Source organism: Latilactobacillus curvatus JCM 1096 = DSM 20019, assembly GCF_004101845.1.
GTDB classification, from domain to species: domain Bacteria; phylum Bacillota; class Bacilli; order Lactobacillales; family Lactobacillaceae; genus Latilactobacillus; species Latilactobacillus curvatus.
The window spans coordinates 1,844,658-1,898,076 of record NZ_CP026116.1 but is presented as its reverse complement, the minus strand read 5'-3'; the positions used below and the strand labels follow the sequence as shown (position 1 = coordinate 1,898,076).

The 53,419-nt window shown below is 43.6% G+C and carries 49 protein-coding genes, 2 tRNA genes and 2 rRNA genes (1 of these 53 running past the window's edge); 14 read left to right on the top strand and 39 right to left on the bottom strand.

Annotation, left to right across the window (positions count from 1 at the left end; all coding sequences use genetic code 11):
• The 8 genes from LCU_RS10020 to LCU_RS09705 all read right to left on the bottom strand — a co-directional run bounded on the left by LCU_RS10020 (nucleotide 1) and on the right by LCU_RS09705 (nucleotide 7,606).
• Nucleotides 1-2,833: ribosomal RNA gene (locus LCU_RS10020) — 23S ribosomal RNA — on the bottom strand.
• Between the two features lie 168 nt (nucleotides 2,834-3,001).
• Nucleotides 3,002-3,074 (bottom strand) — tRNA-Ala (locus tag LCU_RS09735).
• Nucleotides 3,075-3,103: 29 nt separating this feature from the next.
• Nucleotides 3,104-3,177 (bottom strand) — tRNA-Ile (locus LCU_RS09730).
• A gap of 93 nt (nucleotides 3,178-3,270) precedes the next feature.
• Nucleotides 3,271-4,840, bottom strand: a 16S ribosomal RNA gene (locus LCU_RS09725).
• Together the 16S and 23S rRNA genes with 2 tRNA genes alongside form the textbook arrangement of a ribosomal RNA operon.
• 389 nt (nucleotides 4,841-5,229) lie before the next feature.
• Entirely contained in the window at nucleotides 5,230-5,616 is a 387-nt protein-coding gene (locus tag LCU_RS09720; RefSeq protein ID WP_056966316.1) for a hypothetical protein, read from the bottom strand.
• Complete coding sequence (locus tag LCU_RS09715) at nucleotides 5,613-5,993, bottom strand: CvfD/Ygs/GSP13 family RNA-binding post-transcriptional regulator (protein ID WP_004270515.1); 381 nt, start codon at nucleotides 5,991-5,993, stop codon at nucleotides 5,613-5,615. Before LCU_RS09715 ends, LCU_RS09720 begins: the two co-directional genes overlap by 4 nt.
• Before the next feature lie 141 nt (nucleotides 5,994-6,134).
• The gene (locus tag LCU_RS09710) at nucleotides 6,135-6,998 is read right to left on the bottom strand and encodes an ROK family protein (RefSeq protein ID WP_054644520.1); all 864 of its coding nucleotides are present in this window, start codon (nucleotides 6,996-6,998) and stop codon (nucleotides 6,135-6,137) included.
• Nucleotides 6,999-7,021: 23 nt separating this feature from the next.
• The gene (locus tag LCU_RS09705; protein ID WP_054644519.1) at nucleotides 7,022-7,606 is read right to left on the bottom strand and encodes a peptidylprolyl isomerase; all 585 of its coding nucleotides are present in this window, start codon (nucleotides 7,604-7,606) and stop codon (nucleotides 7,022-7,024) included.
• Nucleotides 7,607-7,749: 143 nt separating this feature from the next.
• On the opposite strand from LCU_RS09705, the gene LCU_RS09700 reads away from it, so the two are divergent.
• Nucleotides 7,750-8,736: an NAD(P)/FAD-dependent oxidoreductase gene (locus LCU_RS09700; protein ID WP_004270517.1), complete on the top strand. Its 987-nt coding sequence runs from the start codon at nucleotides 7,750-7,752 to the stop codon at nucleotides 8,734-8,736.
• A 296-nt stretch (nucleotides 8,737-9,032) separates the two neighbouring features.
• Here LCU_RS09700 and LCU_RS09695 read toward each other — a convergent pair whose 3' ends face one another.
• The 7 genes from LCU_RS09695 to LCU_RS09665 all read right to left on the bottom strand — a co-directional run bounded on the left by LCU_RS09695 (nucleotide 9,033) and on the right by LCU_RS09665 (nucleotide 14,179).
• Nucleotides 9,033-9,680: a VTT domain-containing protein gene (locus tag LCU_RS09695; protein ID WP_056966314.1), complete on the bottom strand. Its 648-nt coding sequence runs from the start codon at nucleotides 9,678-9,680 to the stop codon at nucleotides 9,033-9,035.
• A 109-nt stretch (nucleotides 9,681-9,789) separates the two neighbouring features.
• The gene (locus LCU_RS09690) at nucleotides 9,790-10,422 is read right to left on the bottom strand and encodes a TIGR01906 family membrane protein (protein WP_004270510.1); all 633 of its coding nucleotides are present in this window, start codon (nucleotides 10,420-10,422) and stop codon (nucleotides 9,790-9,792) included.
• Nucleotides 10,410-11,195 (bottom strand): TIGR01457 family HAD-type hydrolase, encoded by a 786-nt coding sequence (locus LCU_RS09685; RefSeq protein ID WP_056966313.1) that lies wholly within the window; start codon nucleotides 11,193-11,195, stop codon nucleotides 10,410-10,412. The genes LCU_RS09690 and LCU_RS09685 overlap by 13 nt, the downstream gene beginning before the upstream one ends.
• 23 nt (nucleotides 11,196-11,218) lie before the next feature.
• Nucleotides 11,219-11,824, bottom strand: coding sequence for a YutD family protein (locus tag LCU_RS09680; protein WP_052202757.1), 606 nt, complete (start codon nucleotides 11,822-11,824; stop codon nucleotides 11,219-11,221).
• A gap of 18 nt (nucleotides 11,825-11,842) precedes the next feature.
• Nucleotides 11,843-13,222: a bifunctional metallophosphatase/5'-nucleotidase gene (locus LCU_RS09675; protein ID WP_004270527.1), complete on the bottom strand. Its 1,380-nt coding sequence runs from the start codon at nucleotides 13,220-13,222 to the stop codon at nucleotides 11,843-11,845.
• 18 nt (nucleotides 13,223-13,240) lie between these two features.
• Entirely contained in the window at nucleotides 13,241-13,852 is a 612-nt protein-coding gene (locus tag LCU_RS09670) for a metallophosphoesterase (RefSeq protein WP_004270516.1), read from the bottom strand.
• A gap of 12 nt (nucleotides 13,853-13,864) precedes the next feature.
• Complete coding sequence (locus LCU_RS09665; RefSeq protein ID WP_004270514.1) at nucleotides 13,865-14,179, bottom strand: hypothetical protein; 315 nt, start codon at nucleotides 14,177-14,179, stop codon at nucleotides 13,865-13,867.
• Between the two features lie 291 nt (nucleotides 14,180-14,470).
• Here LCU_RS09665 and LCU_RS09660 point away from each other — a divergent pair, with 291 nt between their 5' ends.
• The 4 genes from LCU_RS09660 (at nucleotide 14,471) to pepV (ending at nucleotide 20,040) form a co-directional block, all read left to right on the top strand.
• Nucleotides 14,471-15,865 carry a glycerophosphodiester phosphodiesterase gene (locus tag LCU_RS09660; protein ID WP_004270524.1) on the top strand — a complete coding sequence of 465 codons (1,395 nt, stop codon included), beginning with the start codon at nucleotides 14,471-14,473 and terminating at the stop codon, nucleotides 15,863-15,865.
• Between the two features lie 14 nt (nucleotides 15,866-15,879).
• A complete protein-coding gene (locus LCU_RS09655) occupies nucleotides 15,880-16,212 on the top strand; it encodes an ArsR/SmtB family transcription factor (RefSeq protein ID WP_004270504.1) in 333 nt (110 codons plus the stop codon).
• 190 nt (nucleotides 16,213-16,402) lie between these two features.
• Complete coding sequence (locus LCU_RS09650; RefSeq protein ID WP_004270526.1) at nucleotides 16,403-18,487, top strand: heavy metal translocating P-type ATPase; 2,085 nt, start codon at nucleotides 16,403-16,405, stop codon at nucleotides 18,485-18,487.
• Nucleotides 18,488-18,636: 149 nt separating this feature from the next.
• Nucleotides 18,637-20,040: a dipeptidase PepV gene (gene pepV / locus LCU_RS09645; RefSeq protein ID WP_004270506.1), complete on the top strand. Its 1,404-nt coding sequence runs from the start codon at nucleotides 18,637-18,639 to the stop codon at nucleotides 20,038-20,040.
• A 169-nt stretch (nucleotides 20,041-20,209) separates the two neighbouring features.
• On the opposite strand, the gene LCU_RS09640 is transcribed toward pepV, so the two are convergent.
• The gene (locus tag LCU_RS09640) at nucleotides 20,210-20,602 is read right to left on the bottom strand and encodes a MerR family transcriptional regulator (RefSeq protein WP_257784606.1); all 393 of its coding nucleotides are present in this window, start codon (nucleotides 20,600-20,602) and stop codon (nucleotides 20,210-20,212) included.
• Between the two features lie 197 nt (nucleotides 20,603-20,799).
• Between LCU_RS09640 and LCU_RS09635 the strand changes: the two genes are divergently transcribed.
• The 3 genes from LCU_RS09635 to LCU_RS09625 are packed head-to-tail and all read left to right on the top strand — an operon-like array spanning nucleotide 20,800 to nucleotide 23,280.
• Nucleotides 20,800-22,275: an MDR family MFS transporter gene (locus LCU_RS09635; RefSeq protein ID WP_004270511.1), complete on the top strand. Its 1,476-nt coding sequence runs from the start codon at nucleotides 20,800-20,802 to the stop codon at nucleotides 22,273-22,275.
• Nucleotides 22,272-22,976, top strand: coding sequence for a DUF4811 domain-containing protein (locus tag LCU_RS09630; protein ID WP_056967107.1), 705 nt, complete (start codon nucleotides 22,272-22,274; stop codon nucleotides 22,974-22,976). The genes LCU_RS09635 and LCU_RS09630 overlap by 4 nt, the downstream gene beginning before the upstream one ends.
• Nucleotides 22,977-23,025: 49 nt before the next feature.
• On the top strand, nucleotides 23,026-23,280 hold the full coding sequence (locus tag LCU_RS09625) for a hypothetical protein (RefSeq protein WP_141371798.1): 255 nt from the start codon (nucleotides 23,026-23,028) through the stop codon (nucleotides 23,278-23,280).
• A gap of 115 nt (nucleotides 23,281-23,395) precedes the next feature.
• Here LCU_RS09625 and LCU_RS09620 read toward each other — a convergent pair whose 3' ends face one another.
• Nucleotides 23,396-24,103, bottom strand: coding sequence for a glucosamine-6-phosphate deaminase (locus LCU_RS09620; protein ID WP_056967058.1), 708 nt, complete (start codon nucleotides 24,101-24,103; stop codon nucleotides 23,396-23,398).
• 431 nt (nucleotides 24,104-24,534) lie between these two features.
• Between LCU_RS09620 and LCU_RS09615 the strand changes: the two genes are divergently transcribed.
• Nucleotides 24,535-27,141 carry a transglycosylase domain-containing protein gene (locus LCU_RS09615; protein ID WP_244924706.1) on the top strand — a complete coding sequence of 869 codons (2,607 nt, stop codon included), beginning with the start codon at nucleotides 24,535-24,537 and terminating at the stop codon, nucleotides 27,139-27,141.
• A gap of 184 nt (nucleotides 27,142-27,325) precedes the next feature.
• Here the strand turns inward: LCU_RS09615 and ccpA are convergent, their stop codons facing one another.
• Complete coding sequence (gene ccpA, locus LCU_RS09610; protein ID WP_004270523.1) at nucleotides 27,326-28,327, bottom strand: catabolite control protein A; 1,002 nt, start codon at nucleotides 28,325-28,327, stop codon at nucleotides 27,326-27,328.
• Between the two features lie 217 nt (nucleotides 28,328-28,544).
• Between ccpA and LCU_RS09605 the strand changes: the two genes are divergently transcribed.
• On the top strand, nucleotides 28,545-29,642 hold the full coding sequence (locus tag LCU_RS09605; RefSeq protein ID WP_004270512.1) for a M24 family metallopeptidase: 1,098 nt from the start codon (nucleotides 28,545-28,547) through the stop codon (nucleotides 29,640-29,642).
• Nucleotides 29,643-30,632: 990 nt separating this feature from the next.
• Here the strand turns inward: LCU_RS09605 and LCU_RS09600 are convergent.
• Nucleotides 30,633-31,085 (bottom strand): YtxH domain-containing protein, encoded by a 453-nt coding sequence (locus tag LCU_RS09600; RefSeq protein WP_004271254.1) that lies wholly within the window; start codon nucleotides 31,083-31,085, stop codon nucleotides 30,633-30,635.
• A gap of 5 nt (nucleotides 31,086-31,090) precedes the next feature.
• A complete protein-coding gene (locus LCU_RS09595; RefSeq protein ID WP_004271257.1) occupies nucleotides 31,091-31,525 on the bottom strand; it encodes a DUF948 domain-containing protein in 435 nt (144 codons plus the stop codon).
• A 156-nt stretch (nucleotides 31,526-31,681) separates the two neighbouring features.
• Between LCU_RS09595 and LCU_RS09590 the strand changes: the two genes are divergently transcribed.
• Both LCU_RS09590 and LCU_RS09585 read left to right on the top strand, forming a co-directional pair.
• Nucleotides 31,682-32,578, top strand: coding sequence for a mechanosensitive ion channel family protein (locus LCU_RS09590; RefSeq protein ID WP_004271253.1), 897 nt, complete (start codon nucleotides 31,682-31,684; stop codon nucleotides 32,576-32,578).
• A gap of 31 nt (nucleotides 32,579-32,609) precedes the next feature.
• On the top strand, nucleotides 32,610-33,506 hold the full coding sequence (locus tag LCU_RS09585) for a DUF368 domain-containing protein (protein ID WP_056966979.1): 897 nt from the start codon (nucleotides 32,610-32,612) through the stop codon (nucleotides 33,504-33,506).
• A 327-nt stretch (nucleotides 33,507-33,833) separates the two neighbouring features.
• On the opposite strand, the gene LCU_RS09580 is transcribed toward LCU_RS09585, so the two are convergent.
• The 7 genes from LCU_RS09580 to murI all read right to left on the bottom strand — a co-directional run bounded on the left by LCU_RS09580 (nucleotide 33,834) and on the right by murI (nucleotide 39,533).
• Nucleotides 33,834-34,712: an IS3 family transposase gene (locus LCU_RS09580; protein ID WP_280525415.1), complete on the bottom strand. Its 879-nt coding sequence runs from the start codon at nucleotides 34,710-34,712 to the stop codon at nucleotides 33,834-33,836.
• Between the two features lie 17 nt (nucleotides 34,713-34,729).
• Nucleotides 34,730-34,981 (bottom strand): IS3 family transposase, encoded by a 252-nt coding sequence (locus LCU_RS09575; RefSeq protein WP_002816285.1) that lies wholly within the window; start codon nucleotides 34,979-34,981, stop codon nucleotides 34,730-34,732.
• Between the two features lie 67 nt (nucleotides 34,982-35,048).
• A complete protein-coding gene (locus LCU_RS09570; protein ID WP_056966564.1) occupies nucleotides 35,049-35,696 on the bottom strand; it encodes a hypothetical protein in 648 nt (215 codons plus the stop codon).
• Nucleotides 35,697-36,278: 582 nt separating this feature from the next.
• A complete protein-coding gene (gene cbpB, locus LCU_RS09565) occupies nucleotides 36,279-36,770 on the bottom strand; it encodes a cyclic-di-AMP-binding protein CbpB (RefSeq protein ID WP_004265018.1) in 492 nt (163 codons plus the stop codon).
• A gap of 98 nt (nucleotides 36,771-36,868) precedes the next feature.
• Nucleotides 36,869-37,390, bottom strand: coding sequence for a metallophosphoesterase family protein (locus LCU_RS09560; RefSeq protein WP_004265059.1), 522 nt, complete (start codon nucleotides 37,388-37,390; stop codon nucleotides 36,869-36,871).
• A gap of 114 nt (nucleotides 37,391-37,504) precedes the next feature.
• Nucleotides 37,505-38,722 carry an XTP/dITP diphosphatase gene (locus LCU_RS09555; protein ID WP_004265085.1) on the bottom strand — a complete coding sequence of 406 codons (1,218 nt, stop codon included), beginning with the start codon at nucleotides 38,720-38,722 and terminating at the stop codon, nucleotides 37,505-37,507.
• The gene (gene murI, locus LCU_RS09550; protein ID WP_004265082.1) at nucleotides 38,706-39,533 is read right to left on the bottom strand and encodes a glutamate racemase; all 828 of its coding nucleotides are present in this window, start codon (nucleotides 39,531-39,533) and stop codon (nucleotides 38,706-38,708) included. The genes LCU_RS09555 and murI overlap by 17 nt, the downstream gene beginning before the upstream one ends.
• A 188-nt stretch (nucleotides 39,534-39,721) precedes the next feature.
• On the opposite strand from murI, the gene LCU_RS09545 reads away from it, so the two are divergent.
• Nucleotides 39,722-40,459, top strand: coding sequence for a YslB family protein (locus LCU_RS09545; RefSeq protein ID WP_056966566.1), 738 nt, complete (start codon nucleotides 39,722-39,724; stop codon nucleotides 40,457-40,459).
• A gap of 113 nt (nucleotides 40,460-40,572) precedes the next feature.
• Here the strand turns inward: LCU_RS09545 and dltD are convergent, their stop codons facing one another.
• The 8 genes from dltD to LCU_RS09505 form a co-directional block, all read right to left on the bottom strand.
• Entirely contained in the window at nucleotides 40,573-41,841 is a 1,269-nt protein-coding gene (gene dltD, locus LCU_RS09540; RefSeq protein WP_056966567.1) for a D-alanyl-lipoteichoic acid biosynthesis protein DltD, read from the bottom strand.
• A gap of 1 nt (nucleotide 41,842) precedes the next feature.
• Entirely contained in the window at nucleotides 41,843-42,079 is a 237-nt protein-coding gene (gene dltC, locus LCU_RS09535; protein WP_039099252.1) for a D-alanine--poly(phosphoribitol) ligase subunit DltC, read from the bottom strand.
• Nucleotides 42,080-42,108: 29 nt separating this feature from the next.
• Nucleotides 42,109-43,317 (bottom strand): D-alanyl-lipoteichoic acid biosynthesis protein DltB, encoded by a 1,209-nt coding sequence (gene dltB / locus LCU_RS09530; protein WP_056966569.1) that lies wholly within the window; start codon nucleotides 43,315-43,317, stop codon nucleotides 42,109-42,111.
• On the bottom strand, nucleotides 43,310-44,836 hold the full coding sequence (dltA, locus tag LCU_RS09525; RefSeq protein WP_056966571.1) for a D-alanine--poly(phosphoribitol) ligase subunit DltA: 1,527 nt from the start codon (nucleotides 44,834-44,836) through the stop codon (nucleotides 43,310-43,312). Before dltA ends, dltB begins: the two co-directional genes overlap by 8 nt.
• A gap of 18 nt (nucleotides 44,837-44,854) precedes the next feature.
• The gene (locus LCU_RS09520; RefSeq protein ID WP_004265165.1) at nucleotides 44,855-45,004 is read right to left on the bottom strand and encodes a teichoic acid D-Ala incorporation-associated protein DltX; all 150 of its coding nucleotides are present in this window, start codon (nucleotides 45,002-45,004) and stop codon (nucleotides 44,855-44,857) included.
• Nucleotides 45,005-45,153: 149 nt separating this feature from the next.
• Nucleotides 45,154-45,465 (bottom strand): thioredoxin, encoded by a 312-nt coding sequence (gene trxA / locus LCU_RS09515; RefSeq protein WP_004265032.1) that lies wholly within the window; start codon nucleotides 45,463-45,465, stop codon nucleotides 45,154-45,156.
• A 301-nt stretch (nucleotides 45,466-45,766) separates the two neighbouring features.
• A complete protein-coding gene (locus LCU_RS09510; protein WP_056966573.1) occupies nucleotides 45,767-48,130 on the bottom strand; it encodes an endonuclease MutS2 in 2,364 nt (787 codons plus the stop codon).
• Between the two features lie 60 nt (nucleotides 48,131-48,190).
• Entirely contained in the window at nucleotides 48,191-48,730 is a 540-nt protein-coding gene (locus tag LCU_RS09505; protein WP_004265024.1) for a CvpA family protein, read from the bottom strand.
• Between the two features lie 537 nt (nucleotides 48,731-49,267).
• Here LCU_RS09505 and rnhC point away from each other — a divergent pair.
• Nucleotides 49,268-50,191, top strand: coding sequence for a ribonuclease HIII (rnhC, locus tag LCU_RS09500; RefSeq protein WP_004265077.1), 924 nt, complete (start codon nucleotides 49,268-49,270; stop codon nucleotides 50,189-50,191).
• Nucleotides 50,192-50,748: 557 nt separating this feature from the next.
• Here the strand turns inward: rnhC and LCU_RS09495 are convergent.
• From LCU_RS09495 to alaS, 4 genes are all read right to left on the bottom strand, one after another.
• On the bottom strand, nucleotides 50,749-51,060 hold the full coding sequence (locus LCU_RS09495) for a DUF1292 domain-containing protein (protein WP_004265101.1): 312 nt from the start codon (nucleotides 51,058-51,060) through the stop codon (nucleotides 50,749-50,751).
• Nucleotides 51,061-51,089: 29 nt separating this feature from the next.
• Nucleotides 51,090-51,527: a Holliday junction resolvase RuvX gene (ruvX, locus tag LCU_RS09490; RefSeq protein ID WP_004265055.1), complete on the bottom strand. Its 438-nt coding sequence runs from the start codon at nucleotides 51,525-51,527 to the stop codon at nucleotides 51,090-51,092.
• Nucleotides 51,527-51,787, bottom strand: coding sequence for an IreB family regulatory phosphoprotein (locus tag LCU_RS09485; protein WP_039099245.1), 261 nt, complete (start codon nucleotides 51,785-51,787; stop codon nucleotides 51,527-51,529). The genes ruvX and LCU_RS09485 overlap by 1 nt, the downstream gene beginning before the upstream one ends.
• Before the next feature lie 196 nt (nucleotides 51,788-51,983).
• Nucleotides 51,984-53,419, bottom strand: partial view of an alanine--tRNA ligase gene (gene alaS / locus LCU_RS09480; protein ID WP_004265177.1) — the 3' portion only. 1,207 nt of this gene lie beyond the right edge of the window; only the last 1,436 of its 2,643 coding nucleotides appear in the window; its start codon lies beyond the right edge, outside the window; its stop codon occupies nucleotides 51,984-51,986.

Sequence of the window (53,419 nt, the reverse complement as noted above, 5' to 3'; positions counted from 1 at the left end):
AGGGGTCTTACTTCCATAAAGGAATGGGAAATCTCATCTCGAGGGGGGCTTCACACTTAGATGCTTTCAGCGTTTATCCCGTCCATACATAGCTACCCAGCGATGCGCCTGGCGGCACAACTGGTACACCAGAGGTATGTCCATCCCGGTCCTCTCGTACTAAGGACAGCTCCTCTCAAATTTCCTGCGCCCGCGACGGATAGGGACCGAACTGTCTCACGACGTTCTGAACCCAGCTCGCGTACCGCTTTAATGGGCGAACAGCCCAACCCTTGGGACCGACTACAGCCCCAGGATGCGATGAGCCGACATCGAGGTGCCAAACCTCCCCGTCGATGTGGACTCTTGGGGGAGATAAGCCTGTTATCCCCAGGGTAGCTTTTATCCGTTGAGCGATGGCCCTTCCATACGGAACCACCGGATCACTAAGTCCGACTTTCGTCCCTGCTCGATTTGTCAATCTCACAGTCAAGCTCTCTTATACCTTTACACTCTACGAATGATTTCCAACCATTCTGAGAGAACCTTTGAGCGCCTCCGTTACACTTTAGGAGGCGACCGCCCCAGTCAAACTGCCCACCTGACACTGTCTCCCGCCACGCTAAGTGGCGCGGGTTAGAGTGGTCATACAGTTAGGGTAGTATCCCACCAACGCCTCCATCGAAACTAGCGTTCCGATTTCTACGGCTCCTACCTATCCTGTACAAACTGTACAAACACTCAATATCAAGCTACAGTAAAGCTCCATGGGGTCTTTCCGTCCTGTCGCGGGTAACCCGCATCTTCACGGGTATTATAATTTCACCGAGTCTCTCGTTGAGACAGTGCCCAAATCATTACGCCTTTCGTGCGGGTCGGAACTTACCCGACAAGGAATTTCGCTACCTTAGGACCGTTATAGTTACGGCCGCCGTTTACTGGGGCTTCAATTCTGGGCTTCGCTTACGCTAACTCATCCTCTTAACCTTCCAGCACCGGGCAGGCGTCAGCCCCTATACGTCATCTTTCGATTTTGCAGAGACCTGTGTTTTTGATAAACAGTTGTTTGGGCCTATTCACTGCGGCTGACCTGACGGTCAGCACCCCTTCTCCCGAAGTTACGGGGTCATTTTGCCGAGTTCCTTAACGAGAGTTCACTCGCTCACCTTAGGATATTCTCCTCGACCACCTGTGTCGGTTTACGGTACGGGTAGTTTATTTCTCACTAGAAGCTTTTCTTGGCAGTGTAACATCAGGAACTTCGCTACTTAATTTCGCTCCCCATTACAACTTGTCCTTAAAGAATCAAGCATTTCACTCAACTCAAGACTTGTTGCTTAGACACACATTTCCAGTCGTGTGCATTCCTTAGCTTCCTGCGTCCCTCCATCGTTCAAACAAAATAAACTAGTACAGGAATCTCAACCTGTTGGCCATCGACTACGCCTTTCGGCCTCGCCTTAGGTCCCGACTAACCCTGGGAGGACGAGCCTTCCCCAGGAAACCTTAGTCATACGGTGGATCAGATTCTCACTGATCTTTCGCTACTCATGCCGGCATTCTCACTTCTAAGCGCTCCACTAGTCCTTACGATCTAGCTTCATCGCCCTTAGAACGCTCTCCTACCGCGGACACTTACGTGTCCACCCACAGTTTCGGTATTATGTTTAGCCCCGGTACATTTTCGGCGCAGCGGCACTCGACTAGTGAGCTATTACGCACTCTTTAAATGGTGGCTGCTTCTGAGCCAACATCCTAGTTGTCTGTGCACCGCCACATCCTTTTCCACTTAACATAAATTTTGGGACCTTAACTGGTGATCTGGGCTGTTTCCCTTTCGACTACGGATCTTATCACTCGCAGTCTGACTCCCGGAACTAAATCAATGGTATTCGGAGTTTATCTGAATTCAGTAACCCATGACGGGCCCCTAGTCCAAACAGTGCTCTACCTCCATGATCCAATATTCCGAGGCTAGCCCTAAAGCTATTTCGGAGAGAACCAGCTATCTCCAAGTTCGATTGGAATTTCACCGCTACCCACACCTCATCCCCGCCATTTTCAACTGACGTGGGTTCGGTCCTCCAGTGTGTTTTACCACACCTTCAACCTGGACATGGGTAGGTCACTTGGTTTCGGGTCTACATCTATATACTCACTCGCCCATTTCAGACTCGCTTTCGCTACGGCTCCAGCTTCTCACTTTAACCTCGCATATAAACGTAACTCGCCGGTTCATTCTACAAAAGGCACGCCATCACTCATTAACGAGCTTTGACTAATTGTAGGCACACGGTTTCAGGATCTATTTCACTCCCCTTCCGGGGTGCTTTTCACCTTTCCCTCACGGTACTGGTTCACTATCGGTCACTAGGGAGTATTTAGCCTTGGGAGATGGTCCTCCCGGATTCCGACGGAATTTCACGTGTTCCGCCGTACTCAGGATCCAGAACGGAGGTTAAGTTGTTTAATCTACGTGGTTATCACACTCTTTGACTCAGCTTCCCAGCTGATTCGATTACAACTTAACTTGGTAACTCCAATGTTCTGTCCTACAACCCCAAGAAGCAAGCTTCTTGGTTTGGGCTCTTCCCCGTTCGCTCGCCGCTACTTAGGGAATCGATTTTTCTTTCTCTTCCTGCAGGTACTTAGATGTTTCAGTTCCCCGCGTCTACCTTCATTAAGCTATGTATTCACTTAATGATAATACCCGACTAAAGGTATTGGGTTCCCCCATTCGGAAATCTCCGGATCAAAGCTTACTTACAGCTCCCCGAAGCATATCGGTGTTAGTACCGTCCTTCATCGGCTCCTAGTGCCAAGGCATCCACCGTGCGCCCTTTATAACTTAACCTAACTTTACCTACGGTAAAGGGTTATTATTTGAGTTTAGCGATATGAACTAATTCATATTTCTATTAAAAAACTCTTTAAAACGCAATGTTTTCTCGGCTTTTAAAACTAATATATTACTTATTATCCAGTTTTCAAAGAACAAAGTTTCGATGACTATTGTCATCAATGGAGGATAACGGGATCGAACCGATGACCTCCTGCGTGCAAAGCAGGCGCTCTCCCAGCTGAGCTAATCCCCCGTGTTGGTACTATTTAATTCTTAGTACAATGGGCCTAAATGGACTCGAACCATCGACCTCACGCTTATCAGGCGTGCGCTCTAACCAGCTGAGCTATAGGCCCAAAAAACGTCCTAATTCAATGAGAGTAGACCTCTCAAAACTAAACAAAGTTTCGACTTCGCAAATGTACAAGGTTTTCCGTATTATTCCTTAGAAAGGAGGTGATCCAGCCGCAGGTTCTCCTACGGCTACCTTGTTACGACTTCACCCTAATCATCTGTCCCACCTTAGACGGCTGGCTCCCGAAGGTTACCTCACCGGCTTTGGGTGTTACAAACTCTCATGGTGTGACGGGCGGTGTGTACAAGGCCCGGGAACGTATTCACCGCGGCATGCTGATCCGCGATTACTAGCGATTCCGGCTTCATGTAGGCGAGTTGCAGCCTACAATCCGAACTGAGAATGGTTTTAAGAGATTAGCTAAACCTCGCGGTCTCGCGACTCGTTGTACCATCCATTGTAGCACGTGTGTAGCCCAGGTCATAAGGGGCATGATGATTTGACGTCGTCCCCACCTTCCTCCGGTTTGTCACCGGCAGTCTCACTAGAGTGCCCAACTAAATGCTGGCAACTAGTAATAAGGGTTGCGCTCGTTGCGGGACTTAACCCAACATCTCACGACACGAGCTGACGACAACCATGCACCACCTGTCACTTTGTCCCCGAAGGGAAAACTCTATCTCTAGAGTGGTCAAAGGATGTCAAGACCTGGTAAGGTTCTTCGCGTTGCTTCGAATTAAACCACATGCTCCACCGCTTGTGCGGGCCCCCGTCAATTCCTTTGAGTTTCAACCTTGCGGTCGTACTCCCCAGGCGGAGTGCTTAATGCGTTAGCTGCGGCACTGAAGGGCGGAAACCCTCCAACACCTAGCACTCATCGTTTACGGCATGGACTACCAGGGTATCTAATCCTGTTTGCTACCCATGCTTTCGAGCCTCAGCGTCAGTTACAGACCAGACAGCCGCCTTCGCCACTGGTGTTCTTCCATATATCTACGCATTTCACCGCTACACATGGAGTTCCACTGTCCTCTTCTGCACTCAAGTTTCCCAGTTTCCGATGCACTTCTTCGGTTGAGCCGAAGGCTTTCACATCAGACTTAAGAAACCGCCTGCGCTCGCTTTACGCCCAATAAATCCGGACAACGCTTGCCACCTACGTATTACCGCGGCTGCTGGCACGTAGTTAGCCGTGGCTTTCTGGTTGGATACCGTCACTACCTGATCAGTTACTATCAAATACGTTCTTCTCCAACAACAGAGTTTTACGATCCGAAAACCTTCTTCACTCACGCGGCGTTGCTCCATCAGACTTTCGTCCATTGTGGAAGATTCCCTACTGCTGCCTCCCGTAGGAGTCTGGGCCGTGTCTCAGTCCCAGTGTGGCCGATTACCCTCTCAGGTCGGCTATGCATCACGGTCTTGGTGAGCCTTTACCTCACCAACTAACTAATGCACCGCGGGTCCATCCTAAAGTGATAGCCGAAACCATCTTTCAACCTTACACCATGCGGTGCTAGGTTTTATGCGGTATTAGCATCTGTTTCCAAATGTTATCCCCCACTTTAGGGCAGGTTACCCACGTGTTACTCACCCGTCCGCCACTCACTCAAATGTTATCAATCAGAAGCAAGCTTCTTCAATCTAACGAGAGTGCGTTCGACTTGCATGTATTAGGCACGCCGCCAGCGTTCGTCCTGAGCCAGGATCAAACTCTCGATTAAAAGTTTGTAGCTCTTGTTTTGTTACTTAATTTATTTGCTAGCGAAATTGACTTTGCAAATATGTTTTGTGCCCCGAAGGGCGACCCTACACATTTGGTTTGTCGAAACTTTGTTCAGTTTTCAAAGATCTACTGTGTTGAAACAGCTTAATTAATATATCATTTCTAACGAACACTGTCAAGCGTTTTTTATAAATATTTTTTGAATATTTATTCAATCTCGTTTGACCCGTTATTTCGTTAGCAATGAGCTTTTCTCTCGCTGACAACATAGAATACTATACCAACAATCCAAGACATCGTCAAGCGATTGTTTACTTTTTTTTGAATAAAAATATAAAAAGTTTCAAAAGCGTACATTGTTGAATAGATATTCACCGATTGTCCGAACTAATTCAAGTGCGGGACACTCGTGACTTCTAACTTATCCAGTAATTCCGTGAACTCACTAGGGTTCGCAAATCGAAAACCGGCTTCACTAATTATTCTCAATTGTTCGGTATAAAAATCAGTCTCATGAGCTCCCCACTGAAAGACAAAGAACGAAACGTTCTCACCTTCAAGGTTAATATTCGCTAAATTGATCAATCTCAATTCGTTAACATCAATATTTAGCTGTGCTTGGATTGCAATTAATACAGCAGCAAGTGGTGTTTGATCATCTTGCTTATTGGTCACCAGCATCTTATAAGAAGCATCAACTTGTGGTTGGACCAAAAAATCATATTGTCCTTGCTCTGTCTTATACATAATCGTTCCGGCTACTTTAGCACTCATACATTCTCACCCTTATTCAAGTCTTCTATCGCTTCTTCAGTCCATCTTGGTAATCGTTCTGCAATGGGCGCAAACCCAATATGAATCCGGCGATTTGTCCAATAGTGTTTCTTAGCACGCTGTGGTGCTAAATCTTGTGCTTTATGTAGCGCACGTAACGACAAACTAATCTTATGTGTGTATTCATCGATATCTAACACTAATACATCTAACACTTGACCGACTTTAAACTGTTCATCTAACGCTTTAACAAAACCATGACCACATTCTGAGATGTGGATTAAGCCTTGGACCGTTGCATCTAATGAAACAAATACACCATATGGTTGAATGCCTGTTACAGTACCTGTAATCTTTTGTCCAATTCGATAACCCATATTTTCCTCCATTTCAATATTCCTATCTATTTTAAGCCTTCCAGTTAGTAAAAGGCAAGCTATCGGCTAAGACCTTTTATACAATTCCTTCTATAATATGTAAAAAGAACCTGAGGAAACATCCCTCAGGTTCTCATTTAACTAAAGTTGATCAGCTGCTAGTAAAAGTGCCCCAGTAATCCCAGCGTCATCCCCTAATGCAACATGCACGATGTAGTCATCAAGGTCAGGCGTTTGCACATAACCTGCCATTTGACGTTTAAAGGATTCACGAATCATTGGGAATAGTTGGGCTTGTTTCGACACCCCACCACCGAAGACAATTCGTTCTGGCGATAGCATTAAAGCAATATTTACACAGGCTTGAGCTAAATAGTCAGCTTCCATTTGCCATGCTTGATGATCAGCCGGCAATAAGTGGCCTTTCTTGCCCCAACGGCGTTCGATTGCTGGACCAGCTGCTAAGCCTTCCAAACAATTGTGGTGATAAGGACATGTCCCTTCGTATGAATCTTCTGGTTGTTGCCGAATTAACATGTGGCCGATTTCAGGATGGCTGTAACCTTGTAAAATCTGACCGTGTTCAACAACACCGCCACCAATCCCCGTCCCGACAGTTAAGTAAACACAACTATCAAGTCCATCAGCAGCGCCCATCTTCAATTCACCATAGGCTGCGGCATTCACATCCGTTGTAAAAGCAAACTGGGTATCAGGATAATGAGCTTTCATTGCTCCTAAGATATCATAGTGTTCCCACCCTGCTTTGGGTGTATCGATGATTGAGCCATATGTTTTTGATTTCGGGTTAACATCAATTGGGCCAAACGATGCCAAACCAATGGCATCTAAATGATCGAATTGATCAAAATATTCAAATAACCGTGGCATCGTTTGTTCCGGCGTCTCGGTTGGCATACTAATTCGTTCTTGTATCCCATTTTTTCCATCTGTTACGGCACAGACAAACTTCGTGCCCCCTCCTTCAATTCCACCTACTAGCATCTAAAACACCTCTTCAATTAAAATTAAAGATTAATCGTAATGTGATTGATGATAACTTCTTCAACTGGTTTGTCTTGCATTCCTGTTTCTGTAGCGTTGATCTTATTAACAACGTCCATCCCACTCAAGACGTGACCAAATACAGTATGTTTAAAATCTAACCAAGGTGTACCACCCTTTTCATAAGCCGTAATGACTTCTTCTGGGTAACCAGCACCTGGCATTTGTGACAACATGTTTTGGTTGATATGTTCGTTTGTTACGATGAAGAATTGGCTGCCGTTTGTATTAGGACCAGCATTAGCCATTGATAATGCACCATTTAAGTTAAAGACTTCTTGGTTGAATTCATCTTCGAAAGGTTGGCCCCAGAGACTTTCGCCACCCATCCCAGTACCGGTTGGATCGCCACCTTGAATCATGAAATCGTTGATGACCCGGTGGAAAATCACACCGTCATAGTAATCTTTTTCAGCTAAGCCGATAAAGTTTTCTACTGTCTTAGGTGCTTGGTCTTGGAAAAGTGCTACTGTAAATTCGCCACGGTTTGTGTCAAAAGTAGCTGTTGGCCCTGCAAAGTTTGCAAGGTCTAATTGTGGATATGTCATTTAATCGTCCTCCTTGTTTTGACTCACAATCATTATGATAGCGAATTGCTTCATAAATTACTACGATTATTTCATTAAACATGCTTTCCTTATTTTTTTCTAGTATACTAATTTAAGAAATCTACTATTAAGGAAGTTATCTCATGCTTGATTCAAATCATCTCTTTGATATCACCATTATTGGCGGCGGTCCTGTCGGAATGTTTGCTGCCTATTATGCTGGTATGCGCAAGGCCGATGTTCAGATTATCGAAAGTCTCCCCGAACTCGGTGGTCAAGTCGCAACACTCTATCCAGAAAAGCAAATCTATGATGTCGCTGGTTTCAGTGGTATCTCTGGTGCACAGCTCACCGAAAACTTAATTGAACAGCTGGCACTTTTCCAACCAACCTTGCAATTATCCACTGCTGTGCAAGGTATCGAACCCCAAGAAGATGGGACTTTCGTTCTTAAAACAACGAAGGGCACGACACGCACCAAAGGCATCATCATTGCCGTTGGGAACGGGGCTTTCACACCGCGGAAACTCGCTGTCGATTACGATCCAGAATGGGAAAATCACTATATTCACTACTTCGCAAAAGAAATGGCGCAGTTCAAAGATCAAACCGTTGCCGTTGCTGGCGGTGGTGATTCGGCCATTGAATGGGCACTAATGCTCGAAAAAGTGGCTAAACAAGTCTATTTAATTCACCGTCGGGATCAATTCCGCGGGCTTGAAAGTAGCGTTGAAGCACTCAAACAATCAACTGTCCAAATTAAGACGCCGTTTTTAATCGATAGTTTGACCGAAATGAACCAACAACTCGCATTAACTTTAAATAAGATGAAATCAACCGATCAAGAGCAGCTAACAATTGACAAACTCCTTGTTAACTATGGGTTTATCTCTGATACTCGAATTCTCCGTGATTGGGGATTAACATTGGACCACCATCAAGTCGCTGTTAACCAACAACTCGAGACGAACATCCCGAACATCTATGCGATCGGCGATATTGCTACCTACCCTGGTAAAGTGAAGTTAATTGCCAGCGGATTTGGTGAAGCACCAATGGCTGTGACTGAGTTACTAACGAATCTCTACCCAGAAAAACGCCAACCACTACACAGCACGTCCATTATGTAAGAGTGCGCAATATGCCCGATTACCTTCTGAGGATTAGCCTAGTCCAGTAAATTAGCGACGCAGTCGATGATTTACTGGCCGTAGCTAACCGGAAGAAGGTGGCTTATGGAGCACGTTTCGATAAGAGTGCTTTAACTAGCGGTTAGCTTCTGAGTATAGCATCGGTTAGTGAATGAGCCGCACAGCCGACCGTTTGCAAACCGTGGCTAAACGGAAGAAGTTGCTAGCTAAAGCACGTTTTAAAAAAGCCCTGCATCAACGTTTTAACCGTTGATGCAGGACTTTTTAGTATTTTATTAAGCATTATTTTTTTTCATTTGACTCTTAACCGCTGTGATAACCATCGGAATCAATGAGACCCCGATAATCCCTAACACAACGAGTGAGAAATGTTCACGCACAACAGCAATGTTTCCGAAGAAGTAACCAGCTCCGCAACAGAGTGTCACCCACAAGATACTCCCAATCACGTCGTAACGGAAGAACTTCATGAAGGCCATCTGGCTCCCACCGGCAACAAATGGAACGAATGTTCTAATAATCGGCATGAAACGGCCAATTGCAATGGTTTTACCACCATACTTATCAAAGAAGACCTGCGCCTCTTCAATTTTCTCGGTATTGATAAACTTGCCGAAGAACCGATTCTTCGTGGCGGCTAAACCGACCCGTTGGCCAATTTGTTCATTCAATGAATCACCCGCAATTGAGGCGATTAAGAACAAGGCAGCAAACAGCCAGACATTCAAGTCATTATCAGTCCGGGCTGCCAAAGCAGCAGCGGCAAATAAAAGCGAGTCCCCCGGTAGAAACGGTAAGATAACCGCCCCGGTTTCAACAAAGATAATGGCAAACAAGATGACATAGGTCCAGTTGCCGAACTGATTAACAATGTTGACCAGGTGGGAATCAATATGTAAAACAAAATCAATTAACTGCGTCATGCGATTTCTCCTATACTCTTTTTCAATTTAAAAATATATCCCTTATTAGGATACCGAATCCATGCATCAAAGCAATCACTTTTGCATTTTCTTAATAAAAAGCCAAACGTTATAGCGCACGTTTACCGCGCCATAACAGCCAAGCAAAACTACCCTCTAACAAAATGAAGAAGAGTGCAAAACAAAGGCCAAAATAGACTTCCGGTAACACTAAGATAATCGGATCAGTGATTGGATCAAACTGCCAGTTCAGATTGCGAAACAATAATTCGTGGAACGTAATGAAAAACCGATCGAAATTCATACTAGCAATAAACCCTAATATGGGTGGCACCACAAGAGCAACTTGCATTGGGCGGACGTATTGCCAAACCCGATTGGTCTTGCGCCGACTCCGCCAATGCTGAATCGCCGCTCCAATCGTTACTAGCCAAATAACTACTGCTAAACCAAACAAGCGTTTCACTTCAACAAAATGTTGCCGACCATCCAATGACATTGGAAAGTCAGGTAGTTGTAAGCGTGGTTGCCATGGCACAAGTAAGTAGCCCATTAACCGGTTAAAGTTCATCATCAGCCGCGGTTGCGTTAATTCCCGTTGACTCGCTAGATCGAGGTAGTGACTCACTAGCGGATAAAGTGCCCAGCTTAACAATAACGTTATTAAAATCGCACTGCTGACTAACGCCAAATACAACGCCGCCCAACTAGTGGTACTTCTAACCCGCTTTAAACGTCCCATTCGGTTAAGTCGTTAATGATATGCGTTGGTTGCAAGGCTTCTTTTGCCACATCCTCTGGCGTTGAAACACCAGTGTAAACTAACAACGTATCCATCCCTGCATTCAAGCCAGCCTTGATATCTGTATTGTAGTTATCGCCAACCATCACCACTTGTTCCTTCGTCAAGCCGAATTGCTCTAAGGCCATTTCCATAATGATTTTTTCAGGCTTACCGATATAGAGTGCACTTTGTTGCGTTGCCCGTTCAACCATCGCAATCACTGAACCAGCACCTGGCACTAGCCCGCGTTCGTTTGGTAAATTCGTATCCGCATTGGTGCCGATGAATAATGCACCGCGCTTAATCGCTAACGTTGCTAATTCAAACTTGTGATAAGTCACATCATAATCCAAACCAACTACCACGTAGTCTGGATCGAATTCATTGGTTCTAAAACCGGCATCTGATAGAGCCTGCTTCAAACCGAGTTCTCCAATCACGTAGACCGTTTTGCCATTCGCTGTACCACCGTTTAAATTCAATAGATAGCGCGCCGTTGCCAAAGAAGGGGTATACACTTGGTCAACTGCCGCATGAATGTCATGGTTATCCGCCAAATTCTGAATCACAGCAGCTGGTGATTTCGTAGTGTTGTTCGTCAAAAACATGAACGGAATTTGTTTTGCTTGTAGGCGTTCAATGAAATCTTTGGCTTCTGGCATCCGATCACGGCCGCGATACACGGTGCCGTCTAAATCAATTAAATACCCTGCATAATCTGTGTTTGTCATAGTTGTCTAACTCCAATTACGTTTTACTTTTTATTGTGTTCCAAAGGACGGATCTTAAAATGACGCTTATTAACTGATTTTTGATTCTCGGTTACCGCCTTTTGAGGGCGTTCTTTAGTCACTTTTTGCTTGTTATCGGTGACTTTCCGTTCTGTAAAACCTGGCTTTTGACGCCGACGCCGTTGCTGACCACGTTGGCGATTACTCCGCCGATTCTCATTCTTAATGATTGGCTTGCCTTGACGTTCCAAAACAAAGTAGGCACAACCAAAGTTGCAGTATTCGTATAGATAATCTTGTAACGTATTGATTAATTGATCTTTATTAGCGCGTTTGTTGGTTGCTTTGTAAAAGCCCTTCAAACGCAGTTGTTCAAAGCCCCAGTCAGCCACAATATAATCGTACTTAGCCAACACTTCATTATAGCGTTCGTTCAACTTTTCAGCGTCGAAGCCTTCACGATAGTTCACAACGACTTCATAAGCACATTTATCAATCTCAAGCGTGGTTTCAGTCTTCATGACAACGTGTTGTGGCACTTCCGGTTGTTTGGCTGAAGCGATCATTTCTTTTTCAATCGCCTTGGTCACTTTCTTGGCAATCTTGGGACTGTTTTTCGTATCCGCCACAGCGAACCTCCTCTTCCCTTATAAGGGATAATGTTTACTTAAATATTTAGCGACCGCGTCTCTGAGAAAATCAGGGAACACGATCTCGGTCTCGCCAACAATCTCAATTGTTGGAAAGAATGGAATGAATAGATAATGATCGACGGTCGTCAACGTATAGCTGGCTTCTGGATCAATTTCTTGCCCATGCCAAAAGACGCGCCGCAATTTCATATCAACCGCTATCCCGTCATAAACGATGTCTCCAAAGATTTTACCACGGAAACTCATCCCTTTAATAGGAAACTTGCGTAAAAAGAGCCGGTTTTTCTCCATTTCAAGCACCATCCGCCACAAATCATACCCTTTGAGCGTCACTTTAATCAGATGCATTGGATGCGGTAATTGAGTTTGCAAATCATCTTTAGTAACAATCCCAGCCTGCAAATCTTGCAAGAACAAGCCAGTATTCAATACGGCAGCTTCAGTGCTGGTCGCTTCTTCAATTGCCTTTAAACCGGTCGTCATCATTTCTGATTCACCAATTGCGTTGATTTTAAAAGCGTGTGGCAACTTGGCAACATGCTCGGCGGCTAATTGTGCGTGCCCCTTTTTCAGGTAGCCTTCAATTTCTGCTGCGTCAGTCTTCACAACTGGTAAGTCCGCGGTTAAAACCGTCCGAGCACTTTTATGCATCACATGGTGCTGATCATCCAGTTCAAGCGTGATATCACCAAGGTAATGACCGTACTTCTCGGCAGCCGTCAATAAGGTTTGATTAACCAGCAGCCCCTCTTCTAAAAGATGATGCGTGTGCGCACCACAGACGACATCAATCTCAGGGAATTGTTCCGCCAGCCACTTATCAGTCGTAATCCCAAGATGTGATAGGACGATTAAGATGTCATATTGACCTTCAATCGCCGCTAATTGCCGCGGCAACTCTTCACTGACAGTCGTCGGTTCCCAACCATTCGGCCGATAAGTTAAGAAAAATGGTGCGGTCAAGGCAATAATTGCTACCCGCGTTCCAGCATCGGTCGTCATTAGTCGGTAAGATTGCGCAAATGCTGGCCTTTCGTTTGTTGCTTGTTCATACAGATTAGCCAGTAATACCGGGAAATTCGCCTTATCATACAAATGTTCCAGATCAGCATGACTATTACCGATTCCTTCATTGTTTCCAATCGTTACTCCGTCATACCCAATTTGATTGAGTAACTCGGTATTAATCTGACCATTCGTTGCTTCAGTCAATGGATGACTACGATCCATTGCATCCCCGATGTCGAAGGTCAAGACCGTATCCCCTTGCTTTCGGTATGCTGCTTGATGTTCTAAGAGGAAGCGCCGCATTCTGGGCCAATTTTCAAAATGTGAATGTAAGTCATTCGTGTGTAAAATATGAATTGTTTCCATTTTGCTTACTCCCTTCAGCTAGTCGTGGCTGGGGTTTGCCAGCGCGGCTTGTTTGCGTTCAAAAATGATTTCAATCTCATTTGCCGCAAGGGGTGTTCCAAACGGCACCCGTTCAGGTAATAATTCGCGCTCTGGTGCATCAATCCCGACATTGATATTCTCTGCAATCGGCAACATATAATGATGAATATGTCCGTGCAAGTTGAACGTCTGTTGGACCTTTCCCAATAATAACGGATAGTGGGTTAAAAAATACTGATGGTGATTGATCTTAATTAGCTCACCGACATCAGCAAATTGATAATGCGCCTTGCCAGCTGATAATCCCGCATCATGTTTCGCCAAATATTTCAAAAAAGCACGGTTATCATGATTACCTTTAATAATAATCAGCTGCCCATTCAACTGCTCTAACACAGCAGCGACTTCAGCAAAAGCACTCGGCTTATTGGGCACCATTGCGACGTCACCCAACAAATAAACCTGGTCGTCAGCTTGCACCCGTTGATTCCAGTTAGCAATAATCGTTGCATTCATCGTAGCTACATCTTTAAACGGACGCGGCGCAAAATCATTATTACCTAATAATTCGGCGTGAAAAAAATGCGTATCCGCTGTGAAATAAGTCATTCACAATCCCACCTAACCAATATGATTTGCTTTTAAAATCTCCTGAAAGGCTTGCGCAACTGCGCCGTCTTCTTTTTCCCATTCTTCCCAGTGGTCAAAATCAACCGCAGGCATTGTGTAACGTTCATTAATGTAAGCTTCGTAAGTTTGGACCGCATTCGAATGCGGAATGTTGAGTTGTAAAATCCGGACTTGCTTAATAAATCCCCGGTTAGCCGCTAGTTCGGCACGCCCATTCATAAAGATGTTAGCCAATTCATAATACGTTGTGCCATCTAAGCGCGTAATTTCTTCAATAATATCAAATGTTTGGTACTTCTCCGCCATTGTGTTACTTCCTATTCTAATCCGATTTCAGTTACGTTTATTCTACCAATATGTACACAAAAAAACCACTACCCGCAGATAGTGGTTGGCATAAGAGAGAAAGAGAATTGATAAAAAGGTAATTGCATAAGTACCTTACAAACATAATATACCGCCTAATGTAAGCGTTGTCAATTGTTATTTTTAATTTATTTATCCGTTTCTTTAAAGTTCTGTAACAATCGTAGGCATTTGAAAGGAATAATGGTATCTTAAAAAGAGTAGTTTTTATCAATTGAGGAGGCCATTGATTTGTCACAGCAACATTCACGATGGGGGCTTTTAGTATTAACAAGCCTTTGTTTCTGGTTTTTAACCGGTTTTACCGTTGTCGCTCATCGTGGCGACCCCATCAACGCACCCGAAGAAACATTTCAAAGTATTGACATGGCCTTTTCGCAAGGCGCTAACTATGTCGAACTCGATTTACACGAATCTCAAGATGGCGTCTTAGTCATCTCCCACGACCGTAACTTACAACGCGTCACGGGGACCGATGCGATTGTTTCGCAAAATACTTTTGCCAAGCTCAGTGAACTCAAAATGAGTAACGGGGAACCACCACACAGCGTCGATCAATTATTTGAGCACTATCAAAACAACCCAAATGCGAAATTCCTCATCGAAACCAAGAAAACCAAAAAGGGAAATCCGCAGGACATGGAAGCAAAACTCGTGGCGCTGATTCAACAATATCACATGCAAGACCGCGTTATGGTCCATTCCTTTTCCCTCGCTAGTCTGCAAAACATGCAACGTTTAATGCCAGAGATTCCCCGCATTTTTATCGTTGGCAGTTTACAGCGGATCTCATTCGAGAGTTTTAAATACGCCGACGGGATTAACATCTCATCATCCCTCGTCACCCCAACCATCATTAAACAGCTCCATTATCTCCATCAAAAAGTGTATGTCTGGAATGAGATGTCTGAAAACCAAGCGACTTGGAACTGGTTAGTCAACCTAAATGTCGACGGCGTGGTCACGAACTATCCGGCACTGGGACGCCACTATCAGGCCGCACAGGATCAAGCAGAAAGTGAAGCCATCGACACAATTGGGCAAGTCAATGACGTTCAAGACCTCCCCACCGTTGAAAATCCATATGAACCAACCCTCAATAAAAAGCCGGCTAAAGCGGGCCATATCTACAACATCACCGAAGCCGTTACAATTGCCGATCAAACTTACTACCGCATTGGCACTAACCGCTTTGTCCTCAGCGACAGCATCAACGTCGGTGAAACAGCGAAAGCCGCTGCTTTATTGGTGGGTAAAACGGCGCAGATTAAACCAACTGCGAACATTGTCGCTACTTGGAATAACCCGCTACACCCCACCCAGACAACCGGTTGTCTTAGTGCCAATTCACAACAGCAAATTTTAGGAGTGCGCTATGTTGGTAATCAAGTCTGGTTGAAAGTCGCTAGCGGTTGGTTCAAGAGTCGCCAAGCATTAATCGACTTCAACCCAAACCAATCGCTGATGGTAACCCACTTTTACCGTGAAATTCCCCAACAATTGCGGCCAACCAACTTACTGATTAACCCAGCACTGCCACTGCAATTGCCCCAACAACCACCAGTCGACGCGCAACTGTTTAACCAGTTTGCCCGTTCTCTACAACTAACTACCATTAAATTCTAACGAGGTCACCTTTTATGACATCCGATTATGAACAATTGATTCGTTCCGTCCAAAATACTCTTCCAAAGGAAGAAACACTTGATCACATCTCAATTCTTTTTAAAATACTAGGCGATAAAACACGCGCTAAAATCTTGTACGCCCTCTTTCAATCCGAATTGCGGGTGAGCGATATTGTCAGTGTGTTAGAGATGTCGCAATCCTCAATTTCACATCAATTACGTGCACTCAAGCAAGCGAAACTGGTAAAAAGTCGTAAAGAAGGCAAGGAAGTTTTCTATTCATTAGCTGACAACCATGTCATCAATATCTTTTCGCAAGTTATCGCCCACGTCAACGAACACTAAGGATCCTATTGACACCGATCAAATTCACTTTGGTCGGTGCTTTTTTTAATGTCCCAAACCCATCATCTCGATTGCATTCTATCGTGTTTGGTGGTATCTTATAGTCAACATATGAATATATGCTCATATGTTTGTTTATTTAGTAAAGATTACGATTTAGCTTTTCACTCAACAAGGAGGCCTAAATAACATGGCACAACTTCAATTAACCGGCATCGATTGTGCCGCATGTGCTACTAAAATTGAAAAGAACGTTAACAAGATGGCCAACGTTAAAAGTTGCTCCGTCAATTTCACCACTCAAAAATTAAACTATGAACTGACCGGCCAAGAAGCTGTTACGGAATTCGAACAACAACTCGCTACTCTTTTGCCAACCATTGAACCAGATGTGGGGATTCAACAATCACCAACCCCAGAACCATCCCCCGCAAAACATGCGATTAATTATGATCTCATCCGAATTCTCGTCAGCTCTTTAGGCTTGGCGATTTCTTATCTTGTCCCTCTAAGCGCGCCAGCTAAAACCACGTTGCTCCTAGCTGCCTTTGTAGTCATCGGCTACGATATCGTCTGGACCGCAATCAAAAATATTCTCCACGGCGAATGGTTCGATGAGCATTTCTTAATGTCAATTGCAACCATTGGGGCCTTTGGAATCGGACAATATGCCGAAGCCGTTGGTGTCATGTTATTCTATCAAGTTGGTGAATATTTCCAATCATTAGCGGTTAATCATTCCCGGCGCTCAATTGCTAACTTAGTGGCAATTAAACCAACCATCGCCAATCGGTTAGCGGCTGATGGCACCACCGAAGTTGTTGCACCCGAAGCAATTCAGGTTGGCGAACACATCGTGGTGAAACCAGGGGAAAAAGTCCCGCTCGACGGTGTGATTACTACCGGCGACAGTTACGTGGACACCTCAGCTATTACCGGTGAATCTGTTCCTCGCGCCTTTCATCCTGGTGATGAACTACTCAGTGGGACGATTAACCAATCAGGTTTATTAACGCTTGAAGTCACGAAACCTTATGCTGATTCAACCATCGCTAAGATTTTAGACCTTGTCGAAAATGCAAGCAGTCAAAAAGCGCCTACTGAAAACTTCATCACGCGGTTTGCCAAAGTCTACACACCAATTGTTGTCGGCATTGCAGCCATCATGGCCATTGTACCGCCCCTTTTATTCGGTGCTCCATTTGGCGATTGGCTCTATCGGGCATTGATTTTCTTAGTGATTTCTTGTCCATGTGCCCTCGTCATTTCAATTCCACTCGGCTTTTTCGCTGGGATTGGAACGGCTTCTAAAAACGGCATCCTGGTTAAAGGGAGTAATTATCTCGAAGCTTTAAACGATGTCCAAACCGTTGTTTTCGACAAGACTGGGACATTGACCCAAGGTAGTTTCAGCGTCACCACCGTTCATTCGGTCGATCAACAACCTGATGAACTTTTAGCACTAGCTGCCCTTGTCGAACAACACTCGACCCATCCAATTGGTCAATCGATTTTAGCAGCTAACCAAACGCCACTCACAAAGACGTTATCTGACGTCCAAGAAACCGCTGGTCACGGGATTAGCGGGCAACTCAACGGACAACTTTTACAAGCTGGTAAGGCTAGTTGGTTACAAGCCAGTGGCATCGCAACACTCACACCTAGTGAAGTGGGCACCAGTGTCCATGTTGCTTACAACAACCGCTACTTGGGGTATATCGTCATTGCGGACACCGTCAAACCAGATGCACAAACGGCTGTCGCGCAGCTAAAACACGCCGGGATTCATCAAACAATTATGTTGACTGGCGATAACCAACCCGTTGCGCAACAAGTCAGCGCCGTCTTAGGTATCGATAAGTATCAAAGCGAACTTCTGCCGCAAGATAAAGTGGCCGCCGTCGCCAAACTCACAGAAGACCGCGCTACCAACGGAAAAATCGTCTTTGTTGGTGACGGAATCAACGACACACCCGTTTTAGCCCGTGCCGACGTGGGCGTTGCTATGGGCGGGTTAGGTTCTGACGCCGCTATTGAAGCTGCCGATATCGTCTTGATGTCCGATGAACCGACAAAATTAGCAACTGCGATTTCGATCGCCAAGTACACCCGCCGCATCGTTTGGCAAAACATCATTTTCGCATTAGTGGTCAAAGGCATCTTCTTATTATTAGGCGCCTTTGGAATTGCCACAATGTGGGAAGCCGTTTTCGCCGATGTCGGGGTAACGTTAATCGCGATTTTAAACGCACTTCGGATTTTAAAGAAGCACTAACCTTAAAGGGTTCATGGAGACTTTGTGAACCTTTTATTTTTTAATGGCAAGCGCTTTTTAAATTTGTAATAATATGCTAAAATGTGAATAGATTAATAATTAATTAACCGTTTTTTGGTTAAAATTTAACAATGAAAGCTGGGACTGCAATGACATTGAATTGGCAACAAGAAGCAGCAAAGTATAAGGATCAAATGCTTGCTGACTTAACAAGTTTACTCAAGATTAATAGTGCGCGCGACGTTGACCATAAAGAAGACGACGCACCACTTGGCCCTGGCCCCCGCGATGCCTTGCTACAATTCTTAGCAATCGCTGACCGCGACGGTTTTACAACAAAGAATGTTGAAAACGTTGCAGGTCGCATTGAACTCGGTAGTGGCGACGAAATATTCGGGATTTTAGGTCATATGGACGTTGTGCCTGCCGGTGACGGTTGGGAAACAAACCCATTTGAACCAGTGATCAAAGACGGTAAGATTTATGCCCGCGGTTCATCAGATGATAAGGGGCCTTCAATCGCAGCATATTATGCTTTGAAATTATTAAAAGACAACGGTATCGAATTAAACAAAAAAGTGCACTTTATCGTTGGGACTGACGAAGAAAGTGAATGGGTTGGGATCAACCGTTACCTCGAAGTTGAACCAAAACCTGACTTTGCAATTTCGCCAGATGCAAACTTCCCAATCATCAATGGTGAAAAAGGGATTGTGTCATACCTCATGACTTTCAAACCAGTTGACGGTGCTGATGGCGATATGACATTGGTTAGCTTCAAATCTGGTTTACGCGCCAACATGGTGCCACAAACAGCTAAAGCCATCTTAACGGGTGCAATGCCAGCTGATTTCCAAGCTAAGTTTGACGCCTATGTTGCCGACCACAAGTTACAAGGGACAATCACAACTGACGGTGACCAAACAATCATCGACTTAATCGGTAAAGGTTCACATGCTCAAGAACCAAAAGCCGGCGTAAATGCTGCAACACACTTGGCAACTTTCTTAGCTGACTTTGCCTTAGATACTAAAGGTGGCAACTACATCGGAACAATTGCCCGCTTAATGCACGAAGATTCACGTGGGCACCTCTTAAACATCAACCACACAGATGATGTGATGGGCGACTTAACAGCATGTCCTGCAGTCTTCAACTACACACAAGATGGTGTAGCAACAGTGCTCTTGAACGTCCGTTATCCTAAAGGTGTGACTGCTGAAAGCACACGCGACGGTTTAGCAAACACACTTAGTGATCTTGCTGACGTAACAATTGACGGTCATGCACAAGAACCACATTACGTGCCTGGTGACGATCCATTGGTTGCAACATTATTAAGCGTCTTCGAAGAACAAACTGGTCTTAAAGGTCACGAACAAGTTATCGGTGGTGGCACATATGGTCGTATCTTAGAACGTGGTGTTGCTTTCGGTGCCTTACCAGAAGAACGCGAAAATGTGATGCATCAAGCAAATGAATATATGCACATTGAAGATATCATGAATGCCATTGCAATCTATGCAGATGCAATTTACAGATTAACAAGGTAGAGTGTGACGTAAGTCGGGTATCCACCGAGGATTAATACAAAGTTGTGAATGATTGCGTAGCAATCGTTTGCGGCTCAGGGTTAACCGGAAGGATATGGCTGATAGAACACATTTAGCAATCAAAAACGGTCCAAAGCTTAATCGCTTTGGACCGTTTTTTTGATTGCCTTCATTTATCAGCAGGCATCAGCTTAAACGTTGAATGCCCATCTTTGACAATTGCGTATAAGATTTGTTGCTTTGTTTCATCGAAGTAACCGAGATTAACAGCCATTTCGCCATCAATCTCTTCAATCCCCTCAAAATGTTCCCGAATTATCGAACGAACAACCTTCATGTTATCCATGTGTTTTTGAATTTTCTGTACAGCAACCCCTAGCGTGTAGCCTTCATCTAAGAAATGCTTGATAAAGATCGCCTTAATCATTGTTTGCGCGTCGTACTCGCGGGCCTTATTGCCATCCAATTCACGCGCTTTAATGTATCCTTTTTGCTCCCAGTAGCGGAGTTGACGCGGTGTAACCCCCGCCATTTTACAAACTTCACTAATCCCAAAAATCAATCGATCCGTATCTATTAACTTTAAAAAAAGGTCTTTTTGCAAGTCCCCACTCCATTCCTATTATTATTTTTCATTATAGATAATCTATTGGGATTGTCAAGTTAAATAACACCTTTGTCAACTTACTTGACAAAGATACCAAATGCGTCTAAACTAATAAATCGCATCAACAAAAACACACAAAGGAGATTTTTATCTTGTCAGACGCTAGACCATTAGATATTCATGGGAAACCATATAATCGGACAGTCTTAGTCTTGGTCTTATTGATTGGTACTTTCTGTACCGTCTTGAACCAGACGATTTTATCAACTGCTTTCCCCACATTAATGAAAGCATTCGATGTGTCCACCTCAGCCGTTCAATGGCTCACAACCGGTTTCTTACTAGTCAACGGGATTATGATCCCCATTAGTGCTTGGTTAATTAACCGATTCAATTCAAAAGTCCTCTACATGTCAGCAATGACTGTCTTCTTAATCGGGACTATTATCTGTTACATCGCACCAACGAGCTCATTTGCAACTCTATTAATCGGCCGGCTTGTTCAAGCTGCTGGTGTTGGGATTTCAATGCCCATTTTGCAAACCATTATGCTCACCATCTTCCCACCTGAAAAACGGGGAACAGCCATGGGGATGGCCGGGATTGTTATCGGCCTGGCACCTGCTTTAGGGCCTACCCTTTCAGGCTGGATTATCGATTCATACAACTGGCGTGTTTTATTCGGCATGATTATTCCAATCGTGATTCTCGTCTTAGTCCTCGCTAGTTTCCAAATGAAGAGTGTTATTCAACTTTCAAAACCTAAAATTGATGTCCCTTCAATTATTTTATCAACTGTCGGCTTCGGGAGCTTGCTTTATGGCTTCTCAGAAGTTGGCGATAAAGGCTGGGGCGATGCGCTCGTTCTCACAACCTTAGCAATTGGCGTTGTGGTAATTGCTTTATTCATCTGGCGCCAACTCACGATGGAAAACCCATTCTTGGAACTCCGCGTTTTCAAATCACCTGTCTTCACAATTGCCGCTATTTTAAGTGGTGTGACGAACATGGCGATGGTCGGTGCCGAAATGGTCTTGCCACTATACATTCAAAACATTCGTGGCGAATCTGCCTTCCATTCAGGCTTAACGTTATTAGCTGGTTCCCTCATGATGGGGATTATGATGCCAATTACGGGCCGTATTTTTGATAAGTATGGTGCCAAACGCTTAGCAATGACCGGGATGTTCTTATTGATGGCTGCAACTGCGCCATTCATCTTCCTAACAGCTACTACCCCAATCATCTACATCGTTGTGTTATACGCTGTCCGGATGTTTGGGATTTCAATGGTGATGATGCCTGTCACAACTTCCGGAATGAACGCTTTACCAATGAACTTAATTAGTCATGGGACAGCTGTTAATAATACTTTCCGCCAAGTTGCCAGCTCAATCGGAACAGCCATTTTAATCAGTGTGCTTTCTAGTGTTACAAAAGGCAATATGCCAAGCACACACATGGTCAAGACATTACCATTGGCCTTCCGCGATAAGATGATTGATGCCACCCTTTCTGGTTATCACGCAGCCTTCATCGTTGCTGTGATTTTCTGTGTGATTGGCTTCATCATCACATTCTTCCTCTCTTCAAAGAAATCTACGATTAATGGGGGTGCCAAGGCATGATCGTCATTACACTCGTTATCAGCACACTCGCATTATTCTTTTCATCGATTTTCGGTCAAAAGATGTGGCGACCAATCTTAATGACCATCTTTGGACTCACATTTATCGCTTCACTCGTTTTCATCGTCCAAAATGATCACAATCATTACGGAATGAAAACTGTGACCGAAACTAAGACGCACACGCTCGTTTCAAGCGCAGATGCGAAGGGCATGTCAATGCTTCTCTATCACCCACTTGGTAACGGCACTGAAAAAGTCTATCTTTATCGGACCGATGCCAACCAAAGTAAACCCAAAGCAACCCAAACTGAAAAGACAACCAACAGTGTTCAAAAAAATGCTGATAAAGCAGTCTTAGTGACAACCACCAAATACCGCGTTTATCAAAATAATACGGCTAAATTCTGGTTCGGAATTTCTGGTAACGACCACGAATTCGTAAGTCGTCACAACACATTTAAGGTTGCTAAAGGCTGGTTCGTTCTAAGTGATGTTCAAGCTAAACAACTCGCTAAAGCATTAAAAGGTCAACAAGCACAACTTAAAACTGGCGCAGAAAATGCCGGTAAACAAGCTGTGATGGCTGCTATGCAAGCCAATCCAGCAATGACTGCTGATCAACAACAAGCGGTTGCTAAAAAAGCAGCAATCGCCTATCAACAAGCCGCAATGGCTAAAGTGATGGCAACATTGAAATAATGCAATCAAAAAATCCCCCACATCGTGATTTGATGTGGGGGATTTTTTTGTGGTGGAAATGTGCTCCGTCATCCATATCCTTGCGGTTAACCCTGAATGTCAAACGATTGCTGACGCAATCATTCGCCATCCTGTGTTAATCCTCGGGATATACCCGGCTGGCTACGCACTCTGTTTTGAAACGGGCTTTTTGAAATATCTTCCTGCGCTTAACCAAATTTGGCAAATCGACGATTTCATCGTCAATTCGTCAAATCCAGTTAATGCTCAGAAGATACCCGTTTCAAACGCACTCTTATTTTGAAACGGGCTCCATCAGGCATACTCTTCCGGTTAGTTACATATCGAAAACGATCGGCTTTGCCGCTCATTCACGATATGCCACTAATCCTCAGAGCATAACCGCCTGCTGTCGCACTCTATTTGCTTAACAAGCTTGCTGCTGCTTCGTCTACGATGATTGTCACGTCGTCGTGTAGTTGTAATGCACTTGCTGGGACGTCTGTTGTTTGTGGGCCTTCTACTGTGCCTTTGATGGCTTCAGCTTTTGATTTGCCATATGCGAACAAGACGATTTTCTTAGCTTTTAAGATTGAGCCAATCCCCATTGAGATTGCTTTTGTTGGTACATCTGCTTCATTTTCGAAGAAACGTGCGTTAGCTTTGATTGTTGATTCTGTTAATTGCACTTCTTGTGTATTGCTGTCAAACGCAGCACCGGGTTCATTGAAGCCGATGTGACCGTTTTGGCCGATCCCTAAGATTTGGATATCAACTGGGTTATCAGCAATCACTTGGTCATAGCGTTTTAATTCAGCAGAAATGTCGCTTGCTAAGCCGTTTGGTAAGTATGATTTAGTAAATGGTTTCTTGTCGAATAAGTTCTTCTTCATGAAATAGTGGTAACTTTGGTCGTCATCAGCTGATAAGCCAACATATTCGTCCAAGTTCACGGATGTGCAACCTGTGAAATCTAAGTCGCTAGCCACTAATGTTTCGTAGAATTTAATTGGTGAACTACCAGTTGCCAAACCGAATACTTTAGCGTTGTTTGCTAAACCTTCTTTGAAGATTTCAAAGCTTTTTTGGCCGCCTTCTACTTGATCTTTCACTTTAATAATTTTCATCATGATTATCTCCTCATCATTTAAAAATTCAAGTCGTTTATTGGTATAGTCCAATTATAAACGGCTAAAATTTCAATTGCAAGCCTTTTGACGCTAAAAAACGCGCTAAATAATTGGTATACCTAACGTTTAGCGTTTTCACGGCATTTCGTTAAAAGCTTACTTTTAATCGCTAGCAAACGCCCCCCTTTTTGTGTCTGCTGATTCAAATTGGTTAACCAATTGCACTATATTCATTGATTGCCGTGCATTTCTGGATATTTTTCATTTGTCTTACAAATCCGAAATCGGGTATGATAATGCGCTGAACTATTATATAATATGGGACAGTATGAGAAAAAAGGTGGCGTTATTATTTGAATGATCCAAAGCACCGTTCCAGTCGATGGCGAGCACTGCTCCAGTCGAGCAGACAAAAGGTCTCAACGCTATTGACATCTGCTAAAGACAGACTCGCACATTTGCTCCATTTACCCGATAAACGTTCTGCACAACCAACTAAGGAACAAAAAAGAGCCTACATCCAAGAGTTGAGCCAATCACCACTCTCTTTTAAGATTAACGTCTTCTTTGAAGCCATTAAGAGTATTTTTCTCTATGGGATCTCAATTGGCTTAATCTGTATGGCGCTCGCTGCTGGAATTGGCGCGGGCTATTTTGCTGCGTTAATGAAATCCGAACCAATTCCTAGTTATCAAGTGCTAAAGCAACAACTTGATAATACCGATCAAGCAGCCGGTTTATACTTTGCCAAGAACAATAAGTTCGGCGCAATCAAAACCGACTTAATTCGGACTCCCATCAACATCCATGAGATGTCCCCTTATCTAAAGGATGCGATTGTTGCAACCGAAGATGAGGATTTCTATAAACACGATGGGGTTGTCCCCAAAGCACTCTTGCGGGCCGTTATTTCCGATGTCACTGGGTTTGGTTCACAAACCGGTGGCTCGACTTTAACGCAACAATTGATTAAGATGCAGGTTTTAACCTCCCAAGTAACCCTTAAACGGAAAGCAACCGAAGTCTTGCTCGCCTTGCGGGTCGATAAGTATTTCACTAAAAAAGAAATCTTACAAGACTACTTAAACGTTGCCACTCTTGGCCGTAACAATAAAGGACAAAATATCGCTGGTGTTCAAGAAGCAGCATTGGGCCTATTCGGCAAAAATGCTAAGGATCTTTCTCTAGCCGAGGCTGCCTACATTGCTGGTCTGCCACAGAGTCCTTCCGTCTATACACCATATGATCAAGACGGCACCCTTAAAGATCCTGAATACTTAAAATATGGTCTAGATCGTAAAAATACCGTGTTATTCCGGATGTATCGTGACGATCGCATTACAAAGGCTGAATACAAAGCCGCTAAGAAAGTCGACTTAACCAAAGAATTCCAACCAAAAGCCGATCCAGCCGAAACAACGAAGAGTTATGGCTATGTTTATAACTTACTTGAAACACAAGCAACTGATATTATGGCCAAACAGTTAGCCAAAGAAGCCAATGTTTCAACTGCCAAACTTAACAAAGATCCAAATCTCTACAAACAATATGAAACACAAGCAACTGAATTACTCAGCACTAAAGGCTATCAAATTCACAGTACTATCGATCAAGAAATTTACGATGCCATACAAGGGGTTGTTCACCAACAGGGCGCAACATTCGGACGGACTTATACCGATACCGTTACTGACGAAGAAACGGGGTTACAAAAGACCGTTTCGTCCCCTGTTCAAAACGGGAGCGTCTTGTTAGATAACCGCACTGGGAAAGTGATTTCTTTTGTCGGCGGACGTGATTTCTCACTCAAACAAACAAACTACATGTTGACCAAACGTTCTCCTGGTTCAACTATCAAGCCATTGTTAGTCTATGGTCCAGCAATCGATCAGAAACTGATTGGTTCTAAAACGATGTTGGCCGATTTCAAGACCAACTTCAAGGATTACGCACCAACCGATTACGGTGGCACGATCCAGAACAAATTCATTCCAGCTGACGAAGCGTTAGCCCAGTCATTGAATATTCCAACCGTTAACCTTTATAACGCTTTGAAGAACACAACAGATCCTTCTAAGTACATGAGTAAGATGGGCATCAACCTCACCGCTGATGAATACAGTCAACTGGGGATTTCACTTGGTGGGACCAGTGATGGGGTCAGCGTCTTAGAACAGGCCAGTGCATTTTCAACCTTCGCGGATCAAGGTGAACATACCGACGCCTACGTGATTGAAAAGATTACGGATCCCGCCGGTAATGTCGTTTACCAACATCACGCTAAGAAGAAACGCGTCTTTTCAAAAGCAACGTCGTACATCATGAACCAAATGTTAGCCGGCGTTTTAACAGATGGGACTGCTACTTCAATTTACGATCAACTCTACTTTAATACCAACAACTTAGTTGGGAAAACCGGGACTTCAAATGATAACCGCGATATCTGGTTTATCGGGAGTACCCCTGGGATCACCCTCGCTTCATGGATGGGTTATGACAGTACTGGTCGTAACTTAACTGACAACTCAAGCCAGATTAATGAAAGATACTGGTCAAAATTGGCCAACAGCGTTTATCAGATCAACCCAAGCCTCATGCGTTTGGAAGATGATCATGAAAAGCCAAGTACGGTCACAAGCAGCAAAGTCTTGAAATTAACTGGTCAATTACCTGGCACGGTTTCAATCAACGGCAGCTCACAGAACTTGAACGGTTCAACCGTCACCTCGCTTTATAACAACTGGACGCCAAAAGCAACTAGCTATGAATTCGGGATTGGCGGTTCTGCCCGGAACTACGAAACTTTCTGGAACCACTATTTAGGTTATAACAACGGCTATGGTTCAATTACCTATAGCACCGCTGATGAATTAAATCCAACTAGTGGCTACAGTAGTCGTCGCAGTGGCACCGCAGCAACAACGACAAATAATTACACAGCAAACACAACTGGTACTGCTGCTACGACTGGCACTACAACCGGTACGAATTATACAGCGAATACCAATCCAACAGATACAGAGACAACGAACTAAACTAAAAAAAGGCCTCAGTTCTAACGATTTAAAATCGTTTGGAACTGAGGCCTTTTTTGATTGGTGGAAACGTGCTCTTGTTTGCAACAACTTCCGCTTAATCTAAAAATCCCGTTAATCCTAAAACCTGGATTAACGGGATTTTTTTATTAATGCTCAATTGCTGACCGCAACCAATAGCACTCTATTTTGTTGATTCTCTTGCTACGATACTGTATGGCAATAGGATTGTCTTGTCGTTTACGTCTTCTTTGTTCATCATCTTTGTTAAAAGCCGCATTGCTACGGCACCCATATCATACAATGGTTGTGAGATTGACGTCATCTTAGGACGTACCATTTCAGTTAACTTCGTGTTGTTACTTGTCACAACTTCGAATTCAGCTGGGATTTGAACGCCGGCATCAACTGCCCCGTTCAAGACACCAACTGCCAATTCGTCATCACTGACAACAGCAGCTGTTGCCCCAGTTGCTTTGATTTTGCTGAACAATGCTTCACCAGCACTGTAGCTGTATTCTGTTTCAAAAATTAAACTTTCGTCATAAGCAATGCCTGCTTCATTCAAGGCATCCTTGTAACCGCATAAACGATACTTGCTGTTAATTGGGAATTTCAAGCTACCACAAACGAACGCCACTTTGTCATGACCATTTTTGATTAACTTCAAAGTTGCATCTTTAACAGCGGCAACGTAATCGATGTTAACACTACCCACTTGTTCGTCTGGATCAATTGAACCAGCTAACACGATTGGTGTCTTTGAACGTGAGAATTCAGCGCGGATTTCGTCTGAAATACTGTGGCCCATGTAGATTAAACCGTCAACTTGTTTTGCCAATAAGGTATTCAACACTTGAACTTCCTTTTGGTTGTTTTCATCTGAGTTAGCCAAAATAATGTTGTACTTGTACATTGTCGCAACATCGTCAATCCCACGAGCAAGTGATGCAAAATAGATGTCACTAACGTCGGGAATGATGACCCCAACCGTTGTTGTCTTCTTGCTTGCTAATCCACGGGCCACCGCATTTGGACGGTAGTCAAGACGGTTAATAACTTCAAGAACCTTCTTACGTGTTGCGGGTTTCACATTCGGGTTACCATTGACAACTCGTGAGACAGTTGCCATTGAAACGTCGGCTTCGCGCGCAACGTCATAAATTGTAATTGTTTGTTTTTCCATGATTAAATGATTCCTTTCATTTGTAAAATAAAATAGATTATATTTTCAGCAGTTTTCATTTTACTTCTTGATTAATTTAACAGAGATTTAAAGCAAATGCAAGCGGTTTACACTAATTTTCATGAAATTTACATTTTTGTTTTCATTTGTGGTTTACATTACCGTTTACATTGGTTGTGATATACTAGTGATATCAATTGTAAAGGAAGTGCTTTAGATGAATAATCAATTAGCCCAATTACAAAATTGGCTTGGTGAGAATAATATGGATGTGGCTTACATCAGTAATCCAACCAACATCCTCTATTTCACTGGTTTCGAAAGTGATCCTGCAGAACGGGTCTTAGCCCTCTTTGTTTTTGCAGATCAGGACCCATTCCTATTTACACCACAATTAGAAGTTGAATCTGCTAAAAAAGCTGGCTGGAAACTCGACGTTTACGGCTATCTCGATCACGAAGATCCATACGCAATCATCGCAGATCAAATCAAGAAACGGAATGCGAACCCTACACGTTGGGCACTTGAAAAAGACGACCTTCCTGTTCAACGTTACGAAGCCATTCTAAAGCAATTCCCAGACGCAACATTCCCAGGCGACGCTTCACGTTTCATGGAAAACTTAAAATTAATTAAAACACCCGAAGAAATCGCTTTAATGGAAGCAGCCGGCCGTGAAGCCGATTATGCTTTCGAAGTTGGTTTCAATGCCTTAAAAGCAGGTAAAACAGAACAAGATATCGTTGCAGAAATCGAATACGCATTAATGCGCAAAGGCGTTATGCATATGAGTTTTGATACCATCGTACAATCGGGTATCAACGCAGCTAACCCCCATGGTGGCCCCGAAGCCAACATTTTAACCCCAGATGCCCTCGTGCTCTTTGACCTTGGGACATTGCATAAGGGTTACATGAGTGATGCGACGCGGACCGTTGCTTTTGGCAAACCTGATGCGAAATCACTCGAAATTCACAAAGTCTGTCTTGAAGCAAACTTAACTGCCCAAGCAGCAATCAAACCCGGTATCACAGCGGCTGAATTAGATAAGATTGCACGTGACGTCATCACTAAAGCGGGCTACGGCGAATACTTCATCCACCGTCTAGGTCACGGCATTGGAACTTCAGAACACGAATTCCCATCAATCATGGAAGGCAACGACATGATTATCAAGCCAGGCATGTGTTTCTCAATCGAACCAGGAATCTACATCCCAGGCGTTGCCGGTGTTCGAATTGAAGACTGTGTCCACGTAACAGAAACAGGATCAGAAGCCTTCACACACATGACAAAAGAACTACAAACATTCTAAGAGTGCTGATTCAAACGGGTTGGCTTTGAGGATTAACCAAAAAACGCGGATTATGACGCTTTTCGTCATGATTCGCGTTTTTTGGTTAACCGGAAAAGGCAGTTTGAAACAGCACGTTTCAATAAGAGTGCCCTTAATTGCGGTCAGCAACTGAGCACTAATTAAAAAAGGCAGACGAAATCACAAAATGATTTCGCCTGCCTTTTGTTTTAAAGAACTTTATAATCCCTAGTCGTTAACCATTCAAACTATGTTACAGTAATCCTAACAGTAAGTTTATGACGGTGGCTAACGCTCAGAAATGAGGTGATGCCTATGTTGATTAAGCGTTACCTTGAGAAAGGATAACATGTCGGTTTTCAACGCACTGATGTTGGCAATTTCGGTTGCCATGTTAGTTATTGAGATTCTGAAATTTAATCAAAAAAAATAACCGTCTAAACTTTGACGAGTCACGGTTATTTTTTACCAAAAACTTGCCACCGTCTTAAGCGGACTGTGGAGAAGAGTCGTGTTGTCGCACGGCTCTTTTTCTATGCTTTCATTATAACACCGGCCCTTAAAATTTGCATCAGTTGAATGGTAGTTAACCATTCAAACTATGTTACAGTAATCCTAACAGTAAGTTTATGACGGTGGCTAACGCTCAGAAATGGGGTGATGCCTATGTTGATTAAGCGTTACCTTGAGAAAGGATAACATGTCGGTTTTCAACGCACTGATGTTGGCAATTTCGGTTACCATGTTAGTCATTGAGATTCTGAAATTTAATCCAAAAAAATAACCGTCTAAACTTTGGAGGTTTACGGTTATTTTTGCTATAAACCATGCCACCGTCTTAAGCGGACTGTGGAGAAGAGTCGTGTTGTCGCACGGCTCTTCTCCTATGTTTTCATTATAACACCGACTTTTAAAATTTGCACTAGTCGTCAATTCAAACAAGCAAAAAAGCCCCCGCTAAATCAGGCTTGGCGGGGGCTTTTTCATTGATTATTTATCTTCAGTGACTTCTTCTTGAACAGTTTCAACAGCGGCGGCTGCTTCGTCTTTGGCTTGGCCAAATGCACTCTTGCCGTCGATCACGATATCGTCGAAATCTTCTTGGCTAGCTTCAAGGCTGCCGCCAAATTGTGATTTCAAGTCTGCTGTTTTTTCATCAAATTGTGCTTTTGCTTGTTCTTTGATATCAGACGCATTGTCTTGCCAATCACTTGCATAATCATGGACGCGATTCATGTGTAGCTTTGCGTCGTCTTTTAAGTCTGCTGCTGTTTCACTTGCTAAATAGTAGTAGTCTTGTGCGCGATCCATTAAATCATCACCTAAGTCCACTAATTTTGATTGTAATTCCTTACCCGTCTTAGGAGTTAACATTAATGTTGCACCAATGGCTGCTGCGCCACCGACTAATACACCTAATAGAAAATGTCCTTTTTTTGCCATGAGAATTACTCCTTATCCTTTGTTTGACGTCGATTTTGGTAAAATCTTAATGCACTTGCGCCAACCTTCGAAGCGACCGTTGCCTTAGCGGTTGTCCGCCCAACGTTGGTAACATGTTCCGTTAAATTGCGACTTGCCGTATTCAAACTTGAAACGCTCTCGCCAAGTTCGCCAGCCGCTCTGAAAACAGGATCCAAGTCAGCGACTTTCCCGTTCACATCGTCTAGCAATACGTTGGCTTTGCTGAGTAAACCTTCTACTTCTTTAGATAAAATATCAACATTCTCAGTAACAACCGTGACACTCTTGTTGGCTTCCGTTACTGTCTTAGAAACATCCGTTAATACTTTTGTGACTTTTAATAGCATCACTATTAGAAAAACAACTAGGACCGCAAAAGCCCCTGCGGCGATTAGCGCCGCAATTTGACCACCCGTCATTGATTTGTTCCTCCTACTTCGTTATCTATTACATTGTCTCTTAAAGACTAGAATAGCATTATTTCCCTTAACCTTCAATTATCTTCACTATATTAGGTGCCATTTTTTCTGACATTTGCTAAACTAAAGACATGCTACAAAAAAGGAGTTTCACGCATGTTCACACGTTTATTAGCGGCCGCACCAACTCCGGTCGAATCTGTTCAGAAACAGACCAATATTTTTATGCGCTACATCACTTCAATTGACTGGGATAAATTACTCAGCACCCTCGTTGCTGGATTGTTTCAAATTATCCTACTCTCCGCTTTATTCTACCTCATCAATCGCTTAGGTAAATACATCATTAAGCGTAGCTTCAGAAAATACCGCAAAACTGATGGTTTCTCAAGTAACCGCATGAACACCATTTATACTTTGATGGTCAACGCTTTTTCATACCTCGTGATTTTCTTCTATCTCTATGCGCTACTCAGCGTTCTCGGCGTTCCTGTTGGTACCTTGATTGCCGGCGCTGGGATCTTCAGTTTAGCCATTGGGTTAGGCGCACAAGGTTTCGTCAACGATATCGTTACCGGTTTTTTCATCCTCGCAGAACAACAATTCGATGTGGGTGATATGGTTAAAATTGGTACGGTAGAAGGTACCGTCAACGCGATTGGCTTACGAACCACACAAGTTCAAAGTTACGATGGCACCTTAAATTTCATTCCTAACCGCAATATCTCGATCGTCAGCAACCTATCCCGCAATGATATGCGTGTTCTGATTAACATTCGCATCTTACCCGACACCGACTTACAACTGTTAGCGGCAACCGTCAATGAAGTCAATGTGCAACTGGTGCCCAAACATCCTGAAATACAAGATGGCCCTACGATTCTCGGGGTAACCACCCTCGCAGATGGTGTCCTTGCTTACCAGATTGTTATGCACACCACTAACGGCGAACAAGCTGCCACTAACCGTACTTTCTTACAGGCTTACTTGCAAGCCTTGAATGAAGCTGGTGTCCCATTACCTTCAACACCCGTTACAATTCCCACCAAATAAAAGTCCCCTCATATAAAAAGGAGAACCGCTTATGCCACTTATTAACGCACTCAAAGGCGCCCTAATCGGCGTCGCACTCGTAATACCTGGTCTATCCGGCAGCATTTTCGCCGTTATCGTTGGTCTATACGAACCGCTTCTGGCGGCTATCGCGCAATTCAAAAAAGATTGGCGCCAAGCAATTGGCTTTTTATGGCCAATCGGGATTGGCGCTGGGATCGGCGTCTTACTCTCCACCAAAATCATTCTTTGGTTATGCACCGCTTATCCACTAGCGGCATACAGTTTCTTCATCGGTCTTGTCGTCGGCAGTCTCCCATTCATCTGGCGTAGACTCGCCGGACTCAACTGGCAAAAAGTGTTAATCGCCATCGTCTGTGGCGCAATTATGCTACTACTCACCCAGATTGGTGGTCACCAATCTGAATCCGACATCGCTATCAAACAACTCACTACCCTCCAAGACTTTGGCACGTTACTATTTGCCGGCTTCTTCTCAGTATCACTCATGCTCATCCCAGGCGTCTCTGGGTCAATCATGATCATGATTGTGAAGCAATATGGCACTGTTTATCACGCTGTCAGTCAACTACTCGACTTAATGGTCTACCTCGTCACAGGACGCTTGACACAAGCCACAGAAGCGTTCAAAAGCGTCGCGCTCCTCTTACCGTTCATCATTGGGGCCGTCATCGGAACTGTGATTGTTGCTAAATTAATGCACTACCTATTAGCACACTTCGTCGAATACGTTTACGCCGGTGTGCTCGGCGTTGTCATTGCCGCCATCTGGATTCTTGCCCAAACCGGCGTCGCACCAGCCTGGCCAGCCCTAACAACCGCCACAGCACTACTAGGACCCATCGCACTCATCATCGCTATGATCATCCTAGGCACAATCGCAACAATCTACTTCGACAAAGCATAGAGTGCTGTTAAAGCGATTTGCCTCTGAGTATTAATTAAAAATGAGCCTCAATCTCGTCTTTTGAGATTAAGGCTCATTTTAGATTAAGCGGAAGGGGTTGCAATTAAAAAGCACGTTTCCACAAAAAAACTATCCACACCCTTCCCAATCAGGTTGTGGATAGTTTTTATTTATTATAGTGCTTTAATCGCTCTAAGATGTTCAATGGATTGAAGTCAATATTTGAGACAGATTTTAAGAGACATTCAGAACCGCGTTTACCTTCCACAGCTCAAATAAATCATTAATCGCGATTAATAACTTATTTGAACCCTGGAAAGCATTAAATCAGGCGGCCATTTGGCTCGTAAGTGTTGCAATTTCAACTTGTAAGGGGGTCTGGTAGCTCAGTGAACTATGAATTCTCTTCCTATTGTAGAAAGCATGCACATATTCAAAAAGGACGGCAGCGGCAGTTTCATAATCTTCAAAGACCGGCACTGGATAAACACATTCCTTTTTGAGGAAAGCGTGAAAGGATTCCATTGGCGCATTATCATACGGATAACCCTTACGGCTGTATGAGTGGCGGATATGTAGCTCAGTTAAACGTTGATTGTAATCATCGCTGGTATACTGTGATCCTAAATCCGTATAGATAATCAGGTCCCCAGTAATGGTTCGATTTTTAACCGCGCTTTCAAGGGTCTTTAAGACTAAATCAGTAGCCATCTTTTTTGAGAACGAATAGCCGATAATCCGTCGTGAGTGCAGGTCCATGATGGTTGATAAGTAACACCAGCCATTACGCTTCGTTTGAATATAGGTCATATCAGCGGTCCATTTTTGATTTAAACCAGTGGTCGAGAAATCCTGCTTAAGCAAGTTGGGACGCTGTTCAACCTTGGTTTTGGAAGCCGAAGCCGCTTTCCACTTATTGACGGTAACGGAGTGGCTATCCAGTTCCTTCATGAGCCGGGAAATCCGTCGTGGACTGCACCGAAGCTGCAGTGGTTGAAGTTCCAGATTCAATTCATGGTGGATCTTCATAACACCGTATCGCTGCTTAAATTCCGCAAAGATCCGCAGAATCCGTTGTTTCAAGCCCGCATCTTCGGCCCGGCGTTTTGAAGGTTTGGGGGATCGATAACGATAATACTGAGCTCTGGAAACACCGAGGATTCGGTACATCTTGGTTACCTGGTGGTGATGGCTTTCTTGGTGAATGTAATCAAAGATATTGGTTACTTCTGCGCAAGGAAGCCCAGGGCTTTTTTTAGGATTTCGTTCTCCTCAGACAGCGAAGCCAGTCGCTTTTCCATCGCTTTGATTTCGTCTGGCGATTTACCGGATTGAGTTTTGGCCTGGCCCTGGATCCACTTATGAACTGTTGAATAGCCAATGCCATATTCTCTGGCCAGTTGGGCAGCTGATTCGCCTTGCTTATATAGGTTGATAATGTTTTGTTTGAATTCTTTGTCGTAACGAGTTGGCATGTAAAAATTCCTTCCTTTTGAGAGATGATTTATTCATTATACCCTCTCTTAAAAGTTGTCTCAGGAATCAGCTTACATCCACTTTTTTATAATCAATGTAGTTATCTTTAATTAGACCATTTTCATCATATTTAAGGTTCGTGCCATCAAGCGATCCATACTCATCTATAGCAGGCATATGCACTGTTTCACTTGAAACTCCAGGAATATAAACCGGGAAAGCATTGTAAGGATATGGAATTTCAATTTGGTCACCGTTGCCATCAACAGGGTTAGCTACATCTTCAATCGTTGTAACGTTGTTTTGACCAGATAAAGGAATCGAAAAGTCTGGATATTCACTGCCCGGATCAGTCAAATCTGAAAGCCAGTATCGTGGTTGAATAATCACCGATTTACTCGTGGTCGATTTAACGCTTTCCTTTTTCTCAGAAATACTTGAACTCGATTCTGAATCAGAACTCTTTGAACTCGACTTACTATCTGAGCTTGTTGAAGTACTGCTTGTCGATTGTGATTGCAACGAACTGGCTAATCTTTCAGAAACTGAGCTCGCGCCTTCAATTGCGCTTCGTGGGTTCACAATCTTAGAAGTCGTGTTGGCTGTCACCGTCTCCTTATTCACAGCCACCGCTAATGCGCTACCAAATGACTGTACGATTGTAGTGGTTAAGAAAATAATTGCTAAAATTAGATGGACGACTCTCTTTTGCATATCAAATTTCCTCCCAGTTCTAATGCCTTTAAAACTTTGTTACATGATAATTTTTCGATATTTTGACTATGTTCATCAGGCATAACTTTGACGGTATCACTACTTCCCCCTAGGCTAGACTCCCAAGAATGCCTATGCAGGGGTGAATATTAGTCATCTAACCATCATTACCCAAGAACAATATGTAACGATATAAGAGGTTCACAACTCATGAGTTGCGACCTCTATTAATAATTACCTTTATTACATAAAATATTTGTCCGCGAATTTTTTTGAAATTTAAATATTATGAACAAATCCATTTAAATGCGATTATATCAACGTTTAGATAATATATATTTTTTGAATAATTACGAAAAATAAACTTGTATGCCCTTAAATAATGGTGTAAACTGGTTTTATATTAAAGGGGTCACAACTCATGAGTTATGACCTACTATCATGGATTTTTTAAAGTCATTACGTCTAACTTAATTTTGCTTACAAATGTTGATATACCAGTAATTAAGCTGGATTCAGTCCAAAACAAAAAGCGTCTTCCAAACATTATTCGTTGGTGTCTGGAAGACGCTTTTTTCACCCTTATTGTCCTTTTTGGGTTGTTTCTGTGGTTATTGGCTCGATTTGGTATTCTTTTTCGATATTATGGGCTACTCGGTTGAAGCTTTTCATCATTTCGCGCCGGGTAACAATCCCTGTGAACTCCCCTTCATCCGAAATCACAGGCAGATAGGGGTGATCAACTAAGAGATGGAGCGTTTCTTCAATATCATATGGATCTCTAATCGTCACGACATCGGTTTGCATGACATCTTTAACGGTCAGCTTCCGCAAATTTTCGAAACTGAGGTTATTCAATCCGAGCATCGTCTCGGTAATTAACGGCATCGTCAACATCCCTTTGAACTTCGAATGGTTGTCTAAGACGGGAATGCTCGAATATTTCACCGTGGTTAGTAGAATAAACGCATGTTCCAAGGAGTTGCTTTCTTGAACACTCGCAACAACCTCACCGGGAATTAAGAAGTGTTCTTTATTTTCTAATAATAAGTTCGAAAATGCATCTGAAATCATCACTTGGCCTCCAATAAACTAATGCTACTTTTAGATTGTAACAAAGAGCAAACACAAAAGACCATCCATAGCTACTAAACTTTGGATAGTCTTTAGAATTAGGCGCGTTTAAATGTAAAGTGTAACTGCGAAACGGGTTCGAACCGACGATTGTAGTACTGGATTTGATATTGGTCAGGTGTGACGTCTACAACGGCGTATGTCCCTTTCAAGTCACGGAACTGCCCCCGTGGTTGGGCAATGCTGCCAGGGTTCAAGAGCAGCACACCTTCGTGCATTTCACAGGCCAATTGGTGTGTATGCCCATAGAACGCGAGATTAGCTTGGCTTTCTTGGGCCGCTAATAAAAGCCGCATTAAATCGCCATTTACACCATACAAGTGCCCGTGCGTTAAGAAGATTCGTTCATTTGCAACTGGGACAACAACTTGTGCTGGAAATTGACCATTGAAATCCATATTGCCTTGCACAACGGTCATTTGGTTAAACAAGGGATCATCGGTTGTTAATTCAGAATCCCCGCAATGTAACATGGTTACTGGTTGATCTTGATACTGCGCCACTAACTGCACGAGAATATCGCGATCACCATGACTATCACTCACAACAACAAAACGCATACTAAACAGTCCTTTCGGCGCCAAGGGGCGTTGTTTTTTGAAACGTGCTTCTTCCGACATATTCTTCCGGCTAGCTACATCAGCCAAATCTAAACGTGATCCTGCCGTCGCACGCTAGTCTTTGATCCATTCTTTCCATTTATCTTCTAGGTTCTCAATTGCTTTTGCGCGGTGGCTGATTTTATTTTTTTGTTCCACCGTGAGTTGGGCCATCGTTGCATCTAATTCTGGCACGTAGAAAAGTGGGTCATAGCCGAAGCCGTTATCCCCACGAGGAATACCTAGAATTTGGCCCTTCACGTTACCTTCAACGACTAAATCTTCATCTGGTCGGTCTGGTTTAGCAAAAACCAATGTTGTATGGAAGGTTGCGGTCCGCTTTTCAGCAGGCACACCCGTTAATTCATAGAGCAACTTCGCGTTGTTGCCGGCATCGTTATGATCACCAGAGAAGCGTGCAGAATAAATTCCTGGACGACCACCTAGTTCATCAACCATTAGACCAGAATCATCTGCCAAGACAGGTAAGTGTAAGATCGCTGCAATTTGATCCGCCTTTAGGCGAGCATTTTCTTCAAATGTCGAACCAGTTTCATCAATGTTTGGCAATTCTGGGTAATCTAATAATGTTTTGATTTGAATCCCTTCCGCTGCGAAGACGGATTCGAATTCGCGGGCCTTACCTGGATTCTTCGTGGCAATCACGATTGTTTGTTCATCGGTATCAGCCACTTGGATATTCGGTTGAACGGCGCGTTCAAAACTGGCTTGACGTTGATCATTGGTTCGCGTCACACCTTGGCTTGCACGTAAAATAAGTTCGTTGAATTCACTACTATTGACTGCTTGTTGTCCGCCGAGTTCAAGGGCGATGATTTGTTCCTGCGGTGTGGCCACCATCGTCACCAAGCTAGTCGCTAGGTCGCTTTCCGCGGCGTCTGGGTCACCGAGTGACTCACCAGCGACCATCGCTGCTGTGACGGCTGCAGCGACTTGTTTGGGGCCTTTGCCTTTTGGTAATAAGGTTAGTGCGCAATAAACAGCGTTGAAGAGTTCTGCTAATAAGCCGCCACCATCTTCAAGACAGGTTACGGTGATAGTGAGTGCTTCGGTTGCCAATAAGGGGCGTAATGTCGTTTGCAACCATTCTAATTGGTGCGCTGTTATGCCATTGCCATTGACTTGCAAGGAACCTTCTGTAGGTTGAACAGCAGCGAGCACTTTGGTATCACCGCGTTGCCATAGAACAGAAGCGGGTTGTTGCTTTAGAAAACGCCAAGTGACTTGCACTGGCCGTAAATCATTATCAGCACGATTATTCATTCGGACCATCGTTTTTTTCCTCCTTAATGATAACTTGTTGGGCTTCAAGGGTTGGGATTGCTAACCATTGACGCGCGATTGCTTCGAAATTGGTTACAGATCCGGTCGTATAGGTGTGTAGTTGCCCAGCTGTTGCATCGGCCACCAACTGATTGCGATCTTGTAATGCCTGAATCAAACTATCAACAGCGGCATGCGCGGGGTCAACCAGCGTGACTGCCGGTCCAACTGTCTTTTGAATCGCCGCGGTTAATAATGGGAAGTGGGTACAGCCGAGAATTAACGTATCAATTCCCGTCCCGCTTAATGGCGCGAGGGTTTCGTCAACCGTGTTTTGCACAGTTTCGCCACTCAATTGGTTTGCTTCAATCATCGGTACAAAAGTTGGCGCAGCCAAACTCGTGACGTGTGTCGCCGGTTTGAGTGCCTTTAGTTGATAGGCATATGCGCCACTGTTAATCGTTCCGGTCGTGGCAATTACCCCGACATGCCGATTACGGGTCGTTGCCAATGCCGCTTGGCTACCTGGTGCAATCACACCGATTACAGGAATCGTCAATTGCGCTTGTAAATCAGGTAAGGCGGCCGCCGTTGCGGTATTACAGGCGACAACCAATGCTTTAATATTTTGCCCCCGTAGAAAATTGGTCATCTGCCACGCAAATTTGCGCACGGTTTCCGCCGGCTTTTCACCATATGGTAGGCGCGCTTGATCCCCGATAAAGACCATGTCTTCGTTGGGTAGACGTTTAAGCGCCTCTTTTAAGAGGGTTAGGCCCCCCACACCTGAATCCATAAAACCAATGGGTTGTTTTTGCATATTAGATTTCTCTTTTCATTTCAGGATACACTCGTAACTTCTATTTTCTCTTTTTTCGGTGCAAAATTCAACTAAAACAACGGGCACGGCCGGCAATTCACAGTTGGCGTTAATTTTTATAAAAAATAAAGAGTTTTCGCGGTATAATAGGAGTACTTATAAAAAACGAACCATAAAGGAGTGCCACTGTGACTCAATCACGCTATGAACAACTCGCCCAAAATCCACAAACTGCATCATATCTGACACAGGCAACATTACGGGATATCTTGTTACCATCAATTCTTGGGGCCGAAAATGACGCCATCAGCTATTGGGCCGGTAAGCAACTCGCTTTGCAATTCCCACTCGATTCTTTCGAAGACCTCTGTGCCTTCTTCGAACAAATCAACTTCGGCCATCTCAGTCTTAAGAAACAGAAGAAGGAACAATACTTCTTCGAATTAACAGGCCCGATTGTCGCTTCACGGATTGCGGATTTCGATACTCCTGACTTCCAATTAGAAGCCGGCTTCGTTGCCCAAATCCTCGAACAACAATTGCGGATTGTGACTGAAGCCAAAGCAACCATTGAAAATAAAAAAAACGTAACGATTTTCGTCCAAACAGATTCAAAAGCACCAATTGAAGACGAAGCAGTCGAAGCCATTCATTTAACGGTTGATGCATCACAAGTCGCATCTGTACCAAGTGAATCAGAATCTGTTGAAGAAGAACCAGCACCTGTGATGACACAACCTGTTGAAGCAGCCCCTGAAGAAGTGGCTGCTCCCACACTAGAACCAGAATCCGTTCCAGAAACACCAGTTGTTCCTGAACCGGTGGAACCAGAAAACAAGCCAACTTCTGAAGAAACACCACACTACACAAGAACCCGCGTGGCAGACTTACCAAGTCGACGAGAAATGCATAGAAAACACAGATAAGCATGTGCTATAAAAAAAGGGTAGGAACAAAATTAAATTTTGTTCCTACCCTTTTTGAATACTTAGCATATTAAACGTGTTAATCCTCAAGTGATAACCGGCTCTGTCTCACTCTAATCAAAGTCATGGACGTTATTGCCGCTGACGTTTTGCCAGTCGCGACTTAAGAAGTCGTTTGACATGTCATAGTGCACTGCTTTTGCTTTTTTCGTTCTCATGAATGGTTGGAGTTTTTGATCAACTTTCAACCAGCCACGCCAGCCAAGATGAATCGTATCTTGCATGAAGAATTGTTCATTACCGTCGTTAGTCATATCAACAATGTTGTTGAAGCCTTGCGTTCTCAATTGATATTGAATCTTCTTATCAAAACGATTCAACATCGCTTGTGAGAGCCCTGTATAAGCGGCCCAACGCGCATTAACGGGTGGAATGATGAATTGAACAGATACTTTATGGGCTGCGAAGTAATCTAACATCAATTGGAAATCAGCAAACTCAGGTGAACTTTCATAGTTAAAGTGACTTTGTTCACCCTTCAATTTACCAACATTGGGTTTAACCCGTTTTTTGTAAAAACTATTTTGAATGCCAAACGGATTATCACCCGTTACTTTTTGTCCTAATTCCGTTGCGACTTGATCAAGTTGCATGTTATCAGGTTGTTTTGGTAACACCTTCAAGCCTTTACGCAATTCGCGTTCACGACCCCGAATGAATAATTGGCTGAAGAGTTGATCTTGATGTTGTAACGCTGGGCGTTTCACATTATTAATGTATACTTTTTGCGTCTCCGTTAAAGGTATGCCTAAAGCTTTGTTCTTCAATGCATCCCGCATTACCCCGTTGGTTGTATCACTTGTGAGTTCTAGAATTCGTTTCGCTGCATACCGCGTACTTTCAGAATCCTTCGCGTGGATTAAGAAATAACTGGTTTGTAGTGGTGAATAGAAGAAATCGAACATCTCAGGTTTTACCCCTTGTGGTACAAACCATTGTGGCGAAATAACGACGACGGCCTTTTTACCGTTCAAGTGATTACCAGTCGCTTGAAGTGATAAAAAGTGGGTCAATGACTGAGTCCCTGGTGCCCCTAGTAGGAATGGCTTATTTTGCCAATCATACTTGTTTGCCATAACAGATGGATGTAACGCGTCCATTCGGGATAGTTCGGATGAACCAATCATCGGAATGTAGTTGTCGTTAAATGCAGCATCTTTGATGGCTTCCCCTTTTAGCACATTGGCGGATAATGACGTCGCCGCTGTCGACAACGTCTTTTCGCTAGGTCGTCCTAATCGAAGAGGTGATAGTAATAAGGCTGTTAAGCAGAGACCGGCCACTAAAACCGGGCCGAAAATTTGCCATAAACGTTTAAACATTTTATTGCAATTCCTTTACGCGAGCAATGATCTTGTTAGGTGTTGACCATGCTTCACGATCGAATTCTGAAACAGGTACTTCAATATCTAATTGGCCTTGTAATTCAAGTAACATTTGCACAGTTGCCATTGAATCTAATGTCCCTGATTCGAATAATTCCATATCCATATCGTCTTTAATATCGTCGTTCCCTGTTAAATCTGCTAAAATTTCTACTACTGTATTTTCTACGTCCATGATTAAATCGCTCCTTTAGTGTGTAGGTCTTAGTGGAACCATAACCGGTCCAAAAAGCCTGAGAAAATTAGAAAACTGAGACAAACGGTGTTAAACGTTGCAAAAATTGCTAAGTAGTTCGTCCACCGATTGCTGATAATGTGATCCTTGTGTTTCTTCTTGAAACGCAACCAGACATCGGTAAGGATGATCCAGATGGCGTGGAACAAGCCGTAAACAATGTAGTACCATGTCAACCCATGCCAGAAGCCCATCAATAAGAAGAGTGTTAAATAGCCGAGATTGGCAATGAGGACCTTGTTCTTGGTAATCTTATGTTTCATCAAGAAGAACACTAAGCGCATGTAGATGTAATCTCTAAACCAGAATGATAATGTCATATGCCATCTATTCCAGAATTCCTTGATATTGGTTGATGCAAATGGCTTGTTAAAGTTAATTGGCGTTTCAACACCCATCACATAACTTGTCGCAACAGCGAATAAACTGTAGCCCGCAAAATCGAAGAATAAATACATACTGTAAACATACATGTAACCAACAAGCCCCCATGAGATATCAAGGAACCCACCGCGACTCGCCATTGCTAAATGCGCAACTTTAGGGAGTAACACGGTCCCGAATAAGTAACCGAGCATAAACTTATACACAAAGCCCAACATGAAGTTGTGGACTGCCTTGCCCAGTAAGTCGAGATAATGGTCACGATCAGGAACTTTTAGGTAATCTTTTTTGAAACGACGATAACGGTCAATTGGTCCTGATGAAATCGTCGGGAAAAATAGCATAAATTGTAAGAATAACCATGGTTCAAATTTCTTAATACTGCCATCACGGGTTTCCATAATCATCCCAACTGACTTAAATGTCAGATAACTGATCCCCAAGAAGCCAAGAATTGAATTACTACCCGGATTTAAGAATGGCACGAACTTGACAATCACTAGCGGCATAATCGCTAAGATAACAGCCAGATCGAATAGCCAGGTGTTGTTGTGCTTTTGACGATAGACAGTGTATCCCCAAATCAGTGCTCCTTCGAACAGGACGTAACCAATCAAGGCAATTCCCTGGTGAACCTTATCCCCGTCAAAGATTAGGATCAAAAAGAGCAGTGAGACAAGTGTCTCATAAACATGCCAACGTTTGCCGTTAAGTAAGCCAATCACTAACGGAATTAACGCCGCACCTAGAATGAGAAAGTAGTTCGGATTCGCGTACGGTTGTAAATTAGGCATTGCCATTAACCTCTTTAATCAACGCTTTACGATCAATCTTCCCATTGACGGATAATGGTAATTTTTCTTGATAAACAAATCGTTGCGGAATCATGTAGTCCATCGTATTTTCAGCGAGTTCTGCTTTTAACGTCTTCGTTAAATCATTGCCCGCTTCTTGACCGTCTGCTGGCACAACATAGGCAATCAATTGGGTGACTTGATGGGCTTTGTTGTAGCGCGGTACGGTACATGCTTGATGAACGGCTGCTAATTGGCTTAAGTGGTGGTCGATTTCCTCTAGTTCAATCCGGTAACCGTGCATCTTAACTTGGAAGTCGGTCCGCCCTTTATAAAAGAGCAAGCCATCTTCGTTTTGGGTGACCAAATCGCCTGAATGGTAGAAGCGTTGCCCGTCTTTTTCGAAGAAGGCTGCAGCTGTTTTTTCAGGATTATTCAAGTACCCTTTTGAAACACTTGGGCCACTGATTAAGAGTTCACCAGGTTGACCAACTGCGACTGGATTATTTTGTTCGTCCACTACGACAGTTTGAGTATCAGCCTTTGTGTAGCCGATTGGGAGTCGGTCGTAAGTCGCTAAGACCTCCGCCGTAATTTCGATGCTAGTCATCGCAACCGTTGCTTCGGTTGGACCGTAAGTATTGAAGATTTGCGCATCACCGAAACGTTCGATTAACTTCGTTGCTGTTTGATGCGTTAATTCTTCCCCACAGAAGACGAATTGTTTTAATTCTGGGAAATGTTCACTATCAAATGTTGGTGATAATAAGCAGATTTCTGCAAAAGATGGTGTTGAAACCCATTCGTTCACCTTAAGAGTTGGCAAGACTTCAAATAACGTCTTGAAGTTGTCCGTCACAGCTTTTTCTAAAACGACGAGGGTTGCACCTGAGCATAACCCGGGAAATAAATCCATGACTGATAAATCGAATGAGTATGGGGCCTGAATTAGAACGCGGCTGTTATCCGCAACGTTGAAAGCTGGGTTGGCCCAGTCAACGAAACTTTGTAAATTGCTTTCGCTGATTTGGACGCCTTTAGATAACCCTGTTGTCCCTGACGTGAAGATGATGTAGAAATTCTCATTCCCTTGCACACTTTGGCTAGCATCATAATCGGTTGCTCCGTTTGCAATCACATCTGTCAATTGGGTTTCTGCGAAAACGGGCATATTAACATCAATTGCTGTTTCACTAGCCCATGATAGGACAGCAGCCGGCGTTGCGACTGATTCAATCTGTTTAATCCGCGCTGGATCTGAATGTTGTTCCACCGGAATATAAGCATGGCCTGCTTTAACAGCACCTAGAAAAGTTGCTACCATCTCGAAGTTTTGACCACCGAAGATAATCACCGGTGCTTTAGCTGGCAAGTCTTGGCTTTGAATGAAATGAGCAATCCGGTCTGAAGCAGCCTTTAAGTCGGCGTAAGTGTGTTGCGTCGTGCCTAATTGATAAGCCACAGTTTGTGGTTGGTCAATTGCAATCGCATCAATTTGTTGAATGATATTCTTTTTCATTTTAACGACGCTCCTTCATTAGAATTCATTGTAGATAAATTTAGGACTACCGATACCACTGTAATCATATAAATAAAGTAGAATTAGCAGAATAACAAAATAAATTATGGTTTTGCCAATGAAATTGACGGCCGGTTTATTCCAAAAATTAAGTATTTTTTGACCCATTTTTTCACCATCTCTTTCTCTCTCTTTTTGATTTTCATCATTTTGTTCATCATTAAAGTTACCACAACGTTTATTAAACAACCACTAACATTTTTGTCACACGCTGTCACATAAAAAAAGCACCTACTAAATAGTAGGTGTTTTCATAATTAGTCGGTATATTGTGCCAAAATCGTTTCTAGTTGTTCCTTATTATGGAAGCCAGTAATTTTTTCAACAACTTGACCATCTTTTTTAACCACTAACGTTGGAATCGCCATAATTCCGAAATTAGCAGGCGTTTCTGGATTAGCATCCACATCCATTTTACTGAACTTAACTTTGTCGTTAGTTTCTGCCAATGATTCGATAACAGGTGATTGCATCCGACAAGGACCACACCAAGTTGCCCAGAAGTCTGTCAAGACAACGCCACTCTTTGTTTCTTCTTCGTAATTTTTATCTGTTAATACTTCAACCATTATTCTTCGCCCTCCATTCAATTGTACAAAACATATTATTTATCATGATACTCCTATATGGCGTAAATAACAACTTAACTCGCTTATTATTCGTTACAAACGGATTATTTTATCCCCGTTTAATTTAACAAGCCTAAAAAAACACCCCCAATCAAAACCAGAAAGGACTGGTTGGATTGGGGGCGTAAACGTGCTCCAGCAGGCAAACTCCTCCGGTTAGCTACACCAGCCAAACGACCAACAAGTTGGTCATTCGTCTGCCTATGCTAATCCTCGGCGTATAACCGCCTGCTTCCGCACTCTATTTGAATGTTACGATTGTTGCGCCATTGCCGCCTGCGTTTGCTGGGGCGTATTCGTATTTCTTGACTTGGCGATTGCCTTTTAGGTAGTCCTGGACACCTTGGCGGATTGCACCGGTCCCTTTCCCATGGACGATTGTCACTTGTTGGTAGTTCGCTAACAAGGCCGCATCGACATATTGATCAACTTCAGCCATTGCTTCTTCGTAGCGTTTGCCCCGCAAATCAAGTTGGGCTTTAACATACCGCGCTCCACCGCTGTTGACAGTTGTCACATGCCGTTGAGGTCGGTTATCTTCAACGACTTTTTGTTTCTCAAGGTCTTCGTTAGCAATCTTCATCTTGATAATGCCCATTTGAACTTCCCAGTTCTTGGCATCGATTTGCCGGACTAATGTCCCACGTTGACCGTATGAAGTAACTAAAACATCATCGCCTTCTTTAAGGGTTTGACGTCGTTTTGCCCGTTGCAATACTTTGTTTTTCTTCAAGGTTGTTTCTTGGTGCAATTGCCCTAATTCCGACTTCGCATCGATTAATTGATTTTCCTTAATCTGGGCGCCTTGATTCATCTGCATATCCCGCAACTTGGTAATCACTTTGTCTGCTTTAACTTCAGCTTTTTCGACGATCGCATTCGCTTTTTCTTTCGCCTTCGTCATTTCTGTTTCACGGTCTTCGAAGAATTGTTGATAAGCAGTTGATAACTGTTGATGCAAGTCAGTCGCTTCTGCTAATTCATGCCGCAAAGCTTGGTATTCCGTTTCGGCTGCCTTACGTTGATTTTCGAGATCGGTAATCATATTATTTAAATCTTGGCTTTCATCGTTCATCAATTGTTTAGCTTGTTGAACGATTGAGCTTGGTAACCCTAAGCGCGTTGAAATATCGAACGCGTTACTACGACCAGGCACCCCAATTAATAAACGGTACGTTGGTTGTAAGGTAGCCACATCGAATTCCATGCTAGCATTAATCGTTTGTGGCCGATTGTAACCGTAAATTTTCAATTCTGGATAATGGGTTGAGGCAACGACATCAGCGCCAACAATCCCAATTTGATCCAAGATAGCGATGGCTAAAGCGGCCCCTTCTTGTGGATCAGTCCCTGCCCCCAATTCATCGAGCAAGACCAAACTACGATCGTCGATATGTTGGAGAATCTGAATGATGTTTTCCATATGTGCTGAGAACGTACTCAAGTTCTGTTCAATTGATTGTTCATCACCAATATCAGCAAAAATATCCGAGAAGACGCCGACTTGGCTCTCCTCACGCGCAGTGATAAATAAGCCAGATTGGGCCATCACTTGGACTAAGCCTAAGGTTTTCAACGTAATGGTTTTCCCACCGGTATTGGGACCCGTAACAACGATGGCCTGATAATCCGCCCCAATCGCGATGTCATTAGCAACGACTTTAGCTGGGTCGATTAATGGGTGCCGTGCTTGTTTGAGTTCAACATGGTTTTCTAAATTAATCAGCGGTTCAGTGGCCTCCAACGCTTTAGCAAGTTGAGCCTTAGCATTGACGAAATCGAGTTGCCCCAATAATTCAGCGTTGGCTAAAATATTGTGGCGTTCTGGCATGATGGCTTCCGATAATTCCGCCAAAATCCGTTCAATTTCTTGTTGTTCTTCAATTTGTAATTGGCGCAAGCGGTTATTCAATTCCATGATGGCTTGTGGTTCCATGAAAAGGGTCTGACCACTAGCACTCTGATCATGCACAACGCCGCCGAATTGGCCACGGTATTCTTGTTTAACAGGAATGACATAGCGGTCATTTCGAATCGTGACAATCGGATCACTCAGATATTTAGCTTTAGCACCGTGTGTATAACTTGCCATCCGCGATCTGATTTGGCCTTCCAATTGTTTTAAACCAGTCCGTAAGCCACGCAACTTGGTTGAAGCCGTGTCTAAAACGGCGCCATCATCAGCAACAGAACTTCTAATCTTTTCAGTTAGTTGCGGTAAAGTCACCAATTGGGCAACTAAGTCTGGCAACGCCTTTAAGGTTAATTCATCTTTTTCTAAGTCATCAAAGAAACGCACAACCGCAGAAGTCGCACGTAAAACCCGCCCAACTTGCGCGAGTTCGGTACCGTTTAAAGTCGCACCGATTTCGATTCGTTTCAGGTGCGGACGAATATTATCTAACTGTGGCAAAGGAATGCCACCTTTTAGCCGTTCAATATCGACCCCATCTTTGGTCTGGTCCAAGCGTTCTTGAATCAATTCCGCATCGTTAGCGGGGGTTAATTGTGTGATTTGTTCTTGACCAAACGCCGTGATGGCATGGCCTTGAAGCATTTGTTTAATTTTATCGTATTCTAGTGTTTGTAATATTTTATGATTCATTTAAGTTAGCTCCTTCTAAAAAAGGGGCGACTTCCGTCAGCCCCAACTGCACTATCCATTTTAGCCAGCAATCCACCAGCTCGTCACTTGAGAGGTGAGGACTGGTGTGTGTAAGACAATGACGCGCGCAACTGTCGAGTTTTCCAATGTCTTCTGTAAGCCATCGACTGGCACTAAAGCCAGCACGTAGAGGAGCAAAAAGAGCCCCACGTAAACGACCAAGAAACTCAAAAGTCCACCGGCTGCCTTGTTAAATTGCTTCAAACCTGGCATATAAGTCAATGAATTCAACAATAGTCCGATGAAGCGCACCAACAAGCCACCGATAAACATCACGAGGACAAAGGCGACGCCGATATAAAACGCATCATCGAGTGACAACCCGATACTCTTTTGGAAAAATGCAAAATAGCTGTCTTCAGTTGCCGATGGGTATGGCACCATTAAACTTAGCTTAGGCCCTAGTGTTTGGCTCATCGCTTTGGCAATCCAAAAGACGATAAAGTAGCCAATCGTGTAGACGGCTTGCATGATAAACCCCCGTCTGACCCCTGTGTAAATGGCATATAACAGCATTAAGATAATAATTAGACTTAACATGAGTTCCCCTTAGATACGCGTTTTGTGGCGTGGATGTGTGTATGATTGATTGGATAAAGTATTCTGAAACGTGCTCCATAAGCCATCTTCTTCCGGTTAGCTACGCCTCGCAAACAATCGACTTCGTCGCTTATTCACGAGTCTATGCTAATCCTCAGAAGATACCCAGCTTATTGCGCACTCTGATTTTTGAAACGTGCTCTTGCAGGCATATTTCTGCGCTTAACCAAATTTGCCAAATCGGCGATTGCATCGCCAATTCGTCAAATCCAGTTAATACTCAAAATATAACCGCCTGCTGTCGCACTCTTTTTTTAACGTACTCCTGCAGATATACTCTTCCGGTTAGTTTCATACCGCAAACGATCGGCCTTGCCGGTCATTCACGGTATGCTACTAATCCTCAGAGTATGACCATCTGCAGTCGCACTCTAATTTTATTTGCTAGTTCAACTGAACTATTTTATCATGAAATAAGGGAAAGTGGCAATTTTACTCCGAATCTCTTCATTTGCCACTCATTAAGGAGCCAATCGTATGCAAGCAGTCATTAAAGTGACACCCTCACAATTAACTACTATTCAAAAAAATTATCCGACCAACCGTCAACTACCGCCGGGGGCCGTTTTTGCGCACCAAGCCAATGGACTAAGCATTACCGGCTATAAATCTGGCAAAGTACTTTTCCAAGGCGCTAGTGCCGAACGAGAAGCTGCTAAGTGGGGCACCGCTACCCCTAGCAAAGCAAAATCTGCTAGCCGTACTAAGCCTAAAGCCGCCAAAGGCGATGTTTTACCAGCTGATTTTGCCAAATGGTCCGTTTTAGGCTCAGATGAAGTTGGTAACGGAAGCTACTTCGGTCCGCTGACCATCGCCGCCGTCTATGTCAGCCAAGAAAATCTGGCGTTCGTCAATAGCCTAGGCGTCGCGGATTCCAAAACGCTAACCGATGCACAAATCGATCAGATGGCAATCAAGATGATGGCTAAACTCCCCTATCACATCGTCAACATCATGCCACCGAAATACAATGAAGTACACGCCACAATGAACATCGAAAAAATGAAGGCCATCAGCCATAATTTCGCACTCCTCAAAGTCCTCCAAAAAATCCAACCCGAAAAACCCGCTGGCATCCTCATTGATCAATTCGAACCACGCGGCATTTACTACAACTATTTGAAGAATGAACCGGTTGTTTTACGCGAGAACGTTTATTTCTCAACCAAGGCGGAACAATTTCACCTCGCCGTTGCTGCCGCTTCAATCATTGCGCGCCACCAAGCCAACCTATCAATGCTTGAACTGTCTAAAAAAGCGGGCCGCCAAATTCCGCTCGGCAATCATCAAGCAGTTAACCAAATCGCCGCAGATTTACTCGCACAAGGTGGCATCGATTACCTAGGCGAATTCGCTAAATTGCATTTTATTAACACGGAAAAAGCGAAGAAATTGTTATAGAGTGCGACTACAGGCGGTGATATTTTGAGCATTAACTGGATTTGACGAATTGGCGATGTAATCGCTGATTTGGCAAATTTAGTTAAGCGCAGAAATATGCCTGTAAGAGCACGTTTAAAGTGCGTTTAAAGCGGGTTGACTCTGAGCATTAGCACAGTGTTGTGAATGACCGACAAAGTCGGTCGTTTGCGATACGAAGCTAAGCACAAGAGTCAGCTTTAAAAAGCACATTTCAACCCACACCTTCTCCACATAAAAAAAGGGTCCCGACTGCAATTTAATTAATTGCTATCGGGACCCTTTTTGAAATAGATGGTGATAACGTGCTTTCATCAACAACTTCCTGTGCTTTGCTACACTTATCAAATCGGCGATTGCATCGCCAATTCGCTAAGTTAGGCAAATGCTCAGAAGTTCCCCGTTGATGACGCTCTTCTTTTCTTTAACGTACTTTTCAAACCATACTTCTGCGGCTAGCTACGTCCCGCAAACGATCGACTTCGTCGCTCATTCACGGGACTATGCTAGTCCTCAAAGTATAACCGGTTTGAACGCACTTATTTCATGTTGTCGTCTGCCAAAAATGTGTTTAGTACTTCTTCAACCATTTCCCATTCTTCGTCGTCTTCGATTGGGAATAGGTCACCTTTGCTGGCATCGCCTGCATCGTCTGATGTGAATGAGAAAGCTTGGATATCAACTTCTTCATCTTCTTCAGCGCTTGTTGGGTACAATAGCACGTATGATTTACCGTAATCTTCTGAATCAAATGTAAAGAGCACTTGGTATAATTCCTCGTTACCTTGGTCGTCGATTAGTGTAATTTGTTGTTCTTCATCTTGGTGGATGTTCTTGTTATCTTCAGTCATTCATCAAAACTCCTTAATTGTTTTATTTATTAGCCTTGTGTTAAGCGACCGTGCGCGTCCAAGTAGTTCTGCAAAATCATCACCGCAGCAAGCTTATCAATCACTTGCTTCCGTTTCTTACGTGACGTATCTGCTTGTTCCACTAACATGCGTTCAGCCTGAACCGTTGTTAGGCGTTCATCGATGTAATCAACCGGAATCTCTGGGAAAAGTTCACTCAGCATTGCCCCGTATTCTTGCGCTTTAAGCGCCCGTGGCCCAATCGAATTATTCATATTCTTGGGTAACCCCAAAACAAAACCAGTCACTTGATGTTCTGCAACCAATTCCTTGACGCGGTCTAACCCAAATTCTGATTCATCTTCATTGATGCGAATAATCTCGACCCCTTGAGCTGTCCAGCCCAATAGATCACTAATCGCAATGCCAACCGTTCTTGATCCTACATCAAATCCCATTAAGCGCATTATTTCGTCGTTTCCTTATCCAAATAATTTTTAACTAATTCCTCGATAATCTCATCACGTTCGTGCTTGCGAATTAAATTACGAGCATCATTATAGCGCGGAATGTATGCTGGATCACCGGACAACAGATAACCTACAATCTGATTAATTGGGTTGTAGCCCTTCTCTTCTAATGTCTGATAGACCGTCGTTAATGTTTCATGAACATTCTTGGGGCTATTTTTACCAAAATCAAAATGGACTGTTTTATCTAGATTCATCTCTCAACACCTCAACTTTTCGCTACTTATACAACCATATTCTACTCGAAAACAGGACAAAGTACAACTCTCCCCTCTCTTAGCAGAATGCGGATGAGAGATAACTATAACACATTTCGCTAAATTGATTAACAAAAAGAACAAAAAAATAACGGGATTGCAATCAATAAAAAATTGACGACAATCCCGTTATAAGTTAAGCGTTCGCTAAAGCTGTTTTAGCAGCTGCCAAAGCATCTGCGATCCCAGCTGGATTCTTCCCACCAGCTTGGGCCATGTCTGGACGGCCACCACCGCCACCACCAACGAGTGGTGCGATTTGTTTAATCAAATCACCGGCTTTAATCCCCGCTTTAATCGCATCAGGTGCGACCGCGACAATCAAGCTAACCTTATCTCCCGCAACTGTTGCGAGCACTAAGACATCTGAAATTTGTTTTTGTTGCCATTGATCCGCTAATTGTCGTAATTCGTTCATTCCGGCAACTTTTGCATCAGCAGCCACTAAGCGCCATTGACCAACTGTTTCGACATTTTCAAAAACATTGCCAGCTTGTTGTTGGGCAAATTTTGCTTTGAGTTGTTCGTTTTCTTTTTGTTCTGCTTTTAAGTCAGATTGTAATTGTTGAATCTTCTTAGGTAAATCCTTGGTTTGAGCAACTTTCAATTCACCAGCTAATTCATTTAATAAGGCTTGTTTGTCATTCAAATACTTGAAGGCTGCCTTTGAAGTCACGGCTTCAATCCGGCGCGTCCCGGCACCAATCCCAGATTCGCTCGTAATCTTGAATAGACCAAGATCAGCAGTGTTAGCAGCATGCGTCCCACCACAAAGTTCCATTGAGTAATCACCGATTTGAACCACTCGGACTGTCTTACCATATTTTTCGGTAAAGAGTGCGATGGCCCCCATTTGTTTAGCTGTTTCAATATCGGTTTCAACAGTATTCACAGGTAGTGCAGCCCAAATTTTTTCGTTCACAATTTTTTCCACAGTGGCTAATTGATCTGGTGTGACTTGACCGAGGTTCGTAAAATCAAACCGTAAGTAGTCAGGTTCAACCAATGAACCAGCTTGATGCGTATGTTCGCCTAAAACATCACGCAAGGCTTGATCCAATAAATGCGTTGCGGTGTGATTCTTAATGACGCCACCGCGGAAGGTTGGATCAACTGATAAGACATAGTGGACACCACTAATCATTTCTTCGAGCACTTCAACGGTGTGTAATGGTTGCCCGTTTGGTGCGTATTGCACGTCAGTCACTTTAGCGACTACTTGCCCAGCTAGGTTCTTAATGATCCCTTGATCAGCAACTTGGCCCCCCATTTCAGCATAGAATGGTGTTTGGTCGAAGATTAATTGCGCCGTACCACTCTTAATCGTTTGTTGTTCGGCATTATCTTGTAAGATGACGCTTAACTTACTTTCTGTTTCAAGCGTTGTATAACCAGTGAAGGTACTTTCCACTTTGATATCCATTAAAAGTTCGTTTTGCATCCCCATTGATTGTTCATCACTACGGGCATTACGTGCACGTGATTTTTGTTGTGCCATTTCACTTTCGAAACCAGCTTGATCAACCGTTAAGCCTTCATCTTCGGCATATTCAGTTGTCAATTCGATTGGGA

Bases quoted from the DNA above. Each gene is read 5' to 3' on its own strand.
- LCU_RS09720 (WP_056966316.1), bottom strand. From the start codon at position 5,616: ATGAGTGCTAAAGTAGCCGGAACGATTATGTATAAGACAGAGCAAGGA.
- LCU_RS09715 (WP_004270515.1), bottom strand. From the start codon at position 5,993: ATGGGTTATCGAATTGGACAAAAGATTACAGGTACTGTAACAGGCATT.
- LCU_RS09710 (WP_054644520.1), bottom strand. From the start codon at position 6,998: ATGCTAGTAGGTGGAATTGAAGGAGGGGGCACGAAGTTTGTCTGTGCC.
- LCU_RS09705 (WP_054644519.1), bottom strand. From the start codon at position 7,606: ATGACATATCCACAATTAGACCTTGCAAACTTTGCAGGGCCAACAGCT.
- LCU_RS09700 (WP_004270517.1), top strand. From the start codon at position 7,750: ATGCTTGATTCAAATCATCTCTTTGATATCACCATTATTGGCGGCGGT.
- LCU_RS09695 (WP_056966314.1), bottom strand. From the start codon at position 9,680: ATGACGCAGTTAATTGATTTTGTTTTACATATTGATTCCCACCTGGTC.
- LCU_RS09690 (WP_004270510.1), bottom strand. From the start codon at position 10,422: ATGGGACGTTTAAAGCGGGTTAGAAGTACCACTAGTTGGGCGGCGTTG.
- LCU_RS09685 (WP_056966313.1), bottom strand. From the start codon at position 11,195: ATGACAAACACAGATTATGCAGGGTATTTAATTGATTTAGACGGCACC.
- LCU_RS09675 (WP_004270527.1), bottom strand. From the start codon at position 13,222: ATGGAAACAATTCATATTTTACACACGAATGACTTACATTCACATTTT.
- LCU_RS09670 (WP_004270516.1), bottom strand. From the start codon at position 13,852: ATGACTTATTTCACAGCGGATACGCATTTTTTTCACGCCGAATTATTA.
- LCU_RS09665 (WP_004270514.1), bottom strand. From the start codon at position 14,179: ATGGCGGAGAAGTACCAAACATTTGATATTATTGAAGAAATTACGCGC.
- LCU_RS09655 (WP_004270504.1), top strand. From the start codon at position 15,880: ATGACATCCGATTATGAACAATTGATTCGTTCCGTCCAAAATACTCTT.
- LCU_RS09650 (WP_004270526.1), top strand. From the start codon at position 16,403: ATGGCACAACTTCAATTAACCGGCATCGATTGTGCCGCATGTGCTACT.
- pepV (WP_004270506.1), top strand. From the start codon at position 18,637: ATGACATTGAATTGGCAACAAGAAGCAGCAAAGTATAAGGATCAAATG.
- LCU_RS09630 (WP_056967107.1), top strand. From the start codon at position 22,272: ATGATCGTCATTACACTCGTTATCAGCACACTCGCATTATTCTTTTCA.
- LCU_RS09620 (WP_056967058.1), bottom strand. From the start codon at position 24,103: ATGAAAATTATTAAAGTGAAAGATCAAGTAGAAGGCGGCCAAAAAAGC.
- ccpA (WP_004270523.1), bottom strand. From the start codon at position 28,327: ATGGAAAAACAAACAATTACAATTTATGACGTTGCGCGCGAAGCCGAC.
- LCU_RS09605 (WP_004270512.1), top strand. From the start codon at position 28,545: ATGAATAATCAATTAGCCCAATTACAAAATTGGCTTGGTGAGAATAAT.
- LCU_RS09600 (WP_004271254.1), bottom strand. From the start codon at position 31,085: ATGGCAAAAAAAGGACATTTTCTATTAGGTGTATTAGTCGGTGGCGCA.
- LCU_RS09595 (WP_004271257.1), bottom strand. From the start codon at position 31,525: ATGACGGGTGGTCAAATTGCGGCGCTAATCGCCGCAGGGGCTTTTGCG.
- LCU_RS09590 (WP_004271253.1), top strand. From the start codon at position 31,682: ATGTTCACACGTTTATTAGCGGCCGCACCAACTCCGGTCGAATCTGTT.
- LCU_RS09585 (WP_056966979.1), top strand. From the start codon at position 32,610: ATGCCACTTATTAACGCACTCAAAGGCGCCCTAATCGGCGTCGCACTC.
- LCU_RS09575 (WP_002816285.1), bottom strand. From the start codon at position 34,981: ATGCCAACTCGTTACGACAAAGAATTCAAACAAAACATTATCAACCTA.
- LCU_RS09570 (WP_056966564.1), bottom strand. From the start codon at position 35,696: ATGCAAAAGAGAGTCGTCCATCTAATTTTAGCAATTATTTTCTTAACC.
- cbpB (WP_004265018.1), bottom strand. From the start codon at position 36,770: ATGATTTCAGATGCATTTTCGAACTTATTATTAGAAAATAAAGAACAC.
- LCU_RS09560 (WP_004265059.1), bottom strand. From the start codon at position 37,390: ATGCGTTTTGTTGTTGTGAGTGATAGTCATGGTGATCGCGATATTCTC.
- LCU_RS09555 (WP_004265085.1), bottom strand. From the start codon at position 38,722: ATGGTCCGAATGAATAATCGTGCTGATAATGATTTACGGCCAGTGCAA.
- murI (WP_004265082.1), bottom strand. From the start codon at position 39,533: ATGCAAAAACAACCCATTGGTTTTATGGATTCAGGTGTGGGGGGCCTA.
- dltD (WP_056966567.1), bottom strand. From the start codon at position 41,841: ATGTTTAAACGTTTATGGCAAATTTTCGGCCCGGTTTTAGTGGCCGGT.
- dltC (WP_039099252.1), bottom strand. From the start codon at position 42,079: ATGGACGTAGAAAATACAGTAGTAGAAATTTTAGCAGATTTAACAGGG.
- dltB (WP_056966569.1), bottom strand. From the start codon at position 43,317: ATGCCTAATTTACAACCGTACGCGAATCCGAACTACTTTCTCATTCTA.
- dltA (WP_056966571.1), bottom strand. From the start codon at position 44,836: ATGAAAAAGAATATCATTCAACAAATTGATGCGATTGCAATTGACCAA.
- LCU_RS09520 (WP_004265165.1), bottom strand. From the start codon at position 45,004: ATGGGTCAAAAAATACTTAATTTTTGGAATAAACCGGCCGTCAATTTC.
- trxA (WP_004265032.1), bottom strand. From the start codon at position 45,465: ATGGTTGAAGTATTAACAGATAAAAATTACGAAGAAGAAACAAAGAGT.
- LCU_RS09510 (WP_056966573.1), bottom strand. From the start codon at position 48,130: ATGAATCATAAAATATTACAAACACTAGAATACGATAAAATTAAACAA.
- LCU_RS09505 (WP_004265024.1), bottom strand. From the start codon at position 48,730: ATGTTAAGTCTAATTATTATCTTAATGCTGTTATATGCCATTTACACA.
- rnhC (WP_004265077.1), top strand. From the start codon at position 49,268: ATGCAAGCAGTCATTAAAGTGACACCCTCACAATTAACTACTATTCAA.
- LCU_RS09495 (WP_004265101.1), bottom strand. From the start codon at position 51,060: ATGACTGAAGATAACAAGAACATCCACCAAGATGAAGAACAACAAATT.
- ruvX (WP_004265055.1), bottom strand. From the start codon at position 51,527: ATGCGCTTAATGGGATTTGATGTAGGATCAAGAACGGTTGGCATTGCG.
- LCU_RS09485 (WP_039099245.1), bottom strand. From the start codon at position 51,787: ATGAATCTAGATAAAACAGTCCATTTTGATTTTGGTAAAAATAGCCCC.